The organism is Nitrococcus mobilis Nb-231 (genome assembly GCF_000153205.1).
GTDB lineage: Bacteria > Pseudomonadota > Gammaproteobacteria > Nitrococcales > Nitrococcaceae > Nitrococcus > Nitrococcus mobilis.
In genome coordinates, this window is sequence record NZ_CH672427.1 from 1,148,667 (window position 1) to 1,206,337 (window position 57,671).

At 60.6% G+C, this 57,671-nt stretch carries 52 protein-coding genes and 1 other RNA gene (1 of these 53 only partly in view); 14 read left to right on the plus strand and 39 right to left on the minus strand.

Features of this window, described 5'->3' with window-relative positions; translation table 11 throughout:
* The 5 genes from NB231_RS05265 to NB231_RS05285 all read right to left on the minus strand — a co-directional run.
* On the minus strand, positions 1-316 hold a 316-nt coding region (locus tag NB231_RS05265), incomplete at its 3' end, for an LEA type 2 family protein (RefSeq protein ID WP_005000361.1).
* 75 nt (positions 317-391) lie between these two features.
* On the minus strand, positions 392-1,504 hold the full coding sequence (locus NB231_RS05270; RefSeq protein WP_005000362.1) for an ABC transporter permease: 1,113 nt from the start codon (positions 1,502-1,504) through the stop codon (positions 392-394).
* Positions 1,505-1,506: 2 nt separating this feature from the next.
* Entirely contained in the window at positions 1,507-2,652 is a 1,146-nt protein-coding gene (locus NB231_RS05275) for an ABC transporter permease (RefSeq protein ID WP_005000363.1), read from the minus strand.
* Positions 2,649-4,403, minus strand: coding sequence for an ATP-binding cassette domain-containing protein (locus NB231_RS05280; RefSeq protein WP_005000368.1), 1,755 nt, complete (start codon positions 4,401-4,403; stop codon positions 2,649-2,651). Before NB231_RS05280 ends, NB231_RS05275 begins: the two co-directional genes overlap by 4 nt.
* Positions 4,400-5,437, minus strand: a complete 1,038-nt coding sequence (locus tag NB231_RS05285) for an efflux RND transporter periplasmic adaptor subunit (RefSeq protein ID WP_040661876.1) — start codon at positions 5,435-5,437, stop codon at positions 4,400-4,402. Before NB231_RS05285 ends, NB231_RS05280 begins: the two co-directional genes overlap by 4 nt.
* A 268-nt stretch (positions 5,438-5,705) precedes the next feature.
* On the opposite strand from NB231_RS05285, the gene thiI reads away from it, so the two are divergent.
* Positions 5,706-6,992 (plus strand): tRNA uracil 4-sulfurtransferase ThiI, encoded by a 1,287-nt coding sequence (gene thiI, locus NB231_RS05290; RefSeq protein ID WP_156776905.1) that lies wholly within the window; start codon positions 5,706-5,708, stop codon positions 6,990-6,992.
* Positions 6,993-7,017: 25 nt separating this feature from the next.
* On the opposite strand, the gene NB231_RS05295 is transcribed toward thiI, so the two are convergent.
* Positions 7,018-7,401 carry a DUF423 domain-containing protein gene (locus NB231_RS05295; RefSeq protein ID WP_005000371.1) on the minus strand — a complete coding sequence of 128 codons (384 nt, stop codon included), beginning with the start codon at positions 7,399-7,401 and terminating at the stop codon, positions 7,018-7,020.
* 506 nt (positions 7,402-7,907) lie between these two features.
* Between NB231_RS05295 and NB231_RS05300 the strand changes: the two genes are divergently transcribed.
* Together NB231_RS05300 and NB231_RS05305 are read left to right on the plus strand one after the other, a co-directional pair.
* A complete protein-coding gene (locus NB231_RS05300) occupies positions 7,908-9,233 on the plus strand; it encodes a sensor histidine kinase (protein WP_005000372.1) in 1,326 nt (441 codons plus the stop codon).
* Complete coding sequence (locus tag NB231_RS05305) at positions 9,226-10,254, plus strand: response regulator (protein ID WP_005000373.1); 1,029 nt, start codon at positions 9,226-9,228, stop codon at positions 10,252-10,254. The genes NB231_RS05300 and NB231_RS05305 overlap by 8 nt, the downstream gene beginning before the upstream one ends.
* A gap of 59 nt (positions 10,255-10,313) precedes the next feature.
* Here the strand turns inward: NB231_RS05305 and cqsA are convergent, their stop codons facing one another.
* From cqsA to NB231_RS19420, 3 genes are all read right to left on the minus strand, one after another.
* A complete protein-coding gene (cqsA, locus tag NB231_RS05310; RefSeq protein WP_005000375.1) occupies positions 10,314-11,570 on the minus strand; it encodes an alpha-hydroxyketone-type quorum-sensing autoinducer synthase in 1,257 nt (418 codons plus the stop codon).
* 478 nt (positions 11,571-12,048) lie between these two features.
* Positions 12,049-13,893, minus strand: coding sequence for a signal peptide peptidase SppA (gene sppA, locus NB231_RS05315; protein ID WP_005000379.1), 1,845 nt, complete (start codon positions 13,891-13,893; stop codon positions 12,049-12,051).
* 526 nt (positions 13,894-14,419) lie between these two features.
* Positions 14,420-14,761 carry a hypothetical protein gene (locus tag NB231_RS19420; RefSeq protein ID WP_156776906.1) on the minus strand — a complete coding sequence of 114 codons (342 nt, stop codon included), beginning with the start codon at positions 14,759-14,761 and terminating at the stop codon, positions 14,420-14,422.
* 187 nt (positions 14,762-14,948) lie between these two features.
* On the opposite strand from NB231_RS19420, the gene NB231_RS05320 reads away from it, so the two are divergent.
* Positions 14,949-15,143, plus strand: coding sequence for a hypothetical protein (locus NB231_RS05320; RefSeq protein WP_005000380.1), 195 nt, complete (start codon positions 14,949-14,951; stop codon positions 15,141-15,143).
* Positions 15,144-15,265: 122 nt separating this feature from the next.
* Here NB231_RS05320 and NB231_RS05325 read toward each other — a convergent pair whose 3' ends face one another.
* The 4 genes from NB231_RS05325 to NB231_RS05340 all read right to left on the minus strand — a co-directional run bounded on the left by NB231_RS05325 (position 15,266) and on the right by NB231_RS05340 (position 20,118).
* Positions 15,266-16,489 (minus strand): aspartate aminotransferase family protein, encoded by a 1,224-nt coding sequence (locus tag NB231_RS05325; RefSeq protein ID WP_005000382.1) that lies wholly within the window; start codon positions 16,487-16,489, stop codon positions 15,266-15,268.
* 36 nt (positions 16,490-16,525) lie between these two features.
* Positions 16,526-17,869, minus strand: a complete 1,344-nt coding sequence (gene astB, locus NB231_RS05330; protein WP_005000384.1) for an N-succinylarginine dihydrolase — start codon at positions 17,867-17,869, stop codon at positions 16,526-16,528.
* Entirely contained in the window at positions 17,866-19,335 is a 1,470-nt protein-coding gene (gene astD / locus NB231_RS05335) for a succinylglutamate-semialdehyde dehydrogenase (protein WP_040661879.1), read from the minus strand. Before astD ends, astB begins: the two co-directional genes overlap by 4 nt.
* Positions 19,336-19,437: 102 nt before the next feature.
* Positions 19,438-20,118, minus strand: a complete 681-nt coding sequence (locus NB231_RS05340; protein WP_005000387.1) for an ABC transporter substrate-binding protein — start codon at positions 20,116-20,118, stop codon at positions 19,438-19,440.
* 425 nt (positions 20,119-20,543) lie between these two features.
* Between NB231_RS05340 and pilB the strand changes: the two genes are divergently transcribed.
* From pilB to yacG, 6 genes are all read left to right on the plus strand, one after another.
* Positions 20,544-22,262, plus strand: a complete 1,719-nt coding sequence (pilB, locus tag NB231_RS05345) for a type IV-A pilus assembly ATPase PilB (protein WP_005000388.1) — start codon at positions 20,544-20,546, stop codon at positions 22,260-22,262.
* A 4-nt stretch (positions 22,263-22,266) separates the two neighbouring features.
* A complete protein-coding gene (locus NB231_RS05350) occupies positions 22,267-23,496 on the plus strand; it encodes a type II secretion system F family protein (RefSeq protein WP_005000389.1) in 1,230 nt (409 codons plus the stop codon).
* Between the two features lie 28 nt (positions 23,497-23,524).
* Positions 23,525-24,442 (plus strand): prepilin peptidase, encoded by a 918-nt coding sequence (locus tag NB231_RS05355; RefSeq protein WP_005000391.1) that lies wholly within the window; start codon positions 23,525-23,527, stop codon positions 24,440-24,442.
* A gap of 135 nt (positions 24,443-24,577) precedes the next feature.
* The gene (coaE, locus tag NB231_RS05360) at positions 24,578-25,180 is read left to right on the plus strand and encodes a dephospho-CoA kinase (protein WP_005000392.1); all 603 of its coding nucleotides are present in this window, start codon (positions 24,578-24,580) and stop codon (positions 25,178-25,180) included.
* A gap of 68 nt (positions 25,181-25,248) precedes the next feature.
* Positions 25,249-26,037: a cell division protein ZapD gene (gene zapD / locus NB231_RS05365; RefSeq protein ID WP_040663251.1), complete on the plus strand. Its 789-nt coding sequence runs from the start codon at positions 25,249-25,251 to the stop codon at positions 26,035-26,037.
* 22 nt (positions 26,038-26,059) lie between these two features.
* Entirely contained in the window at positions 26,060-26,272 is a 213-nt protein-coding gene (gene yacG, locus NB231_RS05370; protein ID WP_040661882.1) for a DNA gyrase inhibitor YacG, read from the plus strand.
* 55 nt (positions 26,273-26,327) lie between these two features.
* Here the strand turns inward: yacG and NB231_RS05375 are convergent, their stop codons facing one another.
* The 3 genes from NB231_RS05375 to secA are packed head-to-tail and all read right to left on the minus strand — an operon-like array spanning position 26,328 to position 31,282.
* A complete protein-coding gene (locus NB231_RS05375; RefSeq protein ID WP_005000397.1) occupies positions 26,328-27,278 on the minus strand; it encodes a Nudix family hydrolase in 951 nt (316 codons plus the stop codon).
* A 59-nt stretch (positions 27,279-27,337) separates the two neighbouring features.
* The gene (gene argJ, locus NB231_RS05380; protein ID WP_005000398.1) at positions 27,338-28,555 is read right to left on the minus strand and encodes a bifunctional glutamate N-acetyltransferase/amino-acid acetyltransferase ArgJ; all 1,218 of its coding nucleotides are present in this window, start codon (positions 28,553-28,555) and stop codon (positions 27,338-27,340) included.
* Positions 28,556-28,567: 12 nt separating this feature from the next.
* On the minus strand, positions 28,568-31,282 hold the full coding sequence (secA, locus tag NB231_RS05385) for a preprotein translocase subunit SecA (RefSeq protein WP_005000399.1): 2,715 nt from the start codon (positions 31,280-31,282) through the stop codon (positions 28,568-28,570).
* Positions 31,283-31,445: 163 nt separating this feature from the next.
* Here secA and NB231_RS05390 point away from each other — a divergent pair, with 163 nt between their 5' ends.
* The gene (locus NB231_RS05390) at positions 31,446-31,916 is read left to right on the plus strand and encodes a DciA family protein (RefSeq protein ID WP_005000401.1); all 471 of its coding nucleotides are present in this window, start codon (positions 31,446-31,448) and stop codon (positions 31,914-31,916) included.
* Positions 31,917-31,920: 4 nt separating this feature from the next.
* Here the strand turns inward: NB231_RS05390 and lpxC are convergent, their stop codons facing one another.
* From lpxC to rsmI, 19 genes are all read right to left on the minus strand, one after another.
* The gene (lpxC, locus tag NB231_RS05395) at positions 31,921-32,832 is read right to left on the minus strand and encodes a UDP-3-O-acyl-N-acetylglucosamine deacetylase (protein WP_005000402.1); all 912 of its coding nucleotides are present in this window, start codon (positions 32,830-32,832) and stop codon (positions 31,921-31,923) included.
* Between the two features lie 164 nt (positions 32,833-32,996).
* On the minus strand, positions 32,997-34,139 hold the full coding sequence (gene ftsZ / locus NB231_RS05400; protein WP_005000403.1) for a cell division protein FtsZ: 1,143 nt from the start codon (positions 34,137-34,139) through the stop codon (positions 32,997-32,999).
* A gap of 59 nt (positions 34,140-34,198) precedes the next feature.
* Positions 34,199-35,437 (minus strand): cell division protein FtsA, encoded by a 1,239-nt coding sequence (gene ftsA, locus NB231_RS05405; RefSeq protein WP_005000404.1) that lies wholly within the window; start codon positions 35,435-35,437, stop codon positions 34,199-34,201.
* Positions 35,438-35,587: 150 nt separating this feature from the next.
* A complete protein-coding gene (locus tag NB231_RS05410) occupies positions 35,588-36,382 on the minus strand; it encodes a cell division protein FtsQ/DivIB (protein ID WP_005000405.1) in 795 nt (264 codons plus the stop codon).
* Positions 36,379-37,326, minus strand: coding sequence for a D-alanine--D-alanine ligase (locus tag NB231_RS05415; protein ID WP_005000406.1), 948 nt, complete (start codon positions 37,324-37,326; stop codon positions 36,379-36,381). Before NB231_RS05415 ends, NB231_RS05410 begins: the two co-directional genes overlap by 4 nt.
* Positions 37,313-38,212 (minus strand): UDP-N-acetylmuramate dehydrogenase, encoded by a 900-nt coding sequence (gene murB, locus NB231_RS05420; protein ID WP_005000407.1) that lies wholly within the window; start codon positions 38,210-38,212, stop codon positions 37,313-37,315. The genes NB231_RS05415 and murB overlap by 14 nt, the downstream gene beginning before the upstream one ends.
* Positions 38,209-39,657: a UDP-N-acetylmuramate--L-alanine ligase gene (murC, locus tag NB231_RS05425; RefSeq protein WP_005000408.1), complete on the minus strand. Its 1,449-nt coding sequence runs from the start codon at positions 39,655-39,657 to the stop codon at positions 38,209-38,211. The genes murB and murC overlap by 4 nt, the downstream gene beginning before the upstream one ends.
* Positions 39,654-40,736 carry an undecaprenyldiphospho-muramoylpentapeptide beta-N-acetylglucosaminyltransferase gene (gene murG / locus NB231_RS05430; protein WP_005000409.1) on the minus strand — a complete coding sequence of 361 codons (1,083 nt, stop codon included), beginning with the start codon at positions 40,734-40,736 and terminating at the stop codon, positions 39,654-39,656. Before murG ends, murC begins: the two co-directional genes overlap by 4 nt.
* Positions 40,733-41,938, minus strand: a complete 1,206-nt coding sequence (ftsW, locus tag NB231_RS05435) for a putative lipid II flippase FtsW (protein WP_005000413.1) — start codon at positions 41,936-41,938, stop codon at positions 40,733-40,735. The genes murG and ftsW overlap by 4 nt, the downstream gene beginning before the upstream one ends.
* The gene (gene murD, locus NB231_RS05440) at positions 41,931-43,268 is read right to left on the minus strand and encodes a UDP-N-acetylmuramoyl-L-alanine--D-glutamate ligase (RefSeq protein ID WP_005000414.1); all 1,338 of its coding nucleotides are present in this window, start codon (positions 43,266-43,268) and stop codon (positions 41,931-41,933) included. The genes ftsW and murD overlap by 8 nt, the downstream gene beginning before the upstream one ends.
* A 14-nt stretch (positions 43,269-43,282) precedes the next feature.
* A complete protein-coding gene (gene mraY, locus NB231_RS05445) occupies positions 43,283-44,365 on the minus strand; it encodes a phospho-N-acetylmuramoyl-pentapeptide-transferase (RefSeq protein ID WP_005000415.1) in 1,083 nt (360 codons plus the stop codon).
* Between the two features lie 2 nt (positions 44,366-44,367).
* Positions 44,368-45,729 (minus strand): UDP-N-acetylmuramoyl-tripeptide--D-alanyl-D-alanine ligase, encoded by a 1,362-nt coding sequence (locus NB231_RS05450; protein ID WP_005000416.1) that lies wholly within the window; start codon positions 45,727-45,729, stop codon positions 44,368-44,370.
* Positions 45,729-47,237, minus strand: a complete 1,509-nt coding sequence (locus NB231_RS05455) for a UDP-N-acetylmuramoyl-L-alanyl-D-glutamate--2,6-diaminopimelate ligase (protein WP_005000417.1) — start codon at positions 47,235-47,237, stop codon at positions 45,729-45,731. The genes NB231_RS05450 and NB231_RS05455 overlap by 1 nt, the downstream gene beginning before the upstream one ends.
* Complete coding sequence (locus NB231_RS05460; RefSeq protein ID WP_005000418.1) at positions 47,234-48,961, minus strand: peptidoglycan D,D-transpeptidase FtsI family protein; 1,728 nt, start codon at positions 48,959-48,961, stop codon at positions 47,234-47,236. The genes NB231_RS05455 and NB231_RS05460 overlap by 4 nt, the downstream gene beginning before the upstream one ends.
* 48 nt (positions 48,962-49,009) lie before the next feature.
* Positions 49,010-49,291 (minus strand): cell division protein FtsL, encoded by a 282-nt coding sequence (gene ftsL / locus NB231_RS05465; RefSeq protein WP_269593378.1) that lies wholly within the window; start codon positions 49,289-49,291, stop codon positions 49,010-49,012.
* On the minus strand, positions 49,288-50,271 hold the full coding sequence (gene rsmH, locus NB231_RS05470) for a 16S rRNA (cytosine(1402)-N(4))-methyltransferase RsmH (RefSeq protein ID WP_084766241.1): 984 nt from the start codon (positions 50,269-50,271) through the stop codon (positions 49,288-49,290). Before rsmH ends, ftsL begins: the two co-directional genes overlap by 4 nt.
* Positions 50,234-50,686, minus strand: coding sequence for a division/cell wall cluster transcriptional repressor MraZ (mraZ, locus tag NB231_RS05475; protein WP_040661888.1), 453 nt, complete (start codon positions 50,684-50,686; stop codon positions 50,234-50,236). Before mraZ ends, rsmH begins: the two co-directional genes overlap by 38 nt.
* Positions 50,687-50,978: 292 nt before the next feature.
* Positions 50,979-51,333, minus strand: an RNA gene (gene rnpB, locus NB231_RS17195) — RNase P RNA component class A.
* Between the two features lie 44 nt (positions 51,334-51,377).
* Positions 51,378-52,244, minus strand: a complete 867-nt coding sequence (gene rsmI, locus NB231_RS05480; protein WP_005000425.1) for a 16S rRNA (cytidine(1402)-2'-O)-methyltransferase — start codon at positions 52,242-52,244, stop codon at positions 51,378-51,380.
* 383 nt (positions 52,245-52,627) lie between these two features.
* On the opposite strand from rsmI, the gene NB231_RS05485 reads away from it, so the two are divergent.
* From NB231_RS05485 to NB231_RS05495, 3 genes are read left to right on the plus strand one after another with little or no spacing between them, the layout of a single operon-like run.
* Positions 52,628-54,448, plus strand: a complete 1,821-nt coding sequence (locus NB231_RS05485) for a penicillin-binding protein activator (RefSeq protein WP_198007238.1) — start codon at positions 52,628-52,630, stop codon at positions 54,446-54,448.
* On the plus strand, positions 54,441-54,800 hold the full coding sequence (locus NB231_RS05490; protein WP_005000429.1) for a YraN family protein: 360 nt from the start codon (positions 54,441-54,443) through the stop codon (positions 54,798-54,800). Before NB231_RS05485 ends, NB231_RS05490 begins: the two co-directional genes overlap by 8 nt.
* 22 nt (positions 54,801-54,822) lie before the next feature.
* Positions 54,823-55,422, plus strand: coding sequence for a phosphoheptose isomerase (locus NB231_RS05495; protein WP_040661891.1), 600 nt, complete (start codon positions 54,823-54,825; stop codon positions 55,420-55,422).
* Between the two features lie 110 nt (positions 55,423-55,532).
* Here NB231_RS05495 and NB231_RS05500 read toward each other — a convergent pair whose 3' ends face one another.
* The 4 genes in view from NB231_RS05500 to NB231_RS05515 are tightly spaced (at most 52 nt apart) and all read right to left on the minus strand, a layout consistent with a single transcriptional unit that may run on beyond the window.
* The gene (locus NB231_RS05500) at positions 55,533-55,931 is read right to left on the minus strand and encodes a ClpXP protease specificity-enhancing factor (RefSeq protein ID WP_005000432.1); all 399 of its coding nucleotides are present in this window, start codon (positions 55,929-55,931) and stop codon (positions 55,533-55,535) included.
* A 24-nt stretch (positions 55,932-55,955) separates the two neighbouring features.
* A complete protein-coding gene (locus tag NB231_RS05505) occupies positions 55,956-56,585 on the minus strand; it encodes a glutathione S-transferase N-terminal domain-containing protein (protein WP_040661894.1) in 630 nt (209 codons plus the stop codon).
* 52 nt (positions 56,586-56,637) lie between these two features.
* Positions 56,638-57,405, minus strand: coding sequence for a cytochrome c1 (locus tag NB231_RS05510; protein ID WP_005000438.1), 768 nt, complete (start codon positions 57,403-57,405; stop codon positions 56,638-56,640).
* Positions 57,402-57,671 carry the 3' end of a cytochrome b gene (locus NB231_RS05515; protein ID WP_005000440.1) on the minus strand. The gene runs 1,050 nt beyond the window's last position, so the window shows 270 of its 1,320 coding nt (coding positions 1,051-1,320); the start codon falls outside the window, past its right edge; the stop codon is at positions 57,402-57,404. The genes NB231_RS05510 and NB231_RS05515 overlap by 4 nt, the downstream gene beginning before the upstream one ends.

Consider the following 57,671-nt stretch of genomic DNA (forward strand, 5'->3'; position numbering starts at 1 on the left):
GCTCGCCGAGAGCGGGAATAGTGTTTTTCTGATTGTTGACGCCGTGCGCGAACTCCGAGCCGTTCACCTCCAGCGTATAGCTCATGCGTTCGATGGGTAGGTCGAAACGATTCGGATTCTGAACCCGCAAGGCCAACTGATAGCGCTGCTCAAACAGGTTCAAATCAAGAATGCGGATGCCGGCCAACGTGACGCGCGGCGGGTCGGCATACTGGTAGAGACCGGCGCAGCCGGCTACCGCCACGACCAAAACCAGCGCGAGTCCACCCCACACCGCCCTGCGCCAAGGCGGCTTGCCGCCAATCCGAATCCGCATGCCAAATACGTCCTTATTGCCGTTCGTAAGCCACGGCTTGCCGAGCCATACGCAAACCGGGGCATCGGCATAACCTCAATGGAGACGGTGACGAAACATCCAGCCGGCCATGGCCAGGTTTACCAAGCCAATTACCAACAAGGGCCAAAATTGGCCTACCAGGAGATGCAACGAAGCGTCTTCCAAAAAAACCCCGCGCAGAATATCCATAAAATAGCGCAACGGGTTGAGCAGCGTAAGATACTGCACGATCACGGGCATGTTGGCGATTGGAGTTGCAAATCCTGACAGAAGCACCGAGGGCACCATGAATAGAAATGCGCCCAACAGGCCTTGCTGCATTGTTACCGCCAACGACGAGATTGCTAAACCCACACCGATCGTGGCGAATAAAAATAAGGCCATACCCGCGTAGAGCACCGCTAGCCGCCCCACCAGCGGTATCTGAAACCAAAGTACGGCGATGAGCACAATCAGCGTGCCCTCGGCCAAACCGACCAGGAATCCCGGCAGCGCCTTGCCGAGCAGAATCTCGAAGGGGCGCACGGGTGCCACCAATAACTGATCGAAAGTCCCGCTCTCACGCTCACGCGCAATGGAGAGTCCGGCGACCAACATCGCTACCACTTGCAGCAGCAGTCCGATTATCCCGGGAATAATGAACCAACGGCTCTCCAGGTTGGGGTTGAACCAAGCCCGGATAACCAGATGAGCCAATGGCGGTTGCCAACCGGCATGCTCGGCAATCCAGCGAGCGTTGAACCGATCGACGATCTCATGCACATAACCCTGCGCGATCACCGCCGTATTGGAGTTGCGACCGTCGATAATCACCTGCACGGGCGCAGGCCTATGCCGCAGGAGTCGCTCGGAGAACCGCGGCCCAATATGCACCACCAATAGCAGCTCGCCTCGATCGATCAGAGCGCGCCCCTGCTCGAGGCTGTCGAGGTGCACACGCTGCGTGAAAGTCGGCGAGCCCGCGAAGCGCGCCAATAGCTCACGTGCCGGGGCCGCCCTGTCCTCGGCATAGACACCGTAGCGGATGTGGCTCAAATCCAACGTCGCGGCGTAACCGAATATAATCGTTTGAATAATGGGCGGCAGCACCAGCACCGCGCGGCTGGCCGGATCCTTTAGGAGGGCGAGAAACTCCTTGAGCATCAGATGAAAAACGCGCTGCCACATAATCAATCAAGCCGTTTGCGCGAGCGGCGCAGGGTAATGCCGAGCAAGATCGCGGCCATGATCGCAAGGGCCGAGACGTCGACGAAGATAACAGGCCAAACATCGCCAGCAAGGAAGCCGGTTTGCAGAAAAGAAACGAAGTAACGCGCGGGGACGAGGTAGGTCAGTAAACGGATCGGGCCGGTCATGCTGTGAATATCGAAAATGAACCCGGATAGCAGGAACGCCGGCAGAAAAGTGCTCACGATTGCCGCTTGTCCGGCGACAAACTGACTGCGGCTGCTCACCGAGATCAGCAATCCCATACCCAGCGCGGCCAACATGAACACGGCCGAAACAGCGAACAGAACCCACACACTCCCCCGCAACGGCACATCGAACAACCACAGCGCCATGGCCACTGAGGTGGCCATACCTCCCATGCCGAGGAGAAAGTATGGCAGCAGCTTGCCGAGCAGCACCTCGCCGATGGTGACCGGGGTCACCATCAACGCCTCCATGGTGCCTCGCTCCCACTCGCGAGCCACTACCAGTGCGGTCAACATGGCACCGATCAAGGTCATGATGACCGCGATCAGCCCCGGCACCAGATAATTACGGCTGCGAACATTGGCGTTGAACCAAATACGGCTCGCCAACATCACGGGCCGGGCGGCCTGCTGCCCCTGGCGTTCGGCGCGCTGTTGCAGCCAGCGGCTCAAACTCCCTTCGATATAGCCCCGGATAATCCGAGCGGTATTGGCATCGACGCCGTTGAGCAGAACTTGGATCGGCGCACTGCGCCCTGCTTGCACTTCCCTAGCAAACTGGGAACGTAAATGAATAACCGCATCCACTCGATGGGCTCGTAAGGCGCGCTTCCCAACATGCATGTTAGGCAGTTGAACCACGCTCAGATACTCGGACTGCCGGAAGCTGCCCGCGAAGTCAGCCGCCACGCCACTGGGCTGATCGATCACTAGGGCTACCGGGACATTGCGCGCGTTCAGCGACACCCCGTAGCCGAATAGCAGCAGCAGCACCATTGGCATAACAAACGCGATTGCGATGCTGCTTGGATCACGCACGATCTGTAAGAATTCTTTGCGCAGCAACCCCTGCAACCGCTGCATACGATTTACCCACCCCAATGCGCTCGTTTTGATCACCTGAGCTCCTCTTGGGGGGATTCGACCAGCGTGATGAAGGCCTCCTCCATGCTGGGCAACTCCGAGCGCCCACCCGCCACCTGCCGCTTGATCGATTCAGGGGTACCCAAGGCCAGCAGTTGCCCGCCGGCCATGATCACCAGACGATCACAATAATCCGCCTCCTCCATGAAGTGGGTCGTCACCAGCACGGTTACCCCGTATTCAGCCAGCGCATTGATCAGCTCCCAGAACTCGCGTCGCGCCAGCGGATCGACCCCGGAGGTCGGCTCATCGAGGAACAGAATCTCGGGCTGGTGCAGCAAGGCGGTGGCCAGCGCCAGGCGCTGCTTGAAGCCCAGCGAAAGGTCCTCGGCATCGACGTTGGCGAGCGCACGCAGCTCGAAGCCATCCAGTGCCCAATCGATGCGTTCGCGGCGACGGCCCCCACGCAAATTGTAAATGTTTGCGAAGAAACGCAGATTTTGCGTCACGGTCAGCTGTCCATATAGAGCGAAGCTCTGGGAGACATAACCAATACGCGCCCGAGCAGCGGCTGAGGCCCGGCGCAGATCGACCCCCCCCACGCTGAGCTCGCCGGAGGAGGGTGGCAACAGACCGCAGAGCATGCGAAATGTGGTGGATTTACCGGCGCCGTTGGCGCCCAGCAAGCCAAAGATTTCCCCCCGATACACCTCGAAGCTCAAATCACGCACCGCCTGGAAATCACCGAAGCGGCGTTCCAGGGCATTGACTTGAATTACTGTTTCAAGGCCGCCGTCAGGCTGTAGCGGCGTCCAGCCACTGACGGTCGTTCGCCATCGTGAACTCACCGCTCTAAACTCGGCGATGAACGCGTCTTCGAAGCGAGCCGGCAGCGGATTGAGCTCAAGGCCCGGGACTCCGGCGCGCCCCTTCAGTCGCTCCGGGGTCAATGTCGGCTCAGTGACGACCCGCAGCCACTCGCGTTCTATTACTGCATCGAGCACACCAGGCGCTCGAACGAGGTGCCCTTGCAACGCGCGACGATGCATCCCGGGAGCGCTCGCGGCGTAGCCATGACCCTGCATTCGGCTGCATAACGCTTGCGGTTCGCCGTGGGAGAGCACGCAGCCGTTGTTTAGCACAAACACATACCGGCAGCGCTCGGCCTCATCCATATAGGCGGTACTGAGCAGCACTGTGATCTGCTCTTGCTCGACCAGGCGATCAATGATCTGCCAGAGCTCACGGCGCGAAACGGGATCAACACCAACCGTGGGCTCATCGAGGAGCAACAGTTCTTTCGGCTGAACCAGCGTGCAGGCTAAGCCCAGCTTCTGCTTCATGCCGCCGGAGAGTTTGCCGGCGAGCCGGCGCTGAAACGCCCCCAACCCGGTCATTTGCATCAGCGCATCGTAGCGGGCAGAGCGGCGCGCTGGGGCGACGCCTTGCAAGTCAGCATACAAATCCAGATTCTCGCGAACCGTTAAGTCCGTATACAGACCGAAGCGCTGGGGCATGTAGCCGATTCGAGACTGGATCGTCAAGGCTTGATCTCGAGTGCTCACCCCTTGGATCCGGATCTCGCCGGAATCGGGCCGCAACAGCCCTGCGGCAAGACGCATAAAAGTCGTCTTACCGGCTCCGTCGGGACCGATCAAGCCAACCACGCCATCGTGGAAAATCGCCAAATTCACCGAGGCAAGCGCGGTAATACACCGGCGTCCCGAGCGAAACGTACGCGTGACCTCCCGCGCCTCCAAGATCGGCTGCGCCTTGGCTAGGGTCATTGCTTTTGCCGACGACAAGCAGCCTTCGGCCCAGTCGCCGTCTGCTGGCGGGGAATGGTTACCGTTACCGGCATTCCCAGCCGCAGTTCACCTCGGGCATCGCAGACATAGATGCGCGCCTGATACACCAAATCGGTACGGACCTCGGGGCTCTCCACCGATTTAGGGGTAAACTCGGCAGTCGGCGATATATAACCGACCCATCCTTGATAAGGTTGCTCCGGATGAGTGTCAGTATGGATTGCCGCCGCCATGCCGGGACGTAAGTTGCCCAGCTCGGTCTCCGACACATAGGTACGCACCCATAGAGGTTGGTTTAGGGCAATGGTATAAACGGGAATCTCGGGGGCAGCCATGTCACCGGGTTCCAGGATTCGGCTGCGGACAACACCCGCCGCGGGGGCACGCAAGGTCGTATCGGCCAGATTGCGCTGCGCTAGGCTGAGCTCGGCTTGCGCCATCTGCAGTTCGCCACGCGCCCGGGCGATATCCTCCTGGCGCGGCCCCGCCAAGGCCAGGGCGAGCGTCTTACGGGCCGCCACCAGCCTAGCCTGCGCCGCTTGCGCGGCGGACTTGCCGTCGTCGACGTCCTGAGGCGAGACCGCGTTCTTCGATTCCATATCCTGCAAGCGTCGGTAACGGCCCCAAGCGTTTTTCGCCTCGGCACGCGCCGCGCTCACCTCGGCGCGCGCCCGCGCGATCTCCTCCGAACGCGTACCGGCCTCCAGCTTGGCCAGTGTCTGCTCTGCAACGGTCAGTTGGCCACGGTTCTGCTCCACTGCATGCTGATAACGCTCAGGCTGCAGCTGGGCCAAAACCTGCCCGGAACGCACACGCTCCCCCTCTACCACTATCAGCTTCGCCACCCGGCCGGTTACCTCGAAGGCAAGCTGCACCTCGCGAATATCTACGTTCCCGTAAAACGTCAATGATCGATCACCGCGGCTTGCCCCGGCGTTCACGTACCACCAAGCCCCCACGGCAGCGGCTATTGTGAACACGGCGGTTATAGATAAAAGCCTCAACACCCTCATGGACGCGCTCCTTCATCCGAGCCCCACGAACTTCGGACGAACCAGCGTAACGCCTTTTCCGCAAGCCGGCTGATGAATCGATCCCAGATTGCCGCCCAAGGCCAATCGCCGTAACCAATCATGTGATCTGCACCTATGCGTCGCCCTCCCAGGAGAACGACAGGGGCGTTATAATAAAATATTTGCCGCAAGTAGCGAGGAGCGAATCTACGGAACCGTTCGTCGCCCCATGGCTCCCTGCCCCGATGGCACCACGTACAAATTGCCCATGCTAAGACACCGGATCCTGCTCCATTACGCCGAGGTTGCACTCAAAGGCCATAACCGTCGCGAGTTCGAGCTGCAACTGCGACGCAATATTAAACACCGACTGCTGCGCCGCGGTGTGCATTGGCCGGTGCAGCGCGGCCACAATCGGATCACGGTGCACATTCCAAATGCCCCGTGTGCCGATGTCTTTGAAATCGCCGCCATGCTGCGGGGTGTGGCTGGCATCGCCTCGGCCGCACCCGCTGCGTTCCTCCCTCGTGCGGATCTGCGCTGGCCCAGCGAGTCGCCGCAACTGCATCGGATCGAGGAAGTCGTGGTGGGCATGGCCCACGAAAACTGGCGAGCACAAGCGAGCTTTGCAGTCCGAGTTAATCGGGGCGACAAGGGGTTTCCTTTACGATCCGATGAGCTCGCCCGCCGTTTGGGCGCCACCATCATCGAACACACAAGCTGGTCGCGCGTGGATCTGTCACACCCGGATCAGCGTTTCTACGTCGATATCTACCCCGAGGGGGTATATCTCTATGACGTGCGCTATCGGGGACTGGGCGGACTGCCAGTGTTCACCGCTGGCTCCGTATTGAGCCTGCTCTCAGGCGGCATTGACTCCCCTGTGGCGGCCTTCCTAATGGCCAAGCGAGGTTGCCGAGTGAATTTCCTGCATATGACAGCGACGCACCTCGCTGCCGACCGGCTGCGCGAGAACCTGGTCAGCCGTATTGCCAAGCGGCTGAGCATCTATACTCTGCGCTCGCGACTGTTCTTGGTACCCTATACGCATTTCGACTTAGCGCTGATCGGCCAACCACCCTCCGGCTTCGAAATGATCCTCTTCCGCCGTTTTATAGCACGCCTCGGAACCCGCCTTGTCGAACGCCATGGTGGACAAGCGCTCGTGGTCGGCGATAGCCTTGGGCAAGTCGCCTCACAAACATTGGAAAATATAGTCAGTCACTCGCAGGCAACGGCCCTGCCGATTCTGCGCCCCTTAATCGGGATGGACAAACAAGAGATCGTCGAGCGCGCGCGGACAATCGGCACTTACGAACTATCGACCGAGCCTTACAAGGACTGCTGTGCTCTGCTCAGTCGACACCCACGCACCAAATCCCATCCGGAGCCGCTGCAACGGCTTGAAAGGCGATTGTTCCCAAACTACGAAGCGTTGCTCGAGCACACCCTCGCCGAGATGCGGGTTTTAACGTTCGACGCGGGCGAGATGCTCGAGACGGATTCGAGCTGCGCCCGCGGCAAGCTCGGCTTGAGCCGCTCGCAACCAATCTGATCTGGGTGGAAGCCTCGAATAAGCCTCAGTGCCAGCCCTTCCATACACCCCAGACCAGCAGCAGCCACGCCAGCAGAAACAACGCACCGCCAAACGGCGTCACGGCACCCAGCCAGCGCACCTCGGTCAAAACCAATCCGTAGAGGCTACCGGAGAAGAGCGCGATTCCGATCAGCATCAACCAGCCGGCCCCGACCACAACGGCAACCGCTGCTGTCAGATGGGACAGCACCAGCCCAACCGCAAGCAGACCCAAGGCATGGACAAGCTGATACTCCACGCCCGTATGCCAGACTTCCAACATTTCGAGCGGCACCCGCGCACGCAGGCCATGAGCGCCAAAGGCGCCCAAAGCCACGCCGAGGAAAAGATTCAGGCCACCGAGGATCACGAACAGCTTGCCATGCATGAAACCGTTCCGTTTTGCAGTAATACGCTTAATCCTTTGTACGCCCCATCCTCCGCGGCCGTCTGTTCACTTCAACCGCCGAGCCTGGGGCTGGTCCACAAATACCATTTTAACGGTACGCTGTTGCTTCGGCCCATTCCACCATATCAGCGCGCGCTTGATGTTACCTGTCATGCCTCACGCGCGCCAGCGGATTCGAATGACGCGTGTCAACCATTATTAATGGCCAAAGCACGAGCAATGGTAAATACAATGACATGCATTGGCATCCACCGTATCCTAATCTGAAGCATATAGTGCTTCGGTGCTTTTTATGCACATCGCCGATGAGATCACCTGAAGACCCCACTCGCGACTTGAACGGGAGGGTAGCAGCGGGTTTGCGACGCGCTACCAAAACCGCAAAAAGGCCTCAGCCATAAACTCAGCCATAAACAGGGCAGTCAGCCGCGGGCCGTGCCGTTGCGAAGGGGGTAGAGCGCCCCGCATTTCGATAGAACGACGCCATGCCGAATAGAATTCATTGTGGGTGGAATCGACTGCTTGCACGGCTGCGCTTGGCCCTGGCACAAGGGGTGCGCCAATCGGAGCCGAACCTCTTTCCCATCGGCATAATCGGCGTTGTGGGGTTTCCAGCGTACTATTTCATCTGGCACGACTGGTTTCCGCAGCCCTACGAGAACCTCGGCTTACGGCTGATCGGAGCGGGGATATTCTTACCCTACTTATTCCTGCCGCGTTGGCCGAAGCGCTGGCGCCCCTTGCTGGGAGTGTACTGGTTTTTCACCATGCTCTATTCCCTGCCGTTTTTTTTCACCTTTATGCTGCTGAAAAACGGCATGTCAGATGTATGGCATACATCGACCATGGCTGCGATGATCCTGCTGGTGCTGCTGGTACAAGAATGGCTGCTGCTGAGCCTGTTGTTTGCAACCGGTACAACACTCGCTTGGCTTGCCCACATCGCAACCGGCGGCCAGCTCGTCGTTCCGCCCGACTATTTAGCACAGCTGCCGATCTATTTGTTCGTAATGGTTACCGGCAGCATCGTCAATTATAAAGCCGCTTTAGTGAGCCAAGAGCGGTTGGACGCCATGTTCGCTGTCAGCCGCAACATCGCTCACGAGCTGCGCACCCCGCTGCTGGGCATCCGCAGCGGAGTAGGCGGCCTGAGGCGCTACCTGCCACACCTGCTCGAAGCGTACGAACTCGCTCGGAAAGAGGGCCTGTGCGTGCCTGCAATGCGTCAAGGACACCAACACGCCCTCAAATCCGTACTGGATCGCATCGAAAACGAGACCAATTACTCGAATACGATAATCGACATGTTATTGATAAACGCTGGGCGACACCAACTGGATGCTTCAGAGTACACTGTTACACACATCAGCGAGTGTGTGGCGATCGCGCTAAAGCGCTACCCGTTTCGATCCCAAACAGAGCGCGAGCGGATCCGCTGGCGCCGGGGAGCAGATTTCGCATTCCAAGGCTCACCATTGCTCATGGTCCATGTCATTTTTAATTTATTACGCAACGCCTTGCATTTCATCGCGGAGGCCGGGCGCGGGGAAGTCGTAATCTGGACCGAACGCAACGGAACGGACGGCACCTTGCATGTCCTGGATACCGGTACCGGGATCCGGCCGGAGGTGTTGCCTTATATTTATAATCGCTTCTATTCCTCGCGCACGATAGACCAGGGCGCCGGCATCGGGCTGGCATTCTGTAAAATGGTTGTAGGAAGCTTCGGCGGCTCTATCCATTGCAAGAGCGAATACGGCAAATACACCGAGTTCATGCTGACTTTTCCAGGAGTGGGCCATCATGGATGATAAGTCAATCCCCCCCTACCGCTTTCCCTCGACCGTGCTTGTTATCGACGATGACGCAACCTTCCTCACCAATCTCAGTTTGGAGCTCGACGAACGGCTGGCCTATCGGTTATTCGACTCGCCACTGGCGGCTCTGGAGCATCTGCAGCACTGCGAAAGCAGCGTACGCCCTTACCAACGCTGCTTCTACCAGCACCGGGAGGCCGTCGGCTGGCCGATGCGCAATCATTTCCTGCGCGTGGATATCGCGGCGCTGGAAGAGGCGGTAACCGACCCCAAACGCTTCTCCGAGGTCTCCGTGGTGATCGTTGACTACGCCATGCCCGGTATGGACGGCTTGGAATTTTGCCGACGCATTCGCAATCCCCACATCAAAAAAATCCTCTTCACAGGAGTCGGCGACGAAAAAGTCGCCGTGGAGGGCTTCAACCAGGGACTGATCGATCGGTTCATTCGAAAAAGCTGGCAAAATGTAGCGGATGATCTAAACCAAAGCATTAAAGAGTTGCAGGCGCAGCATTTTCAGGATGCCTCCCGGTTGCTCCAACAGTCGATCGACGGCGAGGATGCCGCATTTCTCAAAGATCCCGTTTTCATTTACCACTTCGAACGCCTATGCGAGGAATACCGGCTGATCGAGCATTACTACGTCGCCGAGCCCAGCGGCTTCTTACTGATCACCGACGATGGCCGGCCGTATCGACTGGTCGTGCTCACTGAGGAGGATCTGCAGGTGCACCAGGAGATCATTCGCGACCAAGGCGGCCCCGCACCGTTGCTGGATAAACTCGCCAGCGGCAGCGCCGTGCCCTATTTCTGGCGCTCCGCAGGCTATTATCGCCCAGAATGCCTCGATTGGGAGGATTTCCTCTTTCCAGCCAAAATGCTGCACGGCGCGCGGCGCTACTATCTCGCGCTCATCGACGACCCCCCACTCTACCGGTGGCTCGGCTGGCGGATCGCGAGCTATCGCTCGTTTCTCGACGAATTGGATGCGACGCTGGCGCTGCCCCGCCTATGACAGGTTGCCCATAAACGGCATTTCGCCCCCGTCGCATCCGTTCATCCATCAAAACACCCTTACCGGCAGAGAACGGGGGTAGAATGTGGCTTGCGCCGAGTGGATGCCCAACTCACCAGATCCACTTCCTCACGGATGGCCGCGCAGACGTTCACGATTCGCCGCAGTTGAGCACCACAGAGCGCTGCATTCACGGACAAGCGAATCAGCGATCGATTGGTCGGCGTCGCCGGAGCGCAAAACACCGAGCCAAAGATCCCGCGTGACTCTAATGCGTCACGCAACACGATGGTTTGAGGCTCCGGCCCGGACTCAAGGCCAATAATTTGCGAATCACTTTCCAAATTGTAGCCGAGTCGACTGAGCTCATCGCGTAAATAACGCGCGTTGCGATACAGCCGCTGACGACGCCATTCTTCCTGACGTATCACCCGCAAAGCGGTGTGCAATCCTGCAATCTCATGGGGCAGTAGCGTAGAGCTGAAAATCGCCGGACGGGCCGTGCATTTGAAGTACTCGGCAAAACGCGCCGAACAGGTAATCAGCCCGGCACGGCCGGCGAAGGCCTTAGCGAGGCTCGCAGTGCGAAAATGGACCTGATCGGCCAAACCGCAAGCGGCTACCAACCCCACCCCATCCGGCCCATGGGTACCCAAGGAGTGCGACTCATCCACCACCAACACGCAACCGTGGCGCAATCCGATTTCTGTGAGTGCCACCAGCGGCGCTATATTGCCGGTCGTACTGTAGATCGAATCCACCACTACGATGCCCGGCCCGTAACGACGAATCTGCCGCTCCAAATGATCAACGTCATTATGCCGAAACGGCCGAGCAGTGGCACCGGCGCACAAAATACCTTGATGCAACGACATGTGGGCGAACATGTCCACGTACACGGGCACGGAAGCATCGGCGATGGCCTGGATCAGGCCGACGTTGGCACACCAACCGGACTGACACAGCACCGTGGCCTCACTGCCGAGATAATCGGCAAACTCGGCTTCCAGCCGCGGCTGCGGCTCGCTCCCCTGCAGAAAGACCGCCGACATGAGCAGGCCGTTGCCGGCCTGCTCGATCGCTTCGGCCTGAGCACGCAGAATAGCAGGATGCCCAGCAATCGATAGGTAATCATTGCTCTGGAGCACTATTGAGTCGGTACTCGGTTGCCGACCGTGCATGATATGCCCGCCGTTCCAAGTTTTCTCAACCCGCTCACGGTAGTATGTCGCTACGCGATTTTTAAGAAAGGCGGGCTCCCATGAGGGCCCTTCCCACTCCACCCCACCCCGAAACTCTGCATAAGCCGTCTGCATAATAATTGTCTCCGTTTGGATACCTCAGGCCGCTCCGCGGCCACATTGAACAAAACAGGACCATTGCTGGCGACAATGCAGGACGATATTAAAGATACGAATGTTTAACGTTCTTATGTTTGCGCGCTCTGAGCGCTAGTGCGCGCGCTTCGCAACCGAATGACCCAGACACCTAGGTGGGCGTAGTGATGGTCGGGGCCTACCTGCATCCCCTGGTTTTGGGCTATACGGGACCTGCGCGCTTTTCTTTTATTGGGTCTTACAGGCTATGCCATCGATAAGCCTTGGATAGTGACTTACACCAAATCCTCGGCATTGGACGCATTTCATAAGGGAAGGGCGCAGACGAGGAAATATCGGCTGGCGGTAGCCGCTTAGGAAAGCAAGGCTGGACAAAAGCCGCGGCATGGGGAAGGATTTTGTATGGAGGTCCCACTCGCCGAACGGGAGAGGGTGAGATGTTCTGGGTCGCGCCCCTTTACCGGATTCCCCCCAAATCCGGCCAACAGGGGCAATAGGCATAAGCGGCTTTGGGGTCCTGCAGCCAGGCGAGCGGCAGCGTTTCATCAGGCAACGGTATCAACCACACAAGCCAATCCGAAATGGGCCATGGCTTAGCATCAAGCCGTTGGGCCAACGCGACGAAACGCTGCAGCACGCGCTCACGCAGGCTTTGGGTTGTCGGTATGGGCACCAGCATGAATCGGTTCTTTGGTAGTCCCGCGAGCGCGGCAGCGGCCTCGGCCGCCTGACCCAACCCACCCAAATGGTCCACCAAACCCAAACGCTTGGCGTCCCGTCCGCTCCACACTCGGCCCTGAGCGATCCGATCCACGGCCTCCACGCTCATGCCACGTGCCTGAGCAACCCGGTGGATAAACCGCTGATAGCCCTGCTCGATAACCAGCTGCACCAGGCGCGCGCCCTCCGGACTCAACGGCCGGTCCGCTCGCAGCGCACCGGTAAGGGCGTGGGTGCCCACCCCATCGGGGTGGATACCCAGCTTTTCCAGTGTGGTCTGAACATTGGGCAGCAAACCGAAGATACCGATGGAACCGGTCAATGTGCTGGCCTGAGCCCAGATCTGATTAGCATTCATCGCGGCCCAGTATCCGCCTGATGCAGCCACCGCCGACATGGATACCACCACCGGTTTGCCGGCCTGGCGGGTCGCGGCCACCTCACGGCGAACCACCTCGCTTGCGGTTGCGCTACCGCCCGGGCTGTTCACACGGAGGATCAATGCGGCGATGCCGTGATCCCGCCGCGCGTCACGAATCTGCTGGGCGATGGTGTCGCCCCCCACGATTCCGGGTCGGCTCTCGCCGTCGGCGATGGGGCCCTCCATTGTGATCAAACCCACCTTGCCGGGCTGATCGTCCGCCTGCAATCCACCACTCGCCTGCAGATAATCCGGGTTGTTGATCTGCCGAAAGCCCCCGGTTTGCAAGTCCTCTCCCACAATACTCGCCAATTCGGCGCGCAGCTCGGCCGGAGTAACCAACTTATCGACCAACCCAGCCGAGCGGGCCAAAGCCGCCGTATCGCCATCGTGCGCCGCTAACTCGACAGGCAAATTATCGATGTAGCGATCGATCGCACTCGGTGGCAAACCACGCGAATGGGCCACATCGCTCTTGTAGACATCCCACAGCGTGTGCAACCAGATCAGATTTTCCCGACGGGCCTGCGGCGACATGTCATTGCGCATAAACGGCTCCACCGCCGCCTTGTACTGGCCCACGCGGAACACATGGACCTTCACCCCCAGCTCATCGAGAGCATCCCTGAAGTAATGTTGGTAGACGCCGAATCCTTGCAGCAACACCGCACCCAGGGGATCCAGATAGACTTTGTCCGCCAAAGCGGCCAGATAATACTGGAGCTGGGTATAGGATTGGGCATAGGCGATCACCTTCTTGCCGCTGGCTCGAAAATCGCGTATCGCGCCACCCAATTCTTGCAGCTGGGCCATACCGGCCTGCTGCAACTCATCGAGCTGCAACACGGCCAGAGTGATGCGCGAATCACTCGCACCGCGGCGCAACGCAACCAGCAAGTCACGCAGCGGGGTTTGTTGCGGCTTCTCTTCCATGAACCGTCTGAGCAACACGCCCGGCTCGAACTCGCTGTGCTCCACTACGCTGCCCTGCGGCGCCCAAACCAATGCGACGTTGTCGCCCACCTGAGGCGCTGGCGGACCTTTGATGGCGAAGAACACGATCGCCAGGAACAATAAGACGAACAGCACGATCAGGGCACGCCATGCCACAACGATCAGGTGCCAAAGAGTGGTAAAAATCCGCTTAACCATGGCGGCCATCGTTTTCTCTCCCGTTGCCAGGCCCGATGGCCCCGCGCTGGAAAATCCCGCTCAGCATAGCTTAATTGTTAAAATGCCAGTCCGCTGACCTGAGCTACGTATAAAGACCCGCTGCGAACCCGACTCAAAAGATCAAGCGCGGATGCCGCACGCAGCCCCTCGCCATGCCCTCGGAAAATGGTGGACATGAGCCGTTCGCGCTAAAGGGAGCACTCCTCCCGATCCAGCCGCTTGCCGAACATCACACCCTAGCGTTGCAATACCATCCAGGCAATAGGCTCCGGAGTCTCAAGCTCCGCCATCATACGGTGATGCTGCACGTGCGCAGCGGCCATTTCATCCATAAACACATATTAAGAGTCGTTTGTGTTCCTAGCCCGGAAGTTTCATGAATCCGCGCGATGATTAATGATTGTGCAGCTTGTGGATTCACAGGAGTTTTTGTGAAGGAGCGGCGTATCGGTGATTACGCCCGACTGAGCAAAATCTTCTGTGGATTCAAGGGGCAAGCGAGGGCGTGTGCGATTCATAAAATTTTCAGGCTGATATGTTTTAACTTGCAAGCAACCCTGCCAGAAAGGTTTTCTGGCAGGGTTGTTGACGAAAACATTAGACATCTTGTTTGAAGTTGCGCAGCAAGTTCAAACATAGGGTCTAGACTTGCGGCAGAACGCAAGTGCAAACCGAGGCCATCACACTCGACGAGATGGGAATACCTGGTAGCCGGGACCGGCAAAGCTCGGCGACTCATCAGGCGTACCCGAATGTTTGAATCCAAGCCGGTAGCAAAAGACCCATGATCCAGCGCACCGTCTCGCCCATCGCCCTTGCCCCACCAGCCGCCTGCGCTGCCCACGGCTTCGGTCATAGCCTGATGCACCCGCAAAAGGCCGGGGCGGCACAGTGCATGGCGAGTTTCATCGTAGCCGCGATATGGCGGAATTGTTTGAATTGATTAAAGGCCTGTTCAATGAGATGACAGGCTGAGTAGTGCTGACGATCCACGTCACGCACCGCCGCACGGTTGGATCGAGGGAGACGAGCACATCTGCACCGTGGGCTTCGTTGACGATCACAGTGCCGAGTTGGGACGTTTGATCGAACCCGGCTCGACACGGGCGGGGGTGCGCGTGCGTAATCAGCCGCTTAACCGCGGGATGCACCCCCGAGGGCAAAGGGCTAAGGAAAAAGTGGCCGGCACGCGGCCGGCCATGGGATTGCCCCACACCATCGAAAAGGAGGTTGGATAAAAAGCTCAATTGTAAATTAGCGCCGACGCCGGGTTGGATTCCGTGCAGCACATCACTGTCTTGGGGGTTATCGGTCGCAAGTTCGGTGACGAGCTTAGACCCATTCCGCCAGGTAGAGAATCCTATAGAGTGTTAACCGCCCGCGCCAACAACCGTTCGACTCGGTGCAACCCCTCGTCGAGATCGGCTTGTGGTATCACCAGCGATGGTGCCAGCCGGAGTGTGTTCGGCCCGGCGACCAACACCATCACGCCCTCCTCCAAGCCCATGTGTAAAAGCTCCCGGGCTCGTCCTCGCCAACGCTCGCTCAAAGCGCAGCCGACGAGCAGACCACGGCCGCGGATTTCATCAAACACCTCATAGCGTGAAGCAAGCGCGCGCAGCGCATCGGTCAGTCGTCGGTGGCGCTCCCGCACCCCGGCCAGCACTTGAGGTTCGCTGACGATGGCCAATACTTCATTGGCCACCGCACAGGCCAACGGGTTGCCGCCGTATGTGCTGCCATGGCTACCCACACTGAAGCTCGCCGCCAGGGCGGCATTGGTGAGCATGCCACCGATCGGAAAGCCACCCCCCAATGCTTTGGCCGTGGTCAAGATATCTGGCGTCACGCCTAACCCCATATAGGCATAGAGCTCACCCGTGCGGCCCACTCCGGTTTGCACTTCATCGAAGATCAACGCCGCCGAGTAGCGATCGCAGAGCTTGCGAAGCCCACCTATGAACGCCGGATCAGCCGGTACGATACCCGCCTCTCCCAACACAGGTTCGACGATCACCGCGCAGGTGCGCTCCGAGATCACCGCCTCCGCGGCCGCCAGATCATTATAGGGCACATGGTGGATTCCGGCGGGCAACGGCTCGAACCCTTGGGTGTACTTGGGCTGCCCGCCGACACTGACCGTAAACAACGTGCGACCGTGAAACGCCTGTTCGAAGGCGACGATCTCGTACTTCTGTGCTCCGAAACGCACGCTCGCATGCTTGCGCGCCAGCTTCAGCGCCGCTTCGTTGGCCTCGGCTCCGGAATTGGCGAAAAACACCCGCTCGGCGAAAGTCAGCTCACAAAGTCGGCGCGCGAGCGACAACGCCGGTTCATTGGTCATGACATTGCTGAGGTGCCATATTTTCGCGGCCTGCCTCTGCAGAGCGGCCAGCAAACGCGGGTGGCCGTGCCCCAGACAGGTAACGGCGATACCGCCAGCGAAGTCGATGTATTCACGCCCCTGCTGATCCCAAACGCGAGAACCCTCGGCACGCACCGGAATGACCGCAAGGGGGTTATAAGTAGGAACCATCACCTGATCGAACAGCTCCCGAGTAATGGGGGCATTCTGCGATTGCATCGTCCATCTCCCGAGCAGTGACCGACTCCATTGGCTTCAAGCGCCATAGAGCTGAAAAGGATAGATCGGGCCCAACCGCAGAATCCTGGTGAGCTCGTCCAAGGCTGTGCGCGATTCCCCGAGCAGCGCCGGATCGGCCAGCTCCGCTGCCGTGAGACGGTCGCGGTAATGGCGATCGATCCAAGCGCTCAGCGCGGCAAATAGCGACTCATCCAGAAACACGTCGGCATTCACGGCCGCAAGCTCCGTAGCCGTGAGCACCACGCGCAACCGCAAACAAGCCGGGCCTCCGCCGTTGCGCATGCTCTGCCTCACATCGCTCACCAACACCCGCCGAATCGGCGTTTGCTGCTCCAAAAGCTCGCCGAGCCAGCCCCACACCGGCGGCGAGCGACGGCACTCTTCCGGCACAACCAATGCCATGTCCCCGGCTGGCAACGTCACCAGCTGACTATTGAACAAATAGGAGTCCACGGCCTGCGCCACGCTGATTCTCACCGCGGGCACCACGATGAAACACACCGGCGGTTCACCAAAAACACGTTGCAGCTGCCGATGCACGACGGCCGAGTCGAGAAAGGCTTGTTCATGCTGCAGCAGTACCTGCGCATTGCCTACCGCTATGACATCGTTGTGAAACACCCCGGCGTCGATCAGCGCTGGATTCTGCTGGACGAATACGCAGCGTTGCGGATCCAGGCCGTGCAACCGCGCCACCGCCTGCGAGGCTTCCAGCGTCTGGCGGGCCGGATAACGCCGCGGAGTGGGACCGGCTGCGCGGGTACTCCGGCCGTAGACGAAAAGCTCCAGCCCGGCGGCGCCATACTCCGGACACAACCGGGTATGATTGGCGGCCCCTTCGTCGCCGAACGGCTCGACCGCGGGTAACGGCGCATGGTGAGCGAAATGGGCTTCATCGGCGAAAATGGCTCGCAGCACCCGAGCCGTCGTGGGCGGTTCGATCGCACGGTGCAAGCCATTGATCAGGTTGGCCGGGGTCAAGTGCACGCGCCCATCCGCCGTATCCGCGCTGGGGGAGACGGTGGCGGCATTAGCCGCCCACATACTGGAGGCCGAGCAGCAGGCCGCAAGCAATTCCGGGGCGGCGCGGGCCGCGCCGCCGAGCACAGCCCCATCGCTGCCGCCGAAACCGAGCCGGCGCAGCACGTCGATTGCCGGGCGCTCATGCGGTGGCAACACGGCTTGGCGAAGCCCCAAATCGTGCAGCGTCTTCATCTTACGCAGCCCCTGCTGCGCCGCCGCGCGAGGATTAGACATCGCCCCGGCGCTGCGCTGCGAGGCGAGATTGCCGAGTGACAGCCCAGCGTAGTTGTGCGTGGTGCCGACCAGGCCATCGAAATTCACTTCTACCGCGCTCATAGCTTGATCCCTGGGCTAAGGCGCTCCGGCAACGTCAGCTTATCGGCCTGCAACGAAGCGACCGGGTAGGCACAGTAATCCGCCGCATAGTAGGCGCTGGGGCGATGGTTACCACTGCACCCCACCCCACCGAATGGCGCGGCGGAGCTTGCGCCGGTAAGCGGTCGGTTCCAATTGACGATACCGGCACGGATACGCCGGAAGAAGCGTTCGAAATCGCTTTGTCGGCCACCCAGCAAACCTGCAGAGAGCCCGAAACGAGTGGCGTTGGCCAACGTAATGGCCTGCTCGAACGTATCGTAACGCGCCACCTGGAGGAACGGGCCGAAATACTCCTCATCGGGTAGCTCGGTAATAGCGCCCACATCCATGAGCCCCGGCGACAACAAGCCGGTGGCCTCGCGCAGCCGACGCATCGCAAGGAGCGCCCGCCCCCCCAGCTGCTCCAGTTGTGCCTGCGCCGCGAGCAGCCCGGTCGCGGCTGCCACCGAAATGACCGGTCCCATGAAAGGCGTCTCGGCATCCAGCCAGCTACCGACCCGCAGCCCCGCCACGGCCTCGAGCAGGGCATCGAGCAGCTCATCTCCGGCCTCGCCTTGCGGCAAGTAGAGACGCCGAGCACAACTACAACGCTGCCCAGCCGTCAGATAGGCGGACTGAATGATCGAGTACACGGCCGGTCGGATATCGACCCCCGGCATTACGATCAGCGGATTGTTGCCGCCCATCTCCAAAGCCAGAATTTTTCCCGGCTGCTCGGCAAACTGGCGGTGCAGCAAGCGGCCGGTGGCGGCGCTGCCGGTGAACAACAGCCCGTCGATACCCGCCTCGGCGGCGAGCGCTCCCCCAACCTCGCGACCGCCCTGCACCAAATTGATGACACCGCTCGGCAACCCGGCTTGCAACCACAGACGCAGCACATGCTCGGCACACAGCGGGGTGAGTTCGCTCGGCTTGAAAACCACGGTATTACCGGCGAGCAGAGCGGGGATAATATGGCCGTTCGGCAGATGCCCAGGGAAGTTGAACGGTCCGAAAACCGCGATCACGCCGTGCGCCTTATGGCGCAGAATAGACCGGCCCGCGTCGATCTCCCGCTCGCGCAAGCCGGTTCGCTCCTTGTAAGCACGCGCCGATAGGTCGATCTTGCCGATCATGGCCGCCACCTCGGTGAGCGCCTCCCAAGTTGGCTTGCCCGTCTCGCGGGAGATTATCTCGGCCAACGCGCGTTTGTCCGTCTCCAAACGATTACCGAAGCGGCGGACGATTTGTAAGCGTTCGTTAAAACCACGCTCGCTCCAGCCGTCGAAAGCGGCATGCGCCGCCTGCACCGCCTGCCCGACCTGCTCGGTGCTGGCCTGCGCCCCCTCCCAGAGCACCTCGTTGCTGGCGGGATCGCGGGAGTCGAACGCGACTCCGTCACCGACTACCCAATCACTGCCAATCAGCTGATCCTTTCTCTGCATAGAGCTTCCCTGGTGGGCTGCGCTCGATTGCTTGCCAGGCGGCGGTTGGATCGGGCGACGCAGCATGCCGGACGAACATTGACCCCGCACCTCCAAACATGGCTAAGCACGGATTAGCCGGCAGCCAATGCTGCCCGACGTACGCGTGCGAGCGGTCTGTCGCTCATCGACCAGCTGGGATGTTTTGCGCTGCAGTTCCTCGATGAGCGCCGCGAAGCCATGATCGCGGATAAACGCAGTGTACTCGGAACGTTTGATGGCCAATTCGCTGACACCATTGGCGAGAACATTGATGATCCGCCACTGGCCATCTTGTAGATAGAGCAGGTAGTCGAGCCGTATCTGAGCACCATCGCTTAGTAAAAGCTTGGTATGTACCAGGCTCTTGCCCTCGGCGAGCCTGCGCTGCCCTGACTGGACAAAGCGTTCGCCGTCATACTCATCGAAGCGATCGGCATAGGTGGCAATCGTCAGGCGCTGAAAGGTCGCCAAAAACTGCTCGCGTTGCGCCGCGCTCAGCCCCTGCCACTGACTGCCAAGTGCAAACCGAGCCATGCTCGCCAAATCGTGACTGGCTTCGATGGGGGACGCAAGGGCTTCGAAACGCTGCTCGAAGTCCATATTCGAGCGCCAGACCGCAACGAGCTTTTGCTGCAAATCGGTCACCACCACCACCGCCGCCGGGCTTTGCTCCGCTGCCACCGCAAGACTCAGCCAGAATAACACAGCCCCTAGTACCACCCTCTTGGCAGCAACCGAGTTTGCGAAAATGCGGCGAAGCATGGCTGCGCTCCTTCTCATATACCACCAATTGAACACCATCGACCCGTGTTCGCCCGTGTCGAGAGTCATCAGCCAGCATTCGAGGGCAAACACTCCGGGAAGTCGCACTCCCCAGCGATGCGCTCGCCTGCAGCGGTCCTTGGGCAAATTGCGAACTGCTGGGCGGAACGACGGTCAGCACGGTGTTGTAATACCTTACCGGCCAGGCCACTTTGACGGTGATCGGGATTGTGTAGCCTGCGCGGGCTTCCCGCGATCCTTCGAAGACCCGCTCCGATTGGCGGCCGTGCATTGATCAAGTCCATGATCCCTAAAATGGAACAGACAGGCCGTTGATTTTACCAAGCGTCGCTCCTGCAAGGTAGGAACATGTTGCCCACCTCTGTAGACAAACCCAACGCCCGAGTACGGAGAAGGGTCTGCATATGGCCACCGCCAATCCCTCGTTAAAGCTCGGCGGCCTTGCCCGGCGCCTGGTTCAGAACCGCTTGATCGGGGAGGACGAGGTCCGACAGGCCCTGCACGATTCTAAAAAAGCGAACACTCCGTTCGTCACCTACCTGATCGAACAGGGTTTGCTTGCAGCAAAAAACATCGCGGCGGCCGCATCGAGTGAATTCGGCGTACCGCTGTTCGATTTGACCGTGCTGGAGATAAACCACAGCGTGGTCTCGCTGGTCACCGAAAAACTGATCCGCCACCACCGAGCCTTGCCGATTATTAAACGCGGCAAACGCCTATACGTGGCCGTATCCGACCCTACCAATCTGGAGGCACTCGACGAGTTCAAATTCCATACCGGGCTCAGCACTGATCCAGTGCTGGTCGAGGACGATCAACTCGGTCGGATCATCGATCAAGCGCTGGAGCGTGCCGACGATGTTCTCTCGGATATGGATCTCGACGAGGATTTGGAAAACCTCGATATCAGCGCTGGGGATACCGAGCGCGAATCGGATGTCGGCGACTCCGATGCCGCCGACGACGCGCCGGTGGTACGGTTCGTCAACAAGGTGCTCTTGGATGGGATCAACAAGGGAGCCTCCGATATCCACTTCGAGCCCTACGAAAAACAGTATCGGGTCCGCTTTCGCCAAGATGGCGTATTACGCGAGGTAACCGCCCCTCCCATCCAGCTTGCGCCAAGATTGGCCGCGCGGCTCAAGGTAATGGCGCGGCTCGATATCGCCGAGCGTCGGGTGCCGCAAGACGGGCGCATCAAGATGAACCTATCCAAACGCCGCGCCATCGAGTTTCGCGTCAACACCTGCCCCACTTTGTTTGGCGAGAAGATCGTCCTGCGCATCCTGGATCCTACCAGCGCCCAGATGGGTATCGAGCAGTTGGGCTACGAAGAAGAGCAAAAGGAGATCTTCCTCAAATACATCCACAAACCATACGGGATGGTGCTGGTGACCGGGCCTACGGGTTCGGGCAAGACGGTTTCGCTGTATACCGCGCTCAACATACTCAATACCGCCGATCGCAACATTTCGACGGTCGAAGACCCGGTGGAGATCAATGTGCCGGGCATCAATCAGGTCAACCTGAACATGAAAGCCGGTCTCTCCTTCGCCGCCGCATTGCGCGCCTTTTTGCGCCAAGATCCGGACATCATCATGGTGGGTGAAATCCGCGATCTGGAAACCGCCGAGATCGCCATCAAAGCCGCGCAGACCGGCCATCTAGTGCTCTCGACACTGCATACTAACGATGCCCCGCAAACGCTCTCCCGCATGGCCAACATGGGGGTTGCGCCGTACAACATCGCCTCTTCGGTAAGCTTGATCATCGCCCAGCGGCTAGCCCGACGGCTTTGCAAACATTGCAAGCAGCCGGTCGATATCCCCAGAGAAGCGCTGCTCAAAGAGGGCTTTGACGAAGCCATTGTCGATGAGTTGGTAGTCTATGCCGCGCAAGGCTGCGCGCAATGTACTGACGGCTACCGCGGCCGGGTGGGCATCTATCAAGTGATGCCGGTAACAGATGCCATGGGGCGGATCATCATGGAGGGCGGGAATGCCATGCAGCTGGCCGAGCAGGCTCGCCGCGACAAAGTCAACGACCTACGCCAATCAGGCCTACTGAAGGTCAGGCAAGGTGTAACGAGTCTGGAAGAACTCAATCGAGTAACGGTGGACTGAAGCGATGGCGGAAAAGGCAATCAGGCTGACGAGCTTCACCTGGGAGGGGGTCGATCGCAACGGGCGCAAACTGACCGGCAGCAGCCGAGCCGAAAACGCCACGAAGTTGCGAACCAACTTGCGCCAGCAAGGCATCGCCGCACAGAAGATCCGGCGCAAATCGACTCTGCTGAGTCTGGGTCAGGGCCCGCGCAAGAAGAAGATCACCCCCGGCGACATCGCAGTCCTTACTCGACAGCTCTCCACTATGCTCAACTCCGGCGTACCGCTGGTGCAAGCGTTCGACATCATCGGTCGCGGTCACGAAAATCCGAGCATGCAAAAGCTGGTACTGAGCATCAAGGAGGATGTTGAAGCCGGCATCGGGCTCTCCGATGCGCTGCGCAAGCATCCACTCTATTTCGACGAGCTGGTGTGCAACCTGGTTGCCGCCGGCGAGCAAGCCGGCGTACTGGATACCTTGCTCGACAAAATCGCCACCTACAAGGAGAAGACCGAGTCCATCAAGAAAAAAATCAAAAAGGCCTTGTTCTACCCGACGGCCGTGTTGGTCGTCGCCTTTATCGTCACCGCAATTCTATTGATCTTCGTGGTACCGCAATTCGAAGAGCTGTTCCGCGGTTTTGGCGCGGATCTGCCTGCCTTTACTGTGCTGGTCATCCAGCTCTCGGATGCCTTTCAGCAATACTGGTGGCTCATTCTCGCTGGACTCGGCGCCGCCACAACGGCTTTTGCCCAGGCGCACAAACGTTCGCTCCGAGTAGCTTATGCGGTGGACCGCGTCTCTTTGCGTATCCCGATCATCGGTGCGATTTTGCGCAAAGCGGCGCTCGCGCGCTTCGCCAGGACGCTCTCGACGATGTTTGCCGCTGGTGTGCCGTTGGTGGACGCACTCGAATCCGTTGCCGGCGCCACCGGCAACCGCGTTTACGGCCAGGCAGTGCGCGCCATGCGCGAGGAGGTGACCGCCGGACAGCCGCTGCAATGGGCGGCAAGCCGCACGGAACTTTTCCCGCATATGATGGTGCAGATGATTGCAATCGGCGAGGAAGCGGGTTCGTTGGATGCCATGCTGGCCAAGGTCGCCGATTTCTACGAGGAAGAGGTCGATAACGCCATCGACAGTTTGAGCAGCCTGCTCGAGCCTCTAATCATGGCCATCCTCGGTATCTTGGTCGGTGGCCTGGTAATCGCCATGTATCTGCCGATCTTTAAACTCGGCGCGGTCGTTTAGCCACATACGGCGCTCCTCACCTAAACCAATGCAGGCCCCGAGCGTGACGGCAGTACCCATACTCGATCTTTTGCAAAGCAACCCGGGGTTGCTTTGGGTTGCGAGCTTTGTGCTCGGCCTCATGGTCGGCAGCTTCCTCAACGTGGTTATCCTACGCCTGCCGCGCCAGCTCAACCGCGAATGGCGTGCGCAATGCGCCGAGCTCATAGCAAATGGCGAGTCGGGCCCGCCAATTCAACCGAACGATGACGAGCGCTTCGATCTGCTCACACCGCCTTCGCAATGCCCCCTTTGTCGCCACCGCATCCGCCCTTGGGAAAACATCCCGCTTTTGAGTTATCTGCTCCTGCGCGGGCGCTGCTCGGGTTGCAATGCGCGCATCTCGCCGCGCTACCCAACGGTCGAACTGCTCACCGGCGTTCTCTCGGTTATCGTTGTAGTACACTTTGGTGTTTCGATCGCCGCCCTCGCGGCCCTGCTCCTGACCTGGGTGCTCATCGCCCTCGCCGGCATCGATCTAGACCATCAACTACTGCCCGACGATCTCACGCTGCCGGCATTATGGCTGGGCCTGTTGCTCAGCTTAGTGCCCGTGTTCGTCCCCGCGACCACGGCCATCGTCGGCGCCGTAGTCGGTTACCTGGTACTGTGGAGCGTTTATCATCTCTTCCGCTGGCTCACTGGCAAACAGGGTATGGGTTATGGGGATTTCAAGCTGCTCGGTATGCTGGGCGCCTGGCTTGGCTGGCAGGCACTGCCCCTGATCGTGGTTCTCGCCTCGGTCGTGGGCGCCGCGGTCGGCATTGCGCTGATCGCCGGCCTGGGCCGGCATCGCGATCAACCCATACCCTTCGGCCCCTTCCTCGCTGCCGCCGGATGGATCTACCTGCTATGGGGCGACGAACTGATGCCGGCCTATCTTGCCCTCGCCGGGCTGTCCCGATGAATCGCTGCTGAAAGAGGCCTCCTACGCGCTGTGAACCGCGCACCCGGCTACCCTCCAGTTCGCCATTAGCCGGCCCACGTGGTGAAATAAACAGCTCGGCAACGGTGACACACGTTTGGTACAAGGCAGTACAAAATGTTGATCGTTGGACTCACCGGCGGCATCGCCAGCGGCAAGAGTGCGGCCGCGAAGTGCTTCGCCACCCGAACAGTGGAAATCATCGACACCGATTGCATTGCCCGAGAGGTCGTACAGCCCACAAGCGCGGGCTTGCGGCAACTCGTCGAGCACTTCGGTGCTACCATTCTGACTCCCGCAGGTGAACTCGATCGTGCGCAACTGCGCCGGCGCGTGTTTGCCGACCCGACCGAGCGCGCGCGGCTCGATAACATTCTCCATCCCCTGATCCGTACCAAAACCATTGCCCTGCTCGAGCACCGTCGCGGTCCTTACACAATCCTGGTCGTGCCCTTGTTGCTGGAAAGCTCAATGACCGACCTTGTGAACCGAATCCTGGTGGTGGACGTACCGGTGGTACTTCAACGCCAGCGGCTGCTCAAGCGGATGGAGACCTCTGATGAGGAGATCGAGTGCATCCTCGCAGCGCAGGCTTCCCGCGCCGCACGGCTAACCCGTGCCGATGATGTCATCGATAATTCCGGCTCGCTAACCGCCTTGGATGCGCAGGTAGCGCATCTGCATGCGCGCTACCTGCGCTTGGCGCAGCATCGGCCTTGAGTCCAGCCCGGTTGGCTATGGCCCAAATCTGGGCGAGAATGGTCGCGGATTTTCTGTCGATCGCCAGTATGAGGAACGCCGCCCTGCAAGCGCCGAGCATCGCCTATGAGCAGCCGCTCAATGAGCGCGTCCGTACCCTGCTGCGCGTGGAGTTCTTGCACCATCAAGGCCGGTTTGGCATCGCCGGCGAATCGCAATGGCACTCGCGCCTCGCGCTGAGCACATTCGTCGAGCTCATCGACTTACTCGGTCGGGGTGATCTGCGCTACGAGCTCCAAAAAGAATTGCAGCGGCTATCGAACACTCTGCTGGCTCTACAGCAAGCTCCCGGCGTCGATCCGACTCGCCTGCAGGCTATACTCTGCGAATGCGAGCACCTCGTCGAACAGTTGCGCGCTACCCCCTACGGGGCCGGCAACGAAATCAAAAACAACGATTTCCTTTATACCGTATCCCAACGCAGCGGCATTGCGGGGGGAACCTGCGGCTTCGATCTCCCCGTCTACCATCGCTGGCTGCATCAATCGCCTGAGCTCCGGCGCGCCGATCTGGAACATTGGTTCGAGGGCTTGGAAGCGGTGGGTAAGGCAACCCATCTGGTCCTCCGGCTGCTGCGCGAAAGCGCCGATGCTGTTCCGGAGATTGCCTACGGCGGCACCTTCCAGGCCAGCTTGGACCGGACACCCCCCTATCAGATGCTGCGCGTTCTACTGGCTCAGGGGGAACCCCACTTCCCTGAGATCAGCGGCAATCGGCATTTCTGTACCATCCGCTTTCTGGAACAGACATCCTTGCGGGAGCGTCCACAGCAAGTAGCGATGGACGTGGAATTTCGACTCGAACGATGTACCGTGTGACTCACACGGTAGGAGTGTGCGCATGCCTGAAACGCCAGTGACCGTTCACTGCCCTACCTGCAACCGCCCGGTTGAGTGGTCGCAGCACAGCCCTTACCGGCCGTTTTGTTCCCGGCGTTGCAAGTTGATCGATTTGGGTGCTTGGCTGGACGGCAGCCATCGCATCCCGGGATCGGAGCTGGATGGCGAATCCAGCAGCACTGCTGGGGATTCGAACGACGAGGGGGAACGGTAATAACGAGCACCGGCCTTGCCGCGGCTTCCACGCCAGCGCGGTTGCTGGCGATTCGTCAGCCAGCACGCCAAAACTTGCGGATCCCAGCCACGCCTTGAGCACGCGCACGCCAAGCCCGCTCCATATCTGCCGGACCGACACCGCCCAAAGCATAGACCGGGATGGACACGTCGCGGATCCAGGCCGCGAAGGTCTGCCATCCCAACGGTTCACGACCTGGATGGCTGAGGGTGGCGCGCACCGGAGAGAGCACCGCGAAGTCAACACCGATGGTGCAGGCCCGCGCCAAATCCTCGGGATTGTGGCAAGAGGCACCCACCAGAAGGCTGGCCGGCAAGGGCCGCGCTCGCAGCGCCCATAGCTGGGCGGTGGACAGATGCACACCGTCGGCCCCCACTCGCCGAGCGATGTCCACTCGCCGACTGACCAGCAACTTTCCTCCTGCTGCGCGAACCACTGCCAGCAGCGTGTGCGCCAGCTTCTCGAGCTGCACCTCACTGAGGCCGTCGGTACGCAACTGCACGAGCTTGCAGCCGAGGCTTAAGCCTTGCTGCACTCCTCTGAGCAAGCCCTCGGCACCGGCCAGGGAGGGGGTAATGAGGTAGCGGGCCGGCAAGCCAGCAGCGAGTACAATCGGATGATTCGCCGGCGGAAAGCGGAAATCGGCCAGCGCCGGGGGCATGACCCACTGACAGCACTGACCTTCCCGGCCCTGGGCCGCTCCGGTGAAACGCGAAACACGCCAGACGTCGAGCAACACCTCTTTGTCCGGATAGCGGTAAGGCACGCGAATCAGAGGCCAGGCCAGCTCGGGGCGAATGCCGACCTCTTCGGTCAACTCCCGATCAAGCGCCGCACAAACATCTTCACCCGGCTCCACCTTGCCGCCGGGAAATTCCCATAGCCCGCCTTGGTGACGGTGCGCGCCTCGCCGGCAAATCAACACGCGCGCGGCCGCATCGGTGACGACGCCAACTGCCACGTGCACCGGCTTGCTCGCGCTCATATCAATCCACCCGTTCGCGCACCATCCATGGGCCGATCGCGAGTGAATCGGTCGATCGCTCAGGTACGGTAATCCGCGTTGATCGTGATGTAGTCATAAGACAAATCACAAGTCCAAACGCTCGTTGCGGCATCGCCCCGGCCCAAGACGACCCGAATCTCGATCTCCGCTGCGCTCATGCGCGCCACCGCCTCGCTCTCTTGATAGGATCCGCTGCGAGCACCGTTTTCGGCCACACAAAGATCATTCAGAAAGATTCGGACTCGCTCGAGCTCCATATCCGCAATGTCCGCACGCCCTACGGCCGCCAGGACACGGCCCCAGTTGGGGTCACCGGCAAACACTGCTGTCTTGACCAAAGGTGACTCGGCGATAGCAAATGCCACGCGTGCCGCTTCAGCCTCGTCAGCTGCCTCCGCTACCGCTACATGCACCAGCCGCGTGGCGCCCTCACCGTCACGGACGATGGCCAGCGCCAGGGTCCGACAAACCTCACTCAATGCCGCTAGAAAACGCCGGCCGCTGTCACCCGCACCGTCGATCCGCACACCGGAACGTCCCGTCACCGCAAGCGCACAGGCATCGTTGGTGGAAGTATCTCCATCCACCGTGATCCGATTGAACGAGACATCGACTGCGGCACCCAGAGCCTGCCGAGCCCAAACCGGATCAAGCACGGCATCGGTTGCTAGAAAAGCCAACATGGTGGCCATATCGGGGCGGATCATACCTGCCCCCTTGGCGATGCCGGTCAGCGTCACCGGTCGGCCCTCTATAGATATCACGCTGGAGGTCCCTTTAGGGCGAGTATCTGTGGTCATGATGCCGTGGGCAGCGGCCTCCCAAGCATCGTCGGTTAGTTCCGCGAACGCGCTCGGTATCGCTCTGACGATCCGATCGACCGGCAAGGGCTCACCGATTACCCCGGTAGAGAACATCAAGACCTCCGGCACGGCGCAACGGGCCTGCTCAGCCACTCGGCGCACGCAGCTCAGTGCATCACTGAGGCCTTGCGCCCCGTTGCCAGCATTAGCATAACCGGTATTGACCAACCAATAGCGCGGGTGGCAACTCGCTGCAAGGTGTTGCTCGGTAAGCAGGATAGGGGCCGCCCGGAAGCGGTTGCGGGTCAGCACGGCGCTGCAGTGCGCGCCTTCGGCTAGCTCGAATAATACCAGGTCACGCCGATTGGGTTTGCGAATGCCGGCCGCCACCGTACCGAGGCGCACGCCCGGAATCGGTCGAAGCCGCCCCAGCGAGCTCTCACCAACTGCCATGGTCCGCGAGCCTCACTCAAGTTGGCCGTGACAATGCTTGTATTTTTTCCCGGAATCGCAGGGACAGAGCTGATTGCGACCGACCTTGCGTTGCGCGCGCACATAGGGCTTGGTAGAGGTATGTACCGCCGCGGCAACGGAATCATGGTCATCGGCGGCCGCAAGGGTGTTTGCCTCTTCATGCTGGAACTGCATCGCTCCTTGCGGCTCAGTTGGCTGCTCGAGCACTCGCGCCTCCTCTTCGGTGCGCACTTGCACATGGCACAGAATCTTGATTGTTTCGCGCTTGATCCCTTCCAGCATTTCCTGAAACATCGCAAAGCCCTCGCGCTTGAACTCCTGCTTGGGATCACGCTGTGCCATGCCACGCAACCCGATCCCTTGGCGCAGATAGTCCATGGCCGCCAGGTGATCCTTCCAGTGAGAGTCCAGCACCTGGAGCAGAAAGCTCTTCTCGACTTGGCGCATGATCTCCGGGCCGATCGGTTCCTGCCTGAGCTCGTATTGCTCCTCGACCGCCTGCGCAATCCGCTCGCGCAGCGCCTCCTCGTGCAGCGCTTCCTCCTGATCGAGCCATTCCTGCACCGGTAGGCGGATGTTGAACTCCGCCTGCAGTGCCCCCTCCAGACCCGGTATATCCCATTGCTCATCGACGCTGTTGGGCGGGACATGCTCATCGATGACGCTGCCGATCACGTCCAAGCGCATGGCCTTGATGGTATCCGAGATTTCCTCGGCCTCGAGCAATTCATCGCGCTGCTGATAGATCACCTTGCGCTGATCGTTGGCGACATCGTCGAACTCGAGCAGGTGCTTGCGAATATCGAAGTTGTGCCCTTCGACCTTGCGCTGGGCATTCTCGATGACCCGCGAGACCATACCGCTCTCGATAGCCTCGCCCTCCTGCATACCCAGGCGCTGCATTAGCGAAGAGACGCGCTCGGAGGCGAAGATGCGCAGCAAGCTGTCCTCGAGCGAGAGGTAGAAACGGGTCGAACCCGGATCCCCCTGGCGGCCACAACGGCCGCGCAGCTGATTATCGATGCGCCGCGACTCGTGTCGCTCGGTGCCGATCACGTGCAGCCCGCCGGCCTCGAGCACCTGATTATGCCGCTTCTGCCATGCCTTGCGCAGTGCATCCAAGGTCGCCTCGTCGGGTTCATCGAGCGCTGCGATTTCGGCTTCCACGTTACCGCCCGGCACAATATCGGTACCGCGGCCGGCCATATTGGTCGCAATCGTCACCGCACCCGCTCGCCCGGCTTGGGCAACGATCCCTGCCTCACGCTCATGCTGCTTGGCATTGAGGATCTCATGGGCGATGCCTTCCTTGTGTAATCGCTTGGAGATGTATTCCGAGTTCTCGATGGAGGTCGTGCCGACGAGCACCGGTTGGCCGCGCCGATGACAGTCTTTAATGGCTTCGACAATGGCCGCGTATTTCTCCCGCTGGGAGAGAAACACCAGGTCATGCAGGTCCTCTCGAATCATCGGCTTGTTGGTCGGGATGACCACGACCTCGAGGCCATAGATTTGCTGGAATTCAAAGGCCTCGGTATCCGCCGTTCCGGTCATGCCGGAGAGCTTGTCGTACATGCGGAAGTAATTCTGAAATGTAATCGAGGCGAGCGTCTGATTCTCAGCCTGGATCGGCACTCCCTCTTTAGCCTCGACGGCTTGGTGCAACCCTTCCGACCAGCGCCGCCCCGGCATGGCTCGACCAGTGAACTCATCGACGATGACGATCTGCTGATCGCGTACCAGGTAGTGCACATCGCGTTGGTAGAGCGCATGCGCCCGCAAGGCAGCGTTCAAATGATGCAACATCGTGATGTTGCGGGCATCGTAGAGACTTTCCTCGGGCTGCAGAAGACCGACTTGCCTGAGCAATTCTTCGGCTCGTATTTGGCCTTCCTCGGTCAAAAAGGCCTGCCGAGCCTTTTCATCGACAAGGTAATCCCCTGGGCCATCCTTCTCCTGCTGGCGAACGAGCCTGGGCACCAGCGTGTTCATCCGCAGGTAAAGCTCGCTGCTCTGCTCCGCCTGTCCCGAAATGATCAGCGGAGTACGCGCTTCATCGATGAGAATGGAATCGACTTCGTCGACGATCGCGTAATGACGGCTGCGCTGCATACGCTCATCCACCCGCAGCGCCATGTTGTCACGCAAATAGTCGAAGCCGAACTCGTTATTGGTCCCGTAAATAATGTCCGCGCGGTAGGCCTCACGCTTCGCCGCCACCTCCATGCCGGGCACGACCACACCGACCGACAGCCCTAGGAAGCGATAGATTTTGCCCATCCAATCGGCATCGCGGCGAGCCAGATAATCGTTGACGGTGACAACATGCACGCCGGCGTCGGTCAACGCATTGAGGTAGGCGGCTAAGGTGGCGACAAGGGTTTTACCCTCGCCTGTTTTCATCTCGGCAATTTTGCCCTCGTGCAGAACCATGCCACCGATGAGCTGAACGTCGAAATGACGCATAGCAACCGTGCGTTGCCCCGCCTCTCGAACGACCGCAAACGCCTCCGGGAGCAACTCGTCCAAGTGCTCACCGTTACGATAACGGTCGCGGAATTCGTCCGTTTTTCGGCGCAGCTCGGCATCGGAGAGCGCCTGCATCGCACCCTCCAGAGCGTTGATTTGCCCAACGGCCTTGCGCATTCTCCGGATGACGCGATCATTACGACTACCGAATACCTTCTTCGCGATGGTGTTCAGCATAAGGTACTCACCCGAGTGGGTTTAGCTCGCATGGATAACGGGGCGGCTCGGCCACCGTGAGGGGCCCGCCCACGACCTGAACGGGAAGAAGCTGTACTATAGCGTATCTGTCGATGAATTTTTAATGCAAACATGGGTTCAATTGCTACCGCCGCCCCTAAAAATGACTGCTTTTGACGATCATCCACACGATCACCGAGGTCCGCAGAGCCTACAGTGGTGGTTCCGCGAGGATCGTGGCGTCTTGGCCCGAATTGCCCAGTCGACCCGTACCAACACCCGCCTGCAGCGACAATTGCAGGCCTTGCTGCCGCCGGAGCTAACCGGGCATTGGCGCGTGGCGAAGCTCGATGTACAGACCTTATGCCTTGCCACCGAAAACCCACTGTGGGCTACTCAACTGCGCTATCGCCGCACGCTCTTGCTGCGCGGTGCCGAAGCTATTTTGGGACAACGCCCACGGCAACTCCAAATCCGGATCGAGCCAAGTATGAGCGCGCGCCGACCGGCGCAGCCGGCGCGCTTGCTGTCCGCGAGTGCCGCCGAGAGCCTGCGGCGCAGCGCCGCGTGCATGGACCCTGGTCCATTGCGCGCGGCGTTGCTGCGGCTTGCCTCACGGCACCGGCCAAAGTGATGCCTCAGACTGCGGCCAGCGGCTGTTCGAAAGCGATGGGAACCTCCGCGACATGATCGAATGTGACCCGTTCCCAAGCGTCACGCTCGGACAGCAGCCTCTGCAGTAATTTGTTGTTCAGCGCATGCCCAGACTTGTAGCCCTGGAAGGCACCGATCAGGCTGTGACCGAGTAAATAAAGATCGCCGATGGCATCCAGGATTTTGTGTTTGACGAATTCATCACCGTAGCGCAAGCCGTCCTCATTGAGGATACGGTGATGATCGATCACGATCGCATTGTCCAAACTGCCACCCAGCGCCAACCTACTCTGTTGTAACTGTTTAATATCGCGCATAAACCCGAAGGTGCGCGCGCGACTTATCTCCTTGATGAAGGACGTGGTGGAGAACTCGAGCTCCCCGTGCTGCGGCCTGGAATTGAACATGGGATGATCGAATTCTAAAGTGAACGAGACCTTTAGGCCTTCGAACGGCGCCAAAGCCACCCATTTTTCACCGTCACTGACGCACAACCGGCGTTTGATGCGAATGAACGATTTGCCTTCTGTTTGTTCCCGGATTCCCGCCGAGCGAATCAAAAACACGAACGGTCCGGCGCTGCCGTCCATGATGGGCACCTCGGGGGCGCTCAGATCAATATAGGCGTTGTCTATCCCCAGCCCCGCCAAGGCAGAGAGCAGATGCTCCACCGTGGAGACCCGCACCCCGTCCTGGACCAAGCAGGTCGATAGCGATGTATCACCTACGTTGTCAGGATGGGCGCGGATCTCCACCGGTTTTTCCAGGTCGACCCGACGGAATACGATGCCGGTATTGGATGGTGCCGGCCGCATCGTTAAACATACCTTCTCACCTGTATGCAGACCGACACCAGTTGCCCGGATACTGTTCTTGAGCGTGCGTTGCGGTATCATTTCGCTTCCTTTTTCCCCACCCCCTCGTGACATTAACCACCTGGTCAAGGCACGCCGTCCGGATTAGGGCCCCTGATTATCATTTTCGATAAACGAATACCCGCCGGTTCGGCCGCTATGGTAAACGATAAGGGCCATGCGTTTTAGTCATAAAACCCTTAGGCTCAATCCGCTTGGCGACGTAGAAACGCCGGAATATCCAAATAGTCTAAATCACCGTCGGCCTGTACCGGATAGCGGTCGTTGGCCGCTTGCTTACGGATGATCGTCGGCCGATCGAGCTTGCTGTAGTCGATCTCGCCGCTCGCCGTGCGGGCCACCGGTCGAACCCGCGATTCCAATGCCTCTACCGGATTACCGAGTCCCGTGGCTACCACCGTGACCCTAAGTTCGTCCTCGAGCTCCGGATCGATCACCGTGCCCACCACCACGGTGGCATCGTCCGCGGCGAGCTCCTTGACCGCGTTGCCGACCTCGTCAAATTCGCCGATGGACAGCTCCAAGCCAGCGGTCACATTGACCAGAATGCCACGCGCACCGGAGATGTTGGCATCCTCCAACAACGGGCAGGCGATGGCACGCTCGGCGGCTTCGCGCGCCCGCCCTTGTCCACACGCCGCACCTGAGCCCATAACGGCCATACCCATCTCCGCCATAACTGTGCGCACATCGGCAAAGTCAACATTGATCACGCCGGGGCGGGTGATGAGCTCGGCAATGCCCTTGACCGCACCGAGCAACACATCATTGGCCGCTTTGAAAGCATTGAGTAGGGTCAGTTCCTTGCCCAGCACGGTGAGCAGCTTTTCGTTAGGGATGGTAATCAACGAGTCGACATGGCGACTAAGCTCCTTGATGCCCTCACTAGCCACTTGCATACGCTTACCGGCTTCGAAGCTAAACGGTTTGGTGACCACGGCCACCGTCAGGATGCCCAATCCTTTGGCGATCTCCGCGACCACGGGTGCCGCGCCGGTACCCGTGCCACCACCCATGCCGGCGGTGATGAATACCATATCGGCCCCTTCCAACACCTCAGCGATCCGATCTCGGTCCTCCATCGCCGCTTCGCGGCCCACGTTCGGGTTTGCCCCGGCCCCGAGCCCCTTCGTGATGCTCGACCCGAGTTGCAAAGCCGTTTTGGCTGAGGTGTTTTGCAGCGCCTGGGCATCGGTATTCGCATAAATGAAATCGACGCCCTCGATATCGGCCGCCGCCATATGCTGCACGGCATTACCGCCGCCGCCCCCGACCCCGATTACCTTAATGACAGCACTCTGACTATAGGAGTCCATCAGCTCGAACATGATCCACCTCCAGTTGCTACCCAGCTCTTCAATCTGCCTACCACTAACTACTCCAGTAATTAGCAGTTGCCCTGAAACCAACCTTTCATGCGTTGCCAAAGCCCGGCGATCCCACCGTCCGCCGCATTGAGCTCCATTCGATGGCTGCCGCGGCTATTGCTGCCGAATAGGAGCAAGCCGAGTCCGGTTGCATAGACGGGATTACACACAACATCGCTGAGGCCGGTGGCATGCTTGGGCATTCCAAGTCGCACCGGCATATGGAAGACCTCTTCGGCAAGGTCGATCACTCCTTCCATCTTGGCGCTGCCACCGGTCAACACGATGCCGGCGGCGATCAGATCCTCGAAACCACTACGCCGCAACTCCGCCTGCACCAAGCTCATCAGTTCCTCATAGCGCGGTTCGACAACTTCCGCCAACGTCTGCCGGGACAGCCGTCGCGGCGGCCGATCGGCAACCGATGGCACCTCGATGGTCTCCTCCGCGCTCGCCAACTGGGAGAGAGCACAGGCATAGCGAACCTTGATCTCCTCGGCATACTGGGTCGGCGTACGCAACGCCACCGCGATGTCATTGGTAACCTGATCGCCGGCGATCGGGATCACCGCGGTATGGCGAATCGCGCCGTCGGTAAATACCGCGACATCAGTGGTGCCGCCACCGATGTCGACCAGGCACACACCGAGCTCTTTTTCGTCGTCGGTGAGCACTGACTGACTGGAGGCAAGCTGTTGGAGGATGATATCGTCGGCTTCCAAACCGCAGCGGCGCACGCACTTGATGATGTTCTGGGCGGCACTCACAGCGCCTGTCACCATGTGCACCTTCGCCTCCAGCCGGACTCCGGACATCCCGATCGGCTCGCGAATGCCCTCCTGACTGTCGATCAAAAACTCCTGGGGCAGGATATGGATGATCTTCTGGTCTGCCGGGATAGCAACGGCGCGGGCGGCGTCGATCACCCGCTCGACATCTCCCGCGGTCACCTCTTTGTCTCGGATCGCCACGATCCCATGTGAATTCAGCGAGCGTACGTGGCTCCCGGAAATGCCCGCGTAAACCGAATGGATCTGGCAGCCGGCCATGAGTTCGGCTTCCTCCACTGCGCGCTGGATTGACTGCACGGTCGATTCGATATTGACCACGACCCCTTTTTTTAGTCCACGAGACGGATGCGAGCCGATACCGACGACTTCGACCTCGCCGGCGGGCTTGGTTTCACCCACGATTGCGGCCACTTTCGAGGTTCCGATATCTAACCCTACGAGTAAGCTGCGTTCCTGTTTCTTTGTCATGCACTCAATCCTTTCGGACCGTTCGAGCACCGGTCATCTCATCCTGGCCCCGATCGCACGGGTACCGCGCCGCCGATCCTCTGGACGCGTTCTTTAAGCAATTCCATACCGCGCTCGGAGACACGGTCCATCGAAACCAATCACTCCAGTTCATTCGCCACGTCCTCGTGCATGAGTCAACTCGGCCGACTCGGCCCAGCGAATCGACAAACCATTCGGATAACGCAGATCGGCGACGCGCAAAACCCGACTCCGACCGGCTGTAAGATGCGGCCAAACCGCCGCGAACTGCCGCAACCGCACCTCGACGTGCTCGCGACCGATCCGGATCACGGCACCGTCGTCTAGTCTGGCCGTCCAGGAGCGACGCGCATCCAGTACCAAACCGGCCAATTTCAGGCCTACCGCATTTAGCTGCTTCTGGTAACGATGAAACTGCCGCAAGACTCGACTTTCGCTGCCCTCGGGCCCGGCCAGGTGCGGCAACCCTTTTGGTAGAATGCTCGGGCGAAAGGCCTCACCCCGATCATTAAGCAGCGCCGTTTTACCCCAGCGCGCCACCGCCACCTGCTCCGTTAAGCTGATTCGCAACGCATCCGGCCAGACTCGATGCACCGTGGCGTGATCGACCCACGGCAGCGCCTCCACCGCTAATCGTACCGCGGTTACATTCACGCCCAGCAGGCCGCCACGCAGCAAGGGTCCGATAGCCGAACGCAGATGGGCCTCGGAGACATGGATCAGATCCCCCTCCAGCGCCACCGTGTGCAGCGGCAACCACCGCTCAACAGGCAAGCGCCGCAGAGCCAGTGCGCTGCTGCCCACAATCAACATCGCCAGTACGGCCAGCGCCAGACTGCGCATCGCTGCGAAACCTACTCTCGGGCTTTGCCGCGGGTCATCACCCCAGCGCACGGCATTCGACTCCATGCTCACCGCGCTCATTGCAGACCTCGGCTGCGCCAACTGCTCAGCAGAATCCGCCAAACCAGCTCATCCATATCGAGCCCAGCCGCCCGGGCTGCCATCGGGACCAAGGAGTGATCCGTCATACCCGGCACAGTATTGACTTCCAGTAACCAAGCGACGCCCTCCGCGTCACGCAGCAAATCGACCCGCCCCCAACCACTGCCGCCCACAGCCTCGAAAGCCGCGGCCGCGAGTTCCGCCAGTGCCGCCTCTGCTAAGGCCACCAATCCGCAAGGACAATGCAAGCGTGTCTCAGCGGCGCGGTATTTGGCATCAAAGTCATAAAATACGCCGGCCGACTCGATCCGGATCACCGGCAATGCCTGCTCACCGAGTAAGCTCACCGTATACTCTTGCCCGTCGATCCAGCGCTCGGCAAAAACCTCGCGGTCATAACGGCAAGCTTTGCGCCAGGCTTCCAACAGCGCGGCGGACCCGTTCACACGCGTCATACCCAGACTGGAGCCCTCACGATTCGGCTTGACCATGACCGGATAGCCGAGTTCGGCCTCCACTCGGTCGAGTGCGGCCTCCGAGTCCAGCCGCAGAAAGGCCGGTGTTGGCAACCCCAAGGCACGCCAGACCAGTTTGGTGCGCAGCTTGTCCATACCCAGCGCCGATCCCAACACGCCGGTGCCGGTGTAAGGCAGGCCCATGACCTCCAAAGCACCTTGGATCACGCCGTCCTCACCGCCACGGCCATGAAGCGCGATAAAAGCGCGATCGAATTCGCCGAGCGCGCCGAGCGGGCGCTCATCAGGATCGATGTGGTGAGCCTCGACTCCGCGGCGGCGCAGCGCTTCCAAAACGACTGCGCCGCTCTGCAGAGATATTTCGCGCTCAGCCGACCAGCCGCCGGCCAGCACCGCCACGCGTCCTACCGCCGCGCGACCCGAGCCGGTGGAATCAACCGCCAGCATGGCTTGGCGCCTCCCCGACAATGCACACCTCGGTCTGCAGTTCCACCCCATAGAGATCGCGGATCCGGCCGCGCACGTAACCGATCAGCCGCTCAATATCCGCAGCCGTGGCCGCGCCGTGGTTGAGGATGAAATTGGCATGCTTCGTGGATACACAGGCCTCCCCGAAACCTCGGCCTTTCAAGCCCGCCTGCTCGATCAAACGGGCTGCGAAATCGCCCGGCGGATTGCGGAACACCGAGCCGCAACTCGGGCGCCCCAACGGTTGCGTCGCCCCGCGCCGTGCCAACAGAGCCCGCACGCGCGCATGTAAAGCCTGCGGGTCGCCACCGGGCTCGAACCGCAGCGTAGCGCCCAAAAATACCTCCGGCCCCGGAGCGCTCACCGTGCGATAGCCGACCCGGTATTCGCCCGGACTGCGTCGATGCCGCACACCGTCTCGATCAAGCGTCTCGAGCGCCACCACTCGCGACCAAGTCTCGGCGCCCCACGCCCCAGCATTCATAGCCAGCGCGCCACCCACCGTGCCCGGAATACCGATCAGAAACTCCGCTCCCGCCAAACCCCATCGTACGCACGCCCGCGCCACTTTAGCGCAGGCCACCCCGGCGCCGATGCGCACGCACCCGCCTGGCAATTGCTCCAAGGCGGTCAAAGCCGTGCGGGTTTGAATTACCGTTCCCCGCACACCACCGTCGCGCACCAAAAGGTTGCTGCCCAGACCGAGCCAGACCACCGGTTCAGTCGCGGGCAGCTGACGCACGAACGCCACCAAGTCCTCGACGTCAGCCGGCTCGAAGAACCGCTTGGCATACCCACCAGCCCGCCATGAGGTGTGCCGCCGCATCGGCTCGTTCTCACGCAGAGTCCCGCGCCAAAGCGTCACCTTTCGCCCTCCACAGCGCCGTAACGACCCAGCAAAAGCGCCGCTGCGTTGCCGATACTGCCTGCCCCCAGCGTAATCAGCAGATCGTCGTCGCGTACCACATCCGGTACGAGTTCGATTAACTCCTCCACGCTCAACGCGAACACGGGATCGATCTGGCCACGCATCCGGATTGCTCGGCACAGACTGCGCCCGTCGGCGCCAGCAATGGCTGCCTCACCCGCCGCATAGACTTCTGTGAGCAGCAGCGCATCGGCTGCCGAAAGCACCCGTGCAAAGTCCTCAAACAAATCCCGAGTCCGGCTGTAACGGTGCGGCTGGAAAGCCACCACGATGCGGCGACCGGGCCAACCTTCTCGGGCCGCTCGCAGCACCGCCGCTATCTCCCGTGGGTGGTGGGCGTAATCATCGACCAAACTGACCCGCCCCCCCCCTAGGGCGAGAACGCCGCACGGCTGGAAACGCCGGTCGATGCCGGCAAACTCGGCCAGACCCCGCACAATGGCCGCGCGGGATACACCGAGTTCCAAGGCCACGGCAATCGCCGCCAGCGCATTCAGTGCATTGTGGCGACCCGGCAGGTTCAGATCCACGGAAAAAGGCGCCTCATCACCGACCCGGACCGCGAAACTGGTGCGCAGGCCCCGCTGGACCACGGCGGTGGCGCGCACGTCGGCATCGGCACTGTAGCCATAGGAGCGAGCAGGCCGAGTCGTCCGATCCAGCAACGCGCGGACCTCGGGATCGTCGATGCACAACACCGCCAAGCCATAGAAGGGCAAGTGATGTAGGAACTCGAGAAAGCTCGCACGCAAACGGGCAAAATCTCCCTGATAGGCACCGAGATGATCGGCGTCGATGTTGGTCACCACCGCAATCATTGGCTGCAGATAAAGGAAAGAAGCATCGCTTTCGTCGGCTTCCGCCACCAGGTAATGCCCCGCGCCCAAACGGGCGTGGCTCGCTACACTGTTGAGCCGCCCGCCGATCACGAAGGTGGGATCCAGACCGTCCTCGGCAAGCAGACTCGCAATCAGGCTGGTCGTCGTGGTCTTGCCGTGGGTACCCGCCACCGCGACCCCATAGCGGAACCGCATCAACTCCGCGAGCATTTCGGCGCGCGGAACGACGGGAATCCGGTGTTGGCGGGCAGCCACGACCTCGCTATTGTCCGGACCTACAGCGCTGGAGGTCACCACGGCGTCCATACGCGCTACCCGCCGACCGTCATGGCCATACCAGATACAGGCACCGAGATCGCTCAGGCGTCGAGTGACGGCATTCTCACGCAAATCCGAGCCGAAAACCTCGTAGCCAAGGTTTAGTAGTACCTCGGCGATCCCACCCATTCCGGAACCGCCGATACCGACAAAGTAAATGCGTCGAACCCGGCGCATCGCTCCCGGCGCATTCGGATCCCAACAACGGTTCCAAGCCACACTCATGCCGCCATCTCCAGGCACAACGCGGCCACACACGCCGTGGCCTGCGGGCGAGCTTGCTGACGGGCCCGCTGTGCCATAATCCAGAGCCGATCGCGATCGCCGAGCAGACTCACGAGCACGCGACTTAGATGCTGTGCGCTAAACGCGTGCTGCGGAACGAGCACGGCGGCACCGGCCCGACTCAGGTAACGGGCATTGGCTGTCTGATGGTTGTCCACGGCGTGCGGAAACGGCACCAACACCGATGCAACGCCGACCACGGAGAGCTCGGCCACGGTCAGCGCACCGGCTCGGCAAATTACCAAATCGGCCCACCCGTATGCCTCAGCCATGCTATCGATGAAGGCGCTCACTTGCGCCACGATCGCGTGCCTACAATAGGCTTCCCGCGCCAGCGCCAGAGTTCGCTCACCGGCCTGATGTCGAACCACCGGGCGTTGCGCTGAGGCCAACTCGGCCAATGCGGCCGGAACGATCTGATTGAGCACCGCGGCACCCTGGCTACCACCCAGGACCAGCAAGCGCGGTGGATCCTGACGCACCGCGTAGCGCCGCTGCGGGGCCGCAACGCGGGTGATTTCGGAGCGCACCGGATTGCCGGTCCAGACGCAGGGCGCGCCTCGCCCTGCAACCTCCCCCGGGAAACCGGTCATCACGACCCGAGCCAGTCGGCGCACCAACCGATTGGTAAAACCGGCGGTGGCGTTCTGCTCATGAATCAACAACGGCCGGCGCAGCAGCCACGCCGCCAATGCCCCTGGCCCTGCGGCATACCCTCCCATACCCAATACGGCCTGCGGCCGATAGCGGCGCACCAGGGACAACGCCTGCCACAGAGCGCGCAGCAACATCGCGGGCGCACCGAGCCAACCGCGCCAGCCCTTGCCCCGCAACCCCCGCACTTCGAGCCACTCTATGGCGATCCCTGCCGCCGGCACCACCCGCGCCTCCAAACCTCGCCGAGTCCCTATCCAAATCACCGCTACCCGCCGCCGTCGTAGTTCCTCGGCCACGGCAAGGGCCGGGAACACGTGGCCCCCGGTTCCACCGGCCAGAATCATCACCGGCGCGTCTTTCATAACCCATGCTCCCTAGCCACGGTGCGGGCACTCACCGCGGCAACTCGGTTCTCGTAGTCGACTCGCACCAAGAGCGTGAGCAGGAGCACACTGATCACCAAGCTGCTGCCGCCATAGCTCATGAGCGGCAAAGTCATACCTTTGGTAGGTAGCAAGCCCATGTTGACGCCAATATTGAGAAAAGCTTGCAGCCCCAGCCAAGTGCCCACAGCATAAGCGAGATAGCCACCAAAGCGCCGTTCCAGGGCCATAGCCCGCGTGGCTATTCGAAAGGCGCGCCAAACAACGAATCCATAGAGACCGATGGTCACGCTCACCCCGAGCAAACCGAGTTCCTCGGCCAGTACCGCAAAAAGGAAATCGGTATGCGCTTCTGGCAAATAGAACAACTTTTCTACGCTATTGCCGAGCCCTACACCCAGCCACTGCCCGCGACCGATCGCGATCAGCGACTGAGTAAGCTGGAATCCGGAGTGGAATGGATCCGCCCAAGGATTGAGGAAACCCGTCAGCCGCTGCCAACGATACGGTTCGGTGACGATCAATGCGACGCCGGTGGCGGCAACCGGTATGAGCAACAGACCGAAGTGCCACAACGATACGCCGGCGATGAACAATAACGCCAGACCAGTCGCCATGAGTACAACGGCCGCACCGAAGTCCGGTTCGAGCAGCAGCAGCAAAGAGATCAACGCCAAGACCCCGAACGGGATCAACAGACCGCGCAAGGTGGCACGAACCGCCTCACCACGGCGGACCAGGTAGCCAGCGAGATAGACAAAGACACAAAGCTTGGCAAGCTCTGAGACCTGCAGATTAAAAACGCCCAATGCCAGCCAACGGACGCTGCCGTTGACCGAGTGCCCCACACCGGGGAGCAGCACCAACGCCAGCAGCCCAATTCCCAATGCCAACAGCACAACGCCGAGTCGCTGCCATTGAATCATAGGAACCCGGAGCACAAACCAAGCCAACAAGGCGGCGAGCAGTAGATAACCACCTTGCCGGCGCAGGTAAAACCACGGCTGGCCAAGCTCTCGATCAGCGACGGCCACCGAAGCGGAGGCCACCATGACGAGCCCTAACGCCGCAACCGCTAGCACCACGCCGCACAGCGTCCAATCCAAATTGGCCGTCAACGCAGGCTCTCGGCGGCGGGGGCGCGCACTGCGCAAAACGGTGTTGGCGGCGGTCTCAGCCATTTATTGCCGCCTCTACTGCCGTACGGAACACCTCACCGCGCTCGGCGTAGCTCGAAAACATATCGAAGCTCGCGCAGGCCGGAGAGAGCAGGACGATGTCACCGGCTCGTGCCAACCGCGCAGCGCCCGCTACAGCAGCGGATAGATCCACAGCCCGCTCCACGGGACAAACTCCACCGAGGGCGCTTGCCAGGCGCTGCGCATCCTCGCCGAGCACCACGGCGGCGCGCGCCCGCGCGCGCAACGCCGGCCCCAGCGCCGTAAAGTCCTGGCCCTTGCCCTGGCCGCCCAGAATCAGGATCAGCGGTCGCTCGAGTCCGGCCACGGCCGCTAAGGTTGCCCCGACATTGGTGCCTTTGGAGTCGTTGATCCAGAGCACGCCGTCATGCTCGATCACCGGCTCCATGCGATGCGGTAACCCCCTGAATGTCTGCAACCCCTGCAACAGCGCCGACAGTGACAGCCCCGCGGCACTGCCAAGAGCAAGCGCCGCCAGCGCATTGGCCTGATTGTGCCGGCCCACCGGCTGAAATGCCGCGCACGGAGCGAGTCGATTGCGACCGCGGCAAAACCACGACTCGCCGCCCCAGTAGTCGATGCCGAAGGTACGCGCATCGACCGGCGCGGCGAGCGTAAAGTAGAGTGTCTCGCGCCCGGCACTCGCCAGGGCGCACACGGCTGGATCATCGGCATTCAGGATCATGACCCCATCGCCGCGGAAAATAACCGCCTTAGCCTCAAGATAGGCGGCAATATTGGGGTAACGGTCCAAATGGTCGGGTGCAATGTTGAGGAGACTCGCCGCTTGGGCGTTGAGGCTATAAACGCTCTCAAGCTGAAAGCTCGATAGCTCGAGCACGAATAGCTGCACTTGCGGGAGTTGCAACAGCTCCAATGCCGGCGGCCCTAAATTGCCGCCAACCGCCACATTGAGGCCGGCCGCCCGAGCCATCTCACCCAGCAAAGCGGTGACCGTACTTTTGCCGTTGGTCCCGGTGACCGCAAGCACTGGCGCCGCCGCGGCGCGCGCGAACAACTCGATGTCCCCGATCACGGGGATGCCCTCGGCGCGTGCCGCGCACAGTGCCGGCTCCGCGAGCGACACTCCGGGACTGACCACAATTTCCTCCGCCGTCAGCAACCAGTCCCGCGCGAGGCGGCCGCAGGCCACCGGCACCTCGGGATACGCCGCACGCAGTGGCGCAAGTCGGGGCGGCTCCATGCGGCTATCGGTCACCGCGATCCGCCACCCCTCGCTCAGTAGGTGGCGCACGCAGGAGAAGCCGGTTTCCCCGAGCCCGACGATCACCTTGTCAAACCCATTCACCATTCGACTCTCGACTCTTAGCGCAGCTTCAGTGTCGCCAACCCGATGAGGACCAGAATGATGGTGACGATCCAGAACCGAACGATGACCCGCGGCTCCGGACAGCCCTTGAGCTCGAAATGATGGTGCAGTGGCGCCATTCGCAACACGCGCTGACCGGTCAGCTTGAAAGCGGCGACTTGCACCATGACCGACAGCGTCTCGATGACGAACACGCCACCCATAACGAACAGCACCAATTCCTGGCGCACCACTACGGCCAGTACACCCAGTGCTGCGCCCAACGCCAACGCCCCCACATCGCCCATGAACACCATGGCGGGATAGGTGTTGAACCAGAGAAAGCCCAATCCTGCACCCACCAGTGCTCCGCAGAATACCACCGCCTCGCCGACACCCTGGATGTATGGAATGCCGAGATACTGTGCGAACGTGATATGGCCTGTGGCATAGACGAACACCGCCAGCGCGGCACCGACCAAGACCGTGGGCACAATGGCCAACCCGTCGAGCCCATCGGTGAGGTTCACCGCGTTGGAAGAACCCACGATGACGAAATAGGTCAGCGGGATGAACAACCAATCCAGCGAGATCCGCACCGACTTGAAGAAGGGGACGATTAAAGAGGTCTCGACCGGCGCTTGCGCCGTGGCATACAGCACCAACGCCACGAGCAACCCGAGTGCCGACTGCCAACCATACTTGATTCGCGCCGACAGCCCCTTGCTGTTACCGTGAACGAGCTTGAGATAGTCGTCCACCCCGCCGACCGCACCGAAGGCCAGCGTGGCCAACAAAACGATCCAGACGAAACGATTACTGAGATCGCTCCACAGCAGCGTCGATACGGCAATACTCAGTAGGATCAGCGTACCGCCCATGGTCGGTGTCCCGGCCTTCGAGAAGTGGGTCTGCGGGCCGTCCTGGCGGATCTGCTGGCCAACCTGGTATTGAACCAGCCAACGAATGAGCAGCGGCCCCACCGCCAGCGAAATGATCAACGAAGTCAACGCTCCGACAATGGCGCGGAAAGTCAAATACTGGACGACGTTGAAAACGCCGTAGTATTGCGCCAGCCATTCGGCCAGGACCAGCAGCACGTTCAGCCCTCCATCTCGGCCGCATCCGGCTTGTCGGCCGCCAATCGATCGGCAACGATGTCCATGGCCGCCGAGCGCGAGCCCTTGATGAGCACCGCAATATCCGGCCCAAGGCCACCGGATAGGGCTTTGACAAGCGCCTCACGATCATCGAAACACTCGGCTCCGAGCCCGAACCCGGCGGCGCTTGCAGCGGCGAGTTCGCCGATCACGAACAGTCGTTCGACCCCACCCGCGCGCGCTAACTGGCCTGCACGCCGATGCAGGCGACCAGCCGTCTCGCCCAGTTCGGCCATATCGCCCAACACCAGCCAACGACGCTGCGAGTTTTCGGCCAATACGCGAATCGCCGCCGCCAGTGAAGCGGGATTGGCATTGTAGGTATCGTCCAAGATACGGGCCCCGCCGATCCCCTCACGCCAGCACAACCGCCCCGGCACCGGGCGCATCGCTTCCAGACCGGCCCGGATCGCTGCACCTGGTAGCTCGAGCGCCAACGCGGTTGCGGCACTCGCCAGTGCATTGAGCTGGTTATGGCGCCCGAGCAAGGGCAAGCGCACGGGCAACACCCGACCATCCCAACGCAACTCCAACTGACCGTCCGCCGCTGTAGTGGCACGGACCTCGGCTCGCCGATCGAGTCCAAAAGTAATGCAGCGTCGGGGGCGAGCCAGTCGCTGCCAGAGGTTCGCAAAAGCATCGTCGACGTTGATTACGGCGATCCCATCGTCGGGCAACGTCTCGAACAGCTCACCCTTACCTCGCGCCACCCCGGCCACCGAGCCGAAACCGTCTAGGTGGGCCGGGCCGGCATTGGTGATGACGCCAACGCTCGGGCGAACCCACTGCGTCAGACGTCGGATTTGCCCAGGAGCACTGGCGCCGAGCTCGAGCACGGCGTAACGGTGGCGGCGCTGCAGACGGCACAGGGTCAGCGGTACGCCGAGTTCGTTGTTGTAGTTCCCCGAGGTGGCCAAGGTCGCACCGTGGCGGGCGAGTATCGCTGCCAACATCTCCTTGACGGTGGTCTTGCCATTGCTCCCGGTCACGGCCACGATCTGAGTCGCAGCGCAGTGCTCTCGCACCCAGCAGCCCAAGGCGGCCAGCGTCCCGCGGCCATCGGCTACGATCCACTGCGGCAACGGTTCCGGCACGGCACGCTCGAGCAACGCCGCCGCGGCCCCGGCGGTACGGGCAGCGCTCAGGTAATCATGCCCGTCCGCTCGGCTACCCGTAAGGGCGACAAAGAGTTCACCCGATCGGATGCGGCGTGAATCGAGCGCCGCCCCGATGACCTCGGTATCCGGCCCGCGCAGATGCCCGCCCAGATCGGCGACCAGCCGGCTGAGTGACACCGCATCCATCAGTGCCCCCCCCCCAGCGCTTGTTTAACGGTCTCGCGGTCACTGTAAGGCAATTGCCGGGTTCCTATAAGCTGATACTCCTCATGACCCTTGCCGGCAACCAGGATGGCATCTTCAGGAGCCGCCGCTCGAATACTATGGATAACCGCTTCCCTGCGATCTTCAATGACCCTCACGCGACTGTCCGCGCCGGCCCCGGCCTGGATCTCGGCTATGATGCGCCGGGGATTTTCGGTACGCGGATTATCGTTGGTGATGATAATCCGATCCGCGCTGGCGCGGGCGAGCGCGCCCATGAGCGGCCGCTTACCTCGATCGCGGTCCCCGCCGCAACCGAAAACGCACCAGATGCGCCCCGCAAAATGCTCGCGCATCGCCGCCAACGCCGCCTGCAGACCCGCCGGCGTATGGGCGTAATCGATCACCACCGTGGGCCGGCCCTCGCTCCCGTAACGCTCCATCCGCCCGCTGACCGGTTGCAATAAAGACAATCGCTGCAGTGCTTCCCGGAGCGGGACGTCCAGCGCCAACAAAGCACCGAGCGCTGCGAGCACGTTGGCCGCATTGAAGCGTCCCAACAGGCCGACCCGGACGGCGGCTCGACAACCGCCGGCATCCAGCAGCAACCGCAACCCATCGGACTGGGCCGCGAGGCGCAGACAGCGCAGCTGCGCCGTCTCGATACCGGCCAGCGAGTAACCGATCACCCGGGCGTGGCGCACGCTCGCCCGTAGACTGCGACCGAAATCGTCATCGACGTTGACAACCACGGTATGGAGTTCGGGCCGCTGGAACAGCAATGCCTTGGCCTGCGCATAAGCGGCCTGCGAGGGATGGTAGTCCAAGTGATCGCGACTGAGATTGGTGAGCACTGCGACATCGAAACCGACTCCGGCGAGGCGTTGCTGATCCAGCGCGTGTGAGGACACCTCGATCACAACCGCCTGGGCGTGCCGAGCTCGTAACTGGTTCAGTTCGCACTGGAGCGTTATCGGATCCGGGGTGGTCAGGCTTGTGACTCTTCGCAAATGGCCCGGCAATCCACAGCCGAGCGTGCCGAGAATCCCGCAGCGGTACTCTTTGCGGCCCAAGGCGTGGGCGATAAACTGACTGACCGAGGTTTTACCATCGGTACCCGTTACACCGATCACAGTCATATTCGCGCCTGGATCGCCATAGAAACGGGCCGCGATAATCCCCACCTGCGCGTGCAAGGAGTGCACTGCTATACACGGCACGGCTTGTTTGGCGCAACGTGCACTCAACGCTTGGTCATCAAAGCCAGGGGTAGGCTGCCAAAGAATCGCGGCCGCACCTTGGGAGAGCGCCTCGGCGGCAAACTCCCCGCCATGGTGTAACGTGCCTTGGACCGCCATGAACAGATAACCGGGGCGCACTGCTCGGCTGTCCACGGCAACTCCATGGATCGGCCGCTCGTCGGCTTCGATCCCGAGCGGTTCGAGAAGCCCCCGCAATCGATGCGCTGCCCGAGCCAAGGGGGCGGTCATGGTGTCATCTCTCCGGCGGCCAACAGCGCCGGTTGCCGCAAGCGGCCATCGGGCGGCACGTTGCGCAACCGCAGCGCCCCCTCGATCACGTGCCTAAAGATCGGTGCGGCCACCAGCCCGCCATAGTACGGCTTCCCGGTCGGCTCGTTGATGATCACGGCGCAGACAAAACGAGGCGCGCTGGCGGGTGCGATACCGACAAACAAGGCCGCATAACGGCGATCCGAATAGCCGCCGGAGGCGGACTTCTTCACGGTCCCGGTCTTGCCGGCGATGCGATAGCCCGGAATGGCGGCCTTGGGCGCCGTGCCCTCGCTGGAGACCACCTGTTCCATCATGGAGCGTACGGCTCTAGCACTGCGCGCGCTTATGACAGACTGGCCCGCCGGCGCGTTGTTCACGCGCAGCAGCGATACCGGCAGCAGCCGTCCATCATTGGCGATGGCGGTGTAGGCTTGCGCGAGCTGCAAAGCCGTGGCGGAGACTCCATAGCCAAAAGCCAAGGTCGCCCGGTCGATCGGGTAGCGCGGCGGTCGTCCCGAGAGATAGCCACCCGCCTCTCCTGGAAACCCGCTGCCCGTGGAACGACCGAAACCAACCCGACCAAGCATCCGCCATACGGTGCCCGGCTTCAGATCCAGCGCGATTTTTGCTGCCCCAACGTTACTCGACTTCTCGATCACCGTCATGACATCGATGACGCCGTAGTTGCGCACGTCGTGCACGGTGTCACTCGCCACACGCAACACGCCGGGTGTCGTGTCCACAAGCGAATGGGGAGCGAACCGACCACTGTCCAGCGCGGCTGCGATCGTAAACGGCTTGAGACTTGAGCCGGGCTCGAAGGCATCCGTGACAGCTCGGTTGCGATAATGGCTAGGAATCAGCTCCGCGCGGTCGTTGGGGTTGAATGCCGGCTGGTTGACCATGGCCAAAACTTCGCCCGTACGGGCGTCCAGCAACACCAGCGAGCCGGACCGCGCGCCGTGTTTCCGGACCGCCGCCTTAAGGGCGCGATAAGCGATGTACTGAAGCCGGCGGTCCACGCTGAGCACGAGGGCATGTCCCGGTTTGGGCTCGCGCAGCCGCTCTATATCTTCTATCACCCGGCCCAGTCGATCCTTGATCACCCGCTTCGCACCGGGCTCCCCGCGTAACCAGTTGTTAAAGGCGAGTTCTACGCCCTCTTGGCCCACATCGTCGACATTGGTAAAACCGACGAGTTGACCAGCCACCTCACCGGCCGGATAGAAACGCCGGTATTCGCGCTGCAGCGCGACGCCCGGCAACCGCAGATCGACCACTTCCTGGCCCAAAGTCGGCGTAATGCGTCGACGCAAGTAGACAAATTCACGATCCTGCCGAGCGCGCAGATCGGCGCGCAAACGCTCGGCATCAAGCTGCAATAGTTGCGCAAGCCGCGCTATTTTATCGCGGCTTGCCAGCAGCAGATCGCTCGGGTCGGCCCAAACCGAGTCCACCGGTGTGCTGATGGCCAGCGGTTCACCATTACGGTCTCGGATCACCCCTCGGTGGGCCGGGATCTCTACATCGCGCAGAAACCGCGCGGCACCTTGGTTGAGCAGGAAATCTCGGTTCAAAACCTGCAAATCCACGGCACGCCAAAGCAACGCACCCGCAAACCCGATGAAACAGCACATCAGCGCCACCGGGCGCCACCGGGACAAAGGCTGCGGCTTGCTATCCAAAGCATGCCTGATCAAGTTTTGCCCCCCGTTTTTCGTAGATCGACCCCCTGGAGGGCCAGCAAATCATTGGCTGTCTACCGATAGAATCACCACATCGCCCTGCCTCGGTATCCTCATCTCGAGCCGCTCACGAGCAATGCGCTCGACTCGCCCATGGGTTGCCCATGCACCCTGCTCGAGCTGCAGCCTGCCCCATTCGGTTTTGAGTTGATCACGCTCCTGCTGTAGATCTTGTAATTGTATAAACAACCGTCGACTCTTATGTTTGCTATAAACGACCCCGACGGCAGAGCCGACGGCCATCGCCAGTAAAACGAAGACCGCTGCGGCGGATCGAGCCTTCAAGGTAATCGCTCCGTTACTCGCAACACGGCACTGCGCGCTCGTGGGTTGACTCTTATCTCCTCGGCGCCTGGGCGTACGGGCTTCGCTGGCCGCCGCAGCCGCGGGCGCATGGAGTGCGCCACGATTGGAATACCCGGGGGTAGATCACCGATCCGGCTATGGTCACGCATGAAGCGTTTCACCAGCCGATCCTCGAGCGAGTGGAAACTGATCACCACCAACCGACCGCCTGGGCAGAGTAAATCGCAGATCCCTGCGAGAAAGCACCGCAATTCCTCCAACTCATCGTTAATTGCGATGCGAATGGCCTGGAAGCTACGGGTCGCCGGATGCTTACCGACTTCGCGGCGCGGCACAGCCGCGGCGATCAATGCAGCGAGCGCGCCGGTCGTCTGCGGCAATCGTCCGGCTTGCCGAGAGGCATCGATGGCTTGCGCGATACGGCGAGCATAGCGCTCTTCGCCGTATCGCCTGATCACACTCTCGATCTCCGAAAGTGGCGTATCTGCAAGCCACGCGGCGGCTGATACGCCCTTGGAAGGGTCCATGCGCATATCAAGCGGCCCATCTCGCAGAAAACTAAATCCCCGTCGTGCCTCGTCCAGCTGTGGAGACGAGGCCCCCAGATCAAGCAGCACTCCGTCGATGCGACCTCGCACACCGCACGTATCGGCAAGCACACCGAGCTCGGCATAAGAACCGTGATGAATAAAGCAACGCGCATCGGCCGCAAACTTCTGCTGAGCTCGACTGATGGCGCTCGGATCCTTATCGATCAGTCCCAATCGACCGCCCGTTGCCAGCCGTTTTAAAATTGCCGCTGCGTGGCCACCGCAGCCAAAGGTTCCATCCACATAAACTCCATTGGCCTGAATACGCAGAGCGTCAATGGCCGCTTCCAACAACACCGGGCGATGATGCGGCCCTCGATGGTTCTGCGCATCATAGTGAAAGCGCTTCGAGCTCCTCAGGCAGTTCATTCTCCTGCGCGGCCTCCGCGAGCCATTGGTCGCGCCGCTCGTGCCAGACCGGCTCATCCCAAAGCTCGAATTTATTGCCCTGCCCGATCAGCACGGCCTTCTTGTCCAGCCCAGCGAACTCGCGTAGCGGTTGCGGCAACAGAATTCGGCCGTTTCCATCCAGTTGGCATTCCGTGGCATGACCTATGAGCAACCGCTGCAACCGCCGCGCCGTGCGGTTCAAAGTCGGGAGCTTGATCAATTTTTGCTCGATCCGCTCCCATTCGGGCAAAGGATAAATAAGTAAGCAATGATCTCGGTCCACCGTCACCACAACCTGGCCATCGCTGCTCTGCAGAAGTCTATCGCGGTAGCGGCCAGGAAATGCCATCCGCCCCTTTACGTCCAGATTGATTTGAGCGACGCCACGAAACACCTATATCCCCTGCCATATCCCTCGGCTCCATTTATTACCACTCTCACCCACTTTTTTCCACACTGTAAATTTCCAAAAATCCGACGTCAAGCAAAAATATTTAAATTATTCTTTTCATAACAATTGCTTAAAGTGAGCTTTACAGGTTACACAGCAACACATTAGGTTCGCTAAAAATTGAACTAATAAACAATAAGTTGAAAGGCGGGCAGCATTAATGCTGCAAAATACAATTGCATGATTTAACAGGGTGCGAAATTTTACGGTGCCGGAACGAGTCGCAAATAAGTAGACGGGAAGCCGGCCTATAAGCCGGGTTCTGTCGAAGGCAGCCATTCCTCTGGAGTACGCGTCACCGCGCACCTCAAGCGACCTACCCGAAAGCCGTGCGGGCCACACGCTCGCTTCCCTATTTGGTCTTGCTCCAGGTGGGGTTTACCGTGCCACGGAGTGTTGCCACCCGCGCGGTGCGCTCTTACCGCACCTTTTCACCCTTGCCTGAGCCCGTTGGTCGGGCCATCGGCGGTCTGTTTTCTGCGGCACTTTCCGTCGGCTCACGCCGCCCAGGCGTTACCTGGCACCTCGCCCTACGGAGCCCGGACTTTCCTCTGCACCGTTAACGACACAGCGACTGCCCAGCCAACTTCCCGTCTGCCGGATAGCTTAACGCACCACTGCCAAACGCGCACTGTCAATGTCGCTGCTTGAGGGCAAGACGATAAAGTTCGTTACGCGGAGCACCGGTCAGACGCGCTACCAAGCGGGCGGCCTGTTTCACCGGCAGCTCTTCGAGCAGCACGCCAAGTGCCATCTCGGGGGCCAGACTGGCGGCATGCTGCGGTTGCAGCTCGGCGCTCGCGCCCGCCACTACGAGCACGAACTCGCCGCGTTCGCGCTCCGCCTGTGCCACTACCCAGCTGGCCAGTCCAGTCAATGTGTCGAGCCGAACCGTCTCGTAGCGCTTGGTCAGCTCACGGGCCAGCGTGGCCATACGGGTGGCACCAAATACCGCCACGAGATCGTATAAGGCGGCGCCGATTCGATGACTCGACTCTAGAAAAATCAAGGTTCGTGGCTCGCTACGTAACCCCTGCAGGTAGCGTTGCCGTGCGCTCGGGCGCGCCGGAAGAAAACCCTCGAAAACGAAGCGATCCGTGGGTAAACCTGCCACCGAAAGCGCCGCAATGATACTGCAGGCGCCGGGAATCGGCGAAACCGGCAGCCCTCTAAGGCGCGCTTCCCGTACCAAGCGAAAACCCGGATCGCTGATCAGCGGCGTGCCGGCGTCACTGACCAAGGCGATCGACTCCCCTGCCTCTAATCGAGCAAGGAGCATGGGAGAACGTTGCGCTTCATTATGCTCATGAAAACTGAGTAGCGGCCTACTGATTGCAAAATGCGCAAGCAGCCGGCCGGTGTGGCGGGTATCCTCAGCGGCAATAACAGCGACCCGCCCCAATACATCGAGCGCGCGGTGGCTGATATCGGCGAGATTACCGATCGGTGTGGCAACACAATACAACACACCGAGAGTGGATTGACAGGCTTGCTCTTGCATCCGGATACTTGCGTCTTTGCTTAGGAGACTCACCGGCGAGTTTCGTGCGAGCGACGCCGGAGAGCTACGAGTCGTCGATTGCTACGGGCAACCAGCAGGTGATTCTAATTCTAAGCCATACCACCCCAGGGTCCGCTTATATACTATGGCCGCCCAGTCGCATCGGCAATAATGCATGCAGAGACGGAACCGCGCCGCAGGCTCACCATGCAAAGATTGGCATGGCGGGCGGCCAAGGGGCACCGGCTGGTGCGGCGAGTGCCAAGTGGTTGGCCCCGGCGCATCCGGGCCCAACCGCTCGTCTTTTAGGCGTTCTTTGCGGATTGCTGTTACTGGCTGGCTGCGTACAAACGCCTACGGGCCCAACCCGTCCACCCGCGGCCGTGCAGACACTGCTCCGACAGGCCACGGCCGCCCAGGCAAACGGTGACTTGCCGCGCAGCGCCTTGCTTTACGAGCAGGCAGCCGCCGCGGCGCCCCCCTCGCCACAGCAAGCAGAGCTGCGGCTACAGGCGGCCCAGCTCTATCTCGAGCTGAACGAGCCCAGCCGCGCGCGCGCCCTTGTGGAGCAAACGCACGGGCACACGCTGCCCCCCTCGAGTGCCGCCTTACGGCGCATCGTCCAGGCGCGGCTTGCACTCGCCGCCGACCGGGGTGCCGATGCCCTAGCGGCGCTAACCCCTCGTCCCGCGCCGCTACCCGATGCGCTGCACCCGGCCTGGCTAGCCGTAGAGTCCGATGCCCGGCTAGCCGCAGGAGAACCGCTCGCCGCCGCCCGCCTGCGGGATCAGCGCAGCGAGCTATTGCAAAATCCCTCGAGCCGCCAAGCCAATCGACAGACGCTTTGGTCCGCCCTGCTCGCGATCCCCATGCAGCAACTCGTCGGACTGATTCCTCCCGTTCCCGACCGCTTCGGTGGCTGGCTCGAGCTCGCTTATTTTTATCGCACGCGCCAACTCGATCCGCAGGCGTTGCCCGCGGCGCTGCACGCCTGGCAACAACGCTACCCCAACCATCCAGCCGATGGAACATTCATCGAAACCCTGCTAGCCACAGCCAAGCGATCGCTGCAGAAGCCTAAGGCAATCGCACTGTTGTTGCCACTTTCGGGATCGTTGGCCGCCGTGGGCCACGCCGTCGAACACGGCTTTCTGGCCGCCTACTACCAGGATCCACCGCAACAAAGGCCGAGTCTGTGGGTCTATGATGTCGGCGAGGCCGGCCTGGACAGCCTGAGCGCCTATCAAGCCGCTGTAGCCGAGGGAGCCCAGGTAGTGGTCGGCCCGCTCACGAAGAGCGCCCTACAGCGCCTCACCGTACTGGATTTTGCCGCCACGCCGATTCTGGGACTCAATACGCTGCCCAGTTCCACCGCCGGTATCCAAGGGCTGTATCAATTCGGTCTGGCCCCGGAAGACGATGCCTTCGCGGCGGCCGAGCTGGCCTGGCAACGTGGCTACCAAACCGCACTGACCCTCACCTCGGACAGCGATTGGGGTGACCGCGTAGCACAGGCATTTCAGCAGCGGTTCCAGGCGTTGGGCGGGCGCGTACTCGAACAGACGCGCTATACGCCCGAAGCAAGTGATTTCGGCGACCCAATCGAAGCGTTGCTTAACCTCGATGTTGGCATACGGCGGTACAAGCAATTGCGCTTGTTACTGCAGCGGGATCTCCAGTTCCAGCCCCGGCGCCGCCGGGACATGGATTGCATCTTCGTCGGTGCCTTCCCGCGCGAGGCTCGACTCATACGCCCACAGATTCGCTTCCACCACGGCGTAGGCGTGCCGATCATAGCCACGGCCCAAGCCTATGAAGGAACCCCCCAACCGGTCACGGACCGCGACATGGACGGCGTGCTACTTGCTGATATTCCTTGGCTCATACCAAACCCTGATACAGTCACCGATGACCCGCTCTCCCGCGATCGCCTTGCCCGGCTCTGGCCGGAGAATACGCGAGACTTTCCCCGACTCTATGCATTGGGTATGGACGCCTATCGACTTATCTCTATGCTTGCTCTATTGCAAAATGATGCCGGGGCGCAGTTCAAGGGACGCACCGGCCGACTAACGATGGACGAGCATGGGGTCATCCACCGCAACTTGCACCCGGCCCAGTTCGTTGATGGATTGTTGCAACCGCTCTTCATTGCCCCGAATTCGGTAGCCCGACAGAACTCAGGCCAGCCCTCGCATGACTAGGGGCCCTAATCCACGTACGCTCGGCAAACAAGCCGAAGCTCGAGCGCTCGAGTTCCTTCAGCGCCGCGGCCTGCGTTGCCTACAGCGCAATTTTCACACGCGCTTGGGAGAGATCGATCTCATCATGGAGGACACCGGCGAGGTCGTCTTCGTCGAAGTACGCCAGCGCGCCACCAAACGCTTCGGCGGAGCGCTGGAGAGCGTGACCCCAGTGAAACGACAACGGCTCATTGCCGCCGCCCGTTATTACCTATTGACTCATGCCCCGAACGCTGCCTGTCGTTTCGACGTCATCGCCATAGATGGTCAAGGCAGTATCGAATGGATACGCGATGCCTTCCAAGTAGCCTGACCGAACAGGGAAGCGAGGCCCCATGCAAGCGCATGAAAGAGTCGCTCGGAATTTCCATGACAGCATCCGATCACTACAGATGGCGCTGGATCACTCGATCCCGGCCATCATTCAAGCAGCCGATAGCATGACACGCTGTTTGCGCGAAGATGGCAAGATTCTGTGCTGTGGCAATGGCGGTTCGGCGGCCGCCGCACAACACTTCTCCTCCGAGCTGCTTAATCGATTCGAGCGGGAGCGCCCCGGGTTGTCGGCTGTGGCACTCACCACGGACAGCTCCACTTTGACCTCGATCGCCAACGATTACGACTATCGGGAGGTATTTGCTAAGCAGATTCGAGCGATTGGCCGACCCGGCGATGTGCTTTTCACTCTGAGCACAAGCGGCAACAGCCTCAATATCACCAGCGCGATTCAAGCCGCCCAGCAATGCCGAGTGCGAACCGTGGCGCTGACTGGTCGCGACGGTGGCGAGGCGGGCAGACGACTGCGCCCGCCAGATATCGAGATTCGGATCCCGGTGCAATCGACCCCCCGCATTCAGGAGGCCCACTTGGTAGTAGCCCACTGCCTATGTGATCTGATCGATCAACACTTATTCAACCCGGGAATAGATCCGTAGTGGCTGCGCGGACGCTGCAGTTTAAGGCGAGCGTATTCGAGCATCAGTCCTACGTCACCGCAAAAAACCGCCCAGTGCATCGAGCCATGTGTTTTAGGGGAAGAGAGATATCACTTGATTACCCGCAGGTGGGGTTTTTTGCGGCCATTACCGGCACCGGCGTTGCTTCCTCCCGGGCCCGAAGGTGGCTCGTCACCATCCGGCTCCTCGCTGAAAAGCATTCCCTGGCCGTTCTCCCGGGCATAGACCGCCAACACAGCCTGCACGGGGAGGTGGACATCACGCGCCGCCCCCCCGAAGCGGGCATTGAAATCGATGGCGCTGTTACCAAGGTTCAAGGCCCGCACCGCACGCGGCGCCACATTGAGCACCAGCTTGCCCTTATCGGCATATTCAAGTGGCGCGTCTAAGCCTTCCTGAGTCGCATCGATCAGCAGATAAGGCGTCAACCCATTGTCGACGATCCACTCATATAAGGCGCGAATGAGATAAGGCCGACTAGAGGTCATACTCATGGTTCGGTTCAGCGCCGATCAAGCGCGCATGGCCCGCTCCGCTTCACTGAGGCTCTTCTGAAAGGATTCCAACGCGAATAGCCGTTCCTGATAGTCGTGTATCCCTTCAGAGCTCGGTGGAATCTCGACTCCGTAATGCGGCAACCGCCACATAAGCGGTCCGAGGGCACAGTCCATCATGGTAAGCTCATCGCTGAGAAAAAATGGTGTTCCCGAAGCGAACACCTCGTTACTGGCCACCAAGCTCTCCCACAACTCTTTGCGCAGGGCCGCCACGGTTTCGCTGTCCGCCGAATCGAATTGCATCAAAAGGCGACACCAATCTCGCTCGATACGATAGACTACCAGCCTTGCCTTGGCCCGCGAAACCGGATCAACCGGCATCAGCGGCGGATGCGGGAAACGCTCGTCAAGGTATTCGCTGATTACTTTGGAATCGTACAGGACAAGGTCGCGATCCACCAAGGTTGGGATCTCCCCGTACGGATTGAGATCCACCAGATCCATGAGTCGCTCCTCTTCAAGGTCGACCGAAATGATCTCGGCGGAAATTCCCTTCTCCGCCATTACGAACCGTACCCGGTGGCTATCGCAATGGGTGGGTCCGGAGTACAACGTCATTATGGATCGTCGGCTTACCGCCGCCATGTGCCAGCTCCACCACAGTTTGGATAGGCAACCCAAGCAAGGCCGCCCACTCTCAGTGCACGTCCTTCCAGTATTCCTGCTTGAGCAGATAGATAATGGCCAAGAAAACGATCAGAAATAATAGCACCGGCAGACCGAGTGCCTTCCGCGTGGTCTGGATCGGCTCCGAGGCATAGGCTAAAAAATTCACGATATCCCGCGTCATGCGCTGATACTCGGCCTTGCTGAGCGCCCCACCCCCGTCGGGCATTTTAAGACCGACCACCTTGCGCTGTTTGCTCGACTCGTCACCATCCGCCCGTTGATAGACCGGCTCCGGAATGCCCTGTAGCCGCCAGAGGACGTGCGGCATAGAAGCATTGGGTATCACGAGATTGTTTACTCCGGTAGCCGTCTTATCATCACGATAGAAGGTATTGAGGTAGGTAAATAACCAATCCGCGCCACCGTCCACATCCAACCCGCCAGAGCGGCGTCGAATCACCAGCGTCAGATCCAGCGGAGCAGCGCCAAGCCAGCCGTTGGCATCCTTTTCGCGCATTGCACTCGTGATGGGTGAGCTGATTTTGCTATCACCCCAAATGAGGTACTTCTCCACGAGTTCGTCCGGTATGTCGAGATCCTGCCCCAGGCGTTGATAGCGCAAATATTTCAGCGAGTGACAGCCCAAGCAGTAATTGACGAAGTATTTCGCACCCCGCTGCAAAGAGGCCTTATCGCTCAAATCAGTCTGCGCGTTCATGAGCCTGAGGTTCTCTTCGGCCGCCCCGACCAACCCTGGCAGCAGCATCATCGCGAGCAAGCAGGCAAGCTTTCTCATTTTGGGCTCACCCTTTCCGGCTCCGGTTTGGTTTTCCCCAAACGCTGTTGTTGTATCCATTCCCATAGCCATTTAAAGGAGCCATTTGTCACCCTTTCCGGCTCCGGCTTGGTTTTCTCCAAATCGAAGAAAGTGTAGATCCAGAGGAACACGAAATAGCCGAAATAAAGCACCGCACAGATACGTGCCACCAAATTGCGTCCTGGGCTGGGAGGGTTCGCACCGAGATGCCCCAAAATCAACACGGCGATCACGAACACCGCCAA

Excerpts from the sequence above, each read along its gene's own strand:
- NB231_RS05350 (WP_005000389.1), top strand. The coding sequence starts at position 22,267 with ATGGCGGAAAAGGCAATCAGGCTGACGAGCTTCACCTGGGAGGGGGTC.
- astB (WP_005000384.1), bottom strand. The coding sequence starts at position 17,869 with ATGAGCGCGGTAGAAGTGAATTTCGATGGCCTGGTCGGCACCACGCAC.
- rsmI (WP_005000425.1), bottom strand. The coding sequence starts at position 52,244 with ATGCAAGAGCAAGCCTGTCAATCCACTCTCGGTGTGTTGTATTGTGTT.
- NB231_RS05375 (WP_005000397.1), bottom strand. The coding sequence starts at position 27,278 with ATGAGCGCGAGCAAGCCGGTGCACGTGGCAGTTGGCGTCGTCACCGAT.
- coaE (WP_005000392.1), top strand. The coding sequence starts at position 24,578 with ATGTTGATCGTTGGACTCACCGGCGGCATCGCCAGCGGCAAGAGTGCG.
- argJ (WP_005000398.1), bottom strand. The coding sequence starts at position 28,555 with ATGGCAGTTGGTGAGAGCTCGCTGGGGCGGCTTCGACCGATTCCGGGC.
- murD (WP_005000414.1), bottom strand. The coding sequence starts at position 43,268 with ATGGTGAATGGGTTTGACAAGGTGATCGTCGGGCTCGGGGAAACCGGC.
- murG (WP_005000409.1), bottom strand. The coding sequence starts at position 40,736 with ATGAAAGACGCGCCGGTGATGATTCTGGCCGGTGGAACCGGGGGCCAC.
- NB231_RS05455 (WP_005000417.1), bottom strand. The coding sequence starts at position 47,237 with ATGACCGCCCCCTTGGCTCGGGCAGCGCATCGATTGCGGGGGCTTCTC.
- NB231_RS05505 (WP_040661894.1), bottom strand. The coding sequence starts at position 56,585 with ATGGCGGCGGTAAGCCGACGATCCATAATGACGTTGTACTCCGGACCC.
- NB231_RS05510 (WP_005000438.1), bottom strand. The coding sequence starts at position 57,405 with ATGAGAAAGCTTGCCTGCTTGCTCGCGATGATGCTGCTGCCAGGGTTG.
- NB231_RS05325 (WP_005000382.1), bottom strand. The coding sequence starts at position 16,489 with ATGCAATCGCAGAATGCCCCCATTACTCGGGAGCTGTTCGATCAGGTG.
- NB231_RS05415 (WP_005000406.1), bottom strand. The coding sequence starts at position 37,326 with ATGCTGGCGGTTGATTCCACCGGCTCGGGTCGCGCGGCGGTAGGACGC.
- NB231_RS19420 (WP_156776906.1), bottom strand. The coding sequence starts at position 14,761 with ATGACCGAAGCCGTGGGCAGCGCAGGCGGCTGGTGGGGCAAGGGCGAT.
- ftsZ (WP_005000403.1), bottom strand. The coding sequence starts at position 34,139 with ATGTTCGAGCTGATGGACTCCTATAGTCAGAGTGCTGTCATTAAGGTA.
- NB231_RS05500 (WP_005000432.1), bottom strand. The coding sequence starts at position 55,931 with ATGACCTCTAGTCGGCCTTATCTCATTCGCGCCTTATATGAGTGGATC.
- murC (WP_005000408.1), bottom strand. The coding sequence starts at position 39,657 with ATGAGTGTGGCTTGGAACCGTTGTTGGGATCCGAATGCGCCGGGAGCG.
- thiI (WP_156776905.1), top strand. The coding sequence starts at position 5,706 with ATGCTAAGACACCGGATCCTGCTCCATTACGCCGAGGTTGCACTCAAA.
- NB231_RS05285 (WP_040661876.1), bottom strand. The coding sequence starts at position 5,437 with ATGAGGGTGTTGAGGCTTTTATCTATAACCGCCGTGTTCACAATAGCC.
- sppA (WP_005000379.1), bottom strand. The coding sequence starts at position 13,893 with ATGGCCGCCATGGTTAAGCGGATTTTTACCACTCTTTGGCACCTGATC.
- NB231_RS05300 (WP_005000372.1), top strand. The coding sequence starts at position 7,908 with ATGCCGAATAGAATTCATTGTGGGTGGAATCGACTGCTTGCACGGCTG.
- lpxC (WP_005000402.1), bottom strand. The coding sequence starts at position 32,832 with ATGATACCGCAACGCACGCTCAAGAACAGTATCCGGGCAACTGGTGTC.
- NB231_RS05410 (WP_005000405.1), bottom strand. The coding sequence starts at position 36,382 with ATGAGCGCGGTGAGCATGGAGTCGAATGCCGTGCGCTGGGGTGATGAC.
- rsmH (WP_084766241.1), bottom strand. The coding sequence starts at position 50,271 with ATGAACTGCCTGAGGAGCTCGAAGCGCTTTCACTATGATGCGCAGAAC.
- NB231_RS05270 (WP_005000362.1), bottom strand. The coding sequence starts at position 1,504 with ATGTGGCAGCGCGTTTTTCATCTGATGCTCAAGGAGTTTCTCGCCCTC.
- ftsW (WP_005000413.1), bottom strand. The coding sequence starts at position 41,938 with ATGGCTGAGACCGCCGCCAACACCGTTTTGCGCAGTGCGCGCCCCCGC.
- NB231_RS05305 (WP_005000373.1), top strand. The coding sequence starts at position 9,226 with ATGGATGATAAGTCAATCCCCCCCTACCGCTTTCCCTCGACCGTGCTT.
- NB231_RS05450 (WP_005000416.1), bottom strand. The coding sequence starts at position 45,729 with ATGGATGCGGTGTCACTCAGCCGGCTGGTCGCCGATCTGGGCGGGCAT.
- pilB (WP_005000388.1), top strand. The coding sequence starts at position 20,544 with ATGGCCACCGCCAATCCCTCGTTAAAGCTCGGCGGCCTTGCCCGGCGC.
- astD (WP_040661879.1), bottom strand. The coding sequence starts at position 19,335 with ATGCAGAGAAAGGATCAGCTGATTGGCAGTGATTGGGTAGTCGGTGAC.
- cqsA (WP_005000375.1), bottom strand. The coding sequence starts at position 11,570 with ATGCAGACGGCTTATGCAGAGTTTCGGGGTGGGGTGGAGTGGGAAGGG.
- NB231_RS05495 (WP_040661891.1), top strand. The coding sequence starts at position 54,823 with ATGCAAGCGCATGAAAGAGTCGCTCGGAATTTCCATGACAGCATCCGA.
- NB231_RS05490 (WP_005000429.1), top strand. The coding sequence starts at position 54,441 with ATGACTAGGGGCCCTAATCCACGTACGCTCGGCAAACAAGCCGAAGCT.
- yacG (WP_040661882.1), top strand. The coding sequence starts at position 26,060 with ATGCCTGAAACGCCAGTGACCGTTCACTGCCCTACCTGCAACCGCCCG.
- NB231_RS05390 (WP_005000401.1), top strand. The coding sequence starts at position 31,446 with ATGACTGCTTTTGACGATCATCCACACGATCACCGAGGTCCGCAGAGC.
- zapD (WP_040663251.1), top strand. The coding sequence starts at position 25,249 with ATGAGGAACGCCGCCCTGCAAGCGCCGAGCATCGCCTATGAGCAGCCG.
- NB231_RS05295 (WP_005000371.1), bottom strand. The coding sequence starts at position 7,401 with ATGCATGGCAAGCTGTTCGTGATCCTCGGTGGCCTGAATCTTTTCCTC.
- NB231_RS05280 (WP_005000368.1), bottom strand. The coding sequence starts at position 4,403 with ATGACCCTAGCCAAGGCGCAGCCGATCTTGGAGGCGCGGGAGGTCACG.
- NB231_RS05340 (WP_005000387.1), bottom strand. The coding sequence starts at position 20,118 with ATGCTTCGCCGCATTTTCGCAAACTCGGTTGCTGCCAAGAGGGTGGTA.
- NB231_RS05355 (WP_005000391.1), top strand. The coding sequence starts at position 23,525 with ATGCAGGCCCCGAGCGTGACGGCAGTACCCATACTCGATCTTTTGCAA.
- secA (WP_005000399.1), bottom strand. The coding sequence starts at position 31,282 with ATGCTGAACACCATCGCGAAGAAGGTATTCGGTAGTCGTAATGATCGC.
- ftsA (WP_005000404.1), bottom strand. The coding sequence starts at position 35,437 with ATGACAAAGAAACAGGAACGCAGCTTACTCGTAGGGTTAGATATCGGA.